The sequence below is a fragment of the Paraburkholderia ferrariae NBRC 106233 genome (assembly GCF_000685035.1).
GTDB lineage: Bacteria > Pseudomonadota > Gammaproteobacteria > Burkholderiales > Burkholderiaceae > Paraburkholderia > Paraburkholderia ferrariae.
Genome location: NZ_BAYB01000022.1, coordinates 1 through 55,188, shown reverse-complemented (window position 1 = coordinate 55,188; position 55,188 = coordinate 1). Strand labels below are relative to the sequence as shown.

At 66.0% G+C, this 55,188-nt stretch carries 55 protein-coding genes and 2 pseudogenes (1 of these 57 only partly in view); 24 read left to right on the top strand and 33 right to left on the bottom strand.

All coding sequences use genetic code 11. The features are described 5' to 3' along the window. The 4 genes from argE to BFE01S_RS22420 all read right to left on the bottom strand — a co-directional run. Positions 1–400 carry the 5' end (the start) of an acetylornithine deacetylase gene (gene argE / locus BFE01S_RS39720; RefSeq protein ID WP_042338257.1) on the bottom strand. Its footprint begins 794 nt before the window's first position, so only the first 400 of its 1,194 coding nucleotides appear in the window; the start codon lies at positions 398–400; its stop codon lies off the left edge, out of view. Positions 401–437: 37 nt separating this feature from the next. Then, complete coding sequence (locus BFE01S_RS22430; RefSeq protein WP_028227430.1) at positions 438–863, bottom strand: RidA family protein; 426 nt, start codon at positions 861–863, stop codon at positions 438–440. 181 nt (positions 864–1,044) lie between these two features. After that, positions 1,045–2,550 (bottom strand): aldehyde dehydrogenase, encoded by a 1,506-nt coding sequence (locus tag BFE01S_RS22425; RefSeq protein WP_042338256.1) that lies wholly within the window; start codon positions 2,548–2,550, stop codon positions 1,045–1,047. A gap of 64 nt (positions 2,551–2,614) precedes the next feature. Beyond that, the gene (locus BFE01S_RS22420; RefSeq protein ID WP_028227428.1) at positions 2,615–3,286 is read right to left on the bottom strand and encodes a DUF1028 domain-containing protein; all 672 of its coding nucleotides are present in this window, start codon (positions 3,284–3,286) and stop codon (positions 2,615–2,617) included. Positions 3,287–3,549: 263 nt separating this feature from the next. Between BFE01S_RS22420 and BFE01S_RS22415 the strand changes: the two genes are divergently transcribed. Then, positions 3,550–4,473, top strand: coding sequence for a LysR family transcriptional regulator (locus tag BFE01S_RS22415; RefSeq protein ID WP_028227427.1), 924 nt, complete (start codon positions 3,550–3,552; stop codon positions 4,471–4,473). Positions 4,474–4,503: 30 nt separating this feature from the next. Here BFE01S_RS22415 and BFE01S_RS22410 read toward each other — a convergent pair whose 3' ends face one another. From BFE01S_RS22410 to BFE01S_RS44505, 3 genes are read right to left on the bottom strand one after another with little or no spacing between them, the layout of a single operon-like run. Then, positions 4,504–5,892, bottom strand: coding sequence for an aspartate aminotransferase family protein (locus BFE01S_RS22410; protein WP_028227426.1), 1,389 nt, complete (start codon positions 5,890–5,892; stop codon positions 4,504–4,506). A gap of 57 nt (positions 5,893–5,949) precedes the next feature. After that, on the bottom strand, positions 5,950–7,368 hold the full coding sequence (locus BFE01S_RS22405) for a purine-cytosine permease family protein (RefSeq protein ID WP_028227425.1): 1,419 nt from the start codon (positions 7,366–7,368) through the stop codon (positions 5,950–5,952). Positions 7,369–7,407: 39 nt separating this feature from the next. Continuing rightward, a complete protein-coding gene (locus BFE01S_RS44505; protein WP_156967121.1) occupies positions 7,408–7,641 on the bottom strand; it encodes a hypothetical protein in 234 nt (77 codons plus the stop codon). Between BFE01S_RS44505 and BFE01S_RS22400 the strand changes: the two genes are divergently transcribed. From BFE01S_RS22400 to BFE01S_RS22370, 7 genes are all read left to right on the top strand, one after another. Beyond that, a complete protein-coding gene (locus BFE01S_RS22400; RefSeq protein ID WP_028227424.1) occupies positions 7,640–8,671 on the top strand; it encodes a histone deacetylase family protein in 1,032 nt (343 codons plus the stop codon). The two genes, BFE01S_RS44505 and BFE01S_RS22400, sit on opposite strands and share 2 nt — an antisense overlap. A 661-nt stretch (positions 8,672–9,332) precedes the next feature. After that, positions 9,333–10,535, top strand: coding sequence for a nitrate/nitrite transporter (locus tag BFE01S_RS22395; protein ID WP_042338254.1), 1,203 nt, complete (start codon positions 9,333–9,335; stop codon positions 10,533–10,535). 35 nt (positions 10,536–10,570) lie between these two features. Next, positions 10,571–13,006: a nitrite reductase large subunit NirB gene (gene nirB, locus BFE01S_RS22390; protein WP_028227422.1), complete on the top strand. Its 2,436-nt coding sequence runs from the start codon at positions 10,571–10,573 to the stop codon at positions 13,004–13,006. Between the two features lie 17 nt (positions 13,007–13,023). After that, a complete protein-coding gene (gene nirD / locus BFE01S_RS22385; RefSeq protein WP_407668240.1) occupies positions 13,024–13,344 on the top strand; it encodes a nitrite reductase small subunit NirD in 321 nt (106 codons plus the stop codon). Between the two features lie 5 nt (positions 13,345–13,349). Beyond that, positions 13,350–16,067: a nitrate reductase gene (locus tag BFE01S_RS22380; RefSeq protein ID WP_028227420.1), complete on the top strand. Its 2,718-nt coding sequence runs from the start codon at positions 13,350–13,352 to the stop codon at positions 16,065–16,067. Between the two features lie 62 nt (positions 16,068–16,129). Further along, entirely contained in the window at positions 16,130–16,705 is a 576-nt protein-coding gene (locus BFE01S_RS22375) for an ANTAR domain-containing response regulator (protein ID WP_028227419.1), read from the top strand. Positions 16,706–16,715: 10 nt separating this feature from the next. After that, the gene (locus BFE01S_RS22370; RefSeq protein WP_028227418.1) at positions 16,716–17,873 is read left to right on the top strand and encodes a CmpA/NrtA family ABC transporter substrate-binding protein; all 1,158 of its coding nucleotides are present in this window, start codon (positions 16,716–16,718) and stop codon (positions 17,871–17,873) included. Between the two features lie 36 nt (positions 17,874–17,909). Here BFE01S_RS22370 and cobA read toward each other — a convergent pair whose 3' ends face one another. Next, complete coding sequence (gene cobA / locus BFE01S_RS39715) at positions 17,910–18,698, bottom strand: uroporphyrinogen-III C-methyltransferase (protein ID WP_042338251.1); 789 nt, start codon at positions 18,696–18,698, stop codon at positions 17,910–17,912. Positions 18,699–19,126: 428 nt separating this feature from the next. Here cobA and BFE01S_RS22360 point away from each other — a divergent pair, with 428 nt between their 5' ends. Next, the gene (locus tag BFE01S_RS22360; protein WP_028227417.1) at positions 19,127–19,966 is read left to right on the top strand and encodes a peptidoglycan DD-metalloendopeptidase family protein; all 840 of its coding nucleotides are present in this window, start codon (positions 19,127–19,129) and stop codon (positions 19,964–19,966) included. 14 nt (positions 19,967–19,980) lie between these two features. Here BFE01S_RS22360 and BFE01S_RS22355 read toward each other — a convergent pair whose 3' ends face one another. The 4 genes from BFE01S_RS22355 to BFE01S_RS22340 all read right to left on the bottom strand — a co-directional run bounded on the left by BFE01S_RS22355 (position 19,981) and on the right by BFE01S_RS22340 (position 23,337). Continuing rightward, positions 19,981–20,274, bottom strand: a complete 294-nt coding sequence (locus BFE01S_RS22355; protein WP_028227416.1) for an antibiotic biosynthesis monooxygenase family protein — start codon at positions 20,272–20,274, stop codon at positions 19,981–19,983. A 450-nt stretch (positions 20,275–20,724) separates the two neighbouring features. Further along, positions 20,725–22,068, bottom strand: coding sequence for an MFS transporter (locus tag BFE01S_RS22350; RefSeq protein WP_028227415.1), 1,344 nt, complete (start codon positions 22,066–22,068; stop codon positions 20,725–20,727). Between the two features lie 70 nt (positions 22,069–22,138). After that, positions 22,139–22,498: a protocatechuate 3,4-dioxygenase gene (locus BFE01S_RS22345; RefSeq protein ID WP_028227414.1), complete on the bottom strand. Its 360-nt coding sequence runs from the start codon at positions 22,496–22,498 to the stop codon at positions 22,139–22,141. Further along, a complete protein-coding gene (locus BFE01S_RS22340) occupies positions 22,495–23,337 on the bottom strand; it encodes a gallate dioxygenase (RefSeq protein ID WP_028227413.1) in 843 nt (280 codons plus the stop codon). Before BFE01S_RS22340 ends, BFE01S_RS22345 begins: the two co-directional genes overlap by 4 nt. Positions 23,338–23,781: 444 nt before the next feature. Between BFE01S_RS22340 and BFE01S_RS22335 the strand changes: the two genes are divergently transcribed. Both BFE01S_RS22335 and BFE01S_RS39710 read left to right on the top strand, forming a co-directional pair. Then, entirely contained in the window at positions 23,782–24,492 is a 711-nt protein-coding gene (locus BFE01S_RS22335; protein WP_028227412.1) for a GntR family transcriptional regulator, read from the top strand. Positions 24,493–24,618: 126 nt separating this feature from the next. Next, on the top strand, positions 24,619–25,902 hold the full coding sequence (locus BFE01S_RS39710; RefSeq protein WP_042338249.1) for a LysR family transcriptional regulator: 1,284 nt from the start codon (positions 24,619–24,621) through the stop codon (positions 25,900–25,902). 119 nt (positions 25,903–26,021) lie between these two features. Here BFE01S_RS39710 and BFE01S_RS22320 read toward each other — a convergent pair whose 3' ends face one another. From BFE01S_RS22320 to BFE01S_RS22300, 5 genes are all read right to left on the bottom strand, one after another. After that, a complete protein-coding gene (locus BFE01S_RS22320; RefSeq protein ID WP_028227411.1) occupies positions 26,022–27,122 on the bottom strand; it encodes a 4-oxalomesaconate tautomerase in 1,101 nt (366 codons plus the stop codon). Positions 27,123–27,134: 12 nt separating this feature from the next. Then, complete coding sequence (locus BFE01S_RS22315) at positions 27,135–27,830, bottom strand: 4-carboxy-4-hydroxy-2-oxoadipate aldolase/oxaloacetate decarboxylase (RefSeq protein ID WP_028227410.1); 696 nt, start codon at positions 27,828–27,830, stop codon at positions 27,135–27,137. Continuing rightward, the gene (locus BFE01S_RS22310) at positions 27,827–28,555 is read right to left on the bottom strand and encodes a PIG-L deacetylase family protein (protein WP_028227409.1); all 729 of its coding nucleotides are present in this window, start codon (positions 28,553–28,555) and stop codon (positions 27,827–27,829) included. Before BFE01S_RS22310 ends, BFE01S_RS22315 begins: the two co-directional genes overlap by 4 nt. Before the next feature lie 259 nt (positions 28,556–28,814). Further along, positions 28,815–29,789, bottom strand: a complete 975-nt coding sequence (locus tag BFE01S_RS22305; protein ID WP_042338248.1) for a DMT family transporter — start codon at positions 29,787–29,789, stop codon at positions 28,815–28,817. 101 nt (positions 29,790–29,890) lie between these two features. Continuing rightward, positions 29,891–30,526, bottom strand: a complete 636-nt coding sequence (locus tag BFE01S_RS22300) for a TetR/AcrR family transcriptional regulator (RefSeq protein WP_028227407.1) — start codon at positions 30,524–30,526, stop codon at positions 29,891–29,893. A gap of 114 nt (positions 30,527–30,640) precedes the next feature. Between BFE01S_RS22300 and BFE01S_RS22295 the strand changes: the two genes are divergently transcribed. Then, positions 30,641–30,832, top strand: coding sequence for a hypothetical protein (locus BFE01S_RS22295; RefSeq protein ID WP_028227406.1), 192 nt, complete (start codon positions 30,641–30,643; stop codon positions 30,830–30,832). A gap of 335 nt (positions 30,833–31,167) precedes the next feature. On the opposite strand, the gene BFE01S_RS22290 is transcribed toward BFE01S_RS22295, so the two are convergent. Continuing rightward, a complete protein-coding gene (locus BFE01S_RS22290; RefSeq protein ID WP_028227405.1) occupies positions 31,168–32,115 on the bottom strand; it encodes a LysR substrate-binding domain-containing protein in 948 nt (315 codons plus the stop codon). 101 nt (positions 32,116–32,216) lie between these two features. Here BFE01S_RS22290 and BFE01S_RS22285 point away from each other — a divergent pair, with 101 nt between their 5' ends. Further along, complete coding sequence (locus tag BFE01S_RS22285) at positions 32,217–33,554, top strand: D-serine ammonia-lyase (RefSeq protein ID WP_028227404.1); 1,338 nt, start codon at positions 32,217–32,219, stop codon at positions 33,552–33,554. A gap of 35 nt (positions 33,555–33,589) precedes the next feature. Next, positions 33,590–33,730 (top strand): annotated as a pseudogene (locus BFE01S_RS45355) (MFS transporter); the annotation flags it as partial. A gap of 277 nt (positions 33,731–34,007) precedes the next feature. Here the strand turns inward: BFE01S_RS45355 and BFE01S_RS22280 are convergent. From BFE01S_RS22280 to BFE01S_RS39690, 7 genes are all read right to left on the bottom strand, one after another. Then, the gene (locus BFE01S_RS22280; protein WP_042338247.1) at positions 34,008–34,760 is read right to left on the bottom strand and encodes an SDR family NAD(P)-dependent oxidoreductase; all 753 of its coding nucleotides are present in this window, start codon (positions 34,758–34,760) and stop codon (positions 34,008–34,010) included. Between the two features lie 14 nt (positions 34,761–34,774). Then, positions 34,775–35,500, bottom strand: a complete 726-nt coding sequence (locus BFE01S_RS22275) for a class I SAM-dependent methyltransferase (protein ID WP_028227402.1) — start codon at positions 35,498–35,500, stop codon at positions 34,775–34,777. Positions 35,501–35,529: 29 nt separating this feature from the next. Then, the gene (locus BFE01S_RS45920; protein WP_084170100.1) at positions 35,530–36,027 is read right to left on the bottom strand and encodes an SRPBCC domain-containing protein; all 498 of its coding nucleotides are present in this window, start codon (positions 36,025–36,027) and stop codon (positions 35,530–35,532) included. Beyond that, a complete protein-coding gene (locus tag BFE01S_RS22260; protein WP_028227401.1) occupies positions 36,024–36,377 on the bottom strand; it encodes an ArsR/SmtB family transcription factor in 354 nt (117 codons plus the stop codon). The genes BFE01S_RS45920 and BFE01S_RS22260 overlap by 4 nt, the downstream gene beginning before the upstream one ends. Before the next feature lie 53 nt (positions 36,378–36,430). Continuing rightward, positions 36,431–37,237, bottom strand: a complete 807-nt coding sequence (locus BFE01S_RS22255; RefSeq protein WP_028227400.1) for an IS5 family transposase — start codon at positions 37,235–37,237, stop codon at positions 36,431–36,433. 77 nt (positions 37,238–37,314) lie between these two features. Continuing rightward, positions 37,315–37,650 carry a hypothetical protein gene (locus tag BFE01S_RS39695; RefSeq protein ID WP_407668238.1) on the bottom strand — a complete coding sequence of 112 codons (336 nt, stop codon included), beginning with the start codon at positions 37,648–37,650 and terminating at the stop codon, positions 37,315–37,317. A 173-nt stretch (positions 37,651–37,823) separates the two neighbouring features. Continuing rightward, positions 37,824–39,380 carry an MFS transporter gene (locus tag BFE01S_RS39690; protein ID WP_042338245.1) on the bottom strand — a complete coding sequence of 519 codons (1,557 nt, stop codon included), beginning with the start codon at positions 39,378–39,380 and terminating at the stop codon, positions 37,824–37,826. Positions 39,381–39,571: 191 nt separating this feature from the next. Between BFE01S_RS39690 and BFE01S_RS22240 the strand changes: the two genes are divergently transcribed. Beyond that, complete coding sequence (locus tag BFE01S_RS22240) at positions 39,572–40,462, top strand: LysR family transcriptional regulator (protein ID WP_028227399.1); 891 nt, start codon at positions 39,572–39,574, stop codon at positions 40,460–40,462. A gap of 86 nt (positions 40,463–40,548) precedes the next feature. On the opposite strand, the pseudogene BFE01S_RS22235 reads toward BFE01S_RS22240, so the two are convergent. Next, a pseudogene (locus BFE01S_RS22235) lies at positions 40,549–40,886 on the bottom strand (MFS transporter); the annotation flags it as partial. 83 nt (positions 40,887–40,969) lie between these two features. Between BFE01S_RS22235 and BFE01S_RS44500 the strand changes: the two are divergent. Beyond that, positions 40,970–41,200, top strand: a complete 231-nt coding sequence (locus BFE01S_RS44500) for a hypothetical protein (protein WP_407668239.1) — start codon at positions 40,970–40,972, stop codon at positions 41,198–41,200. Positions 41,201–41,210: 10 nt separating this feature from the next. Here BFE01S_RS44500 and BFE01S_RS22225 read toward each other — a convergent pair whose 3' ends face one another. Beyond that, complete coding sequence (locus BFE01S_RS22225; RefSeq protein WP_028227396.1) at positions 41,211–41,879, bottom strand: O-methyltransferase; 669 nt, start codon at positions 41,877–41,879, stop codon at positions 41,211–41,213. A 102-nt stretch (positions 41,880–41,981) separates the two neighbouring features. Next, positions 41,982–42,491: a hypothetical protein gene (locus BFE01S_RS22220; RefSeq protein ID WP_028227395.1), complete on the bottom strand. Its 510-nt coding sequence runs from the start codon at positions 42,489–42,491 to the stop codon at positions 41,982–41,984. 263 nt (positions 42,492–42,754) lie between these two features. Between BFE01S_RS22220 and BFE01S_RS22215 the strand changes: the two genes are divergently transcribed. Together BFE01S_RS22215 and BFE01S_RS22210 are read left to right on the top strand one after the other, a co-directional pair. Further along, on the top strand, positions 42,755–43,801 hold the full coding sequence (locus BFE01S_RS22215) for a sensor histidine kinase (RefSeq protein ID WP_042338280.1): 1,047 nt from the start codon (positions 42,755–42,757) through the stop codon (positions 43,799–43,801). 1 nt (position 43,802) lies between these two features. Then, a complete protein-coding gene (locus tag BFE01S_RS22210; protein ID WP_028227393.1) occupies positions 43,803–44,534 on the top strand; it encodes a LytR/AlgR family response regulator transcription factor in 732 nt (243 codons plus the stop codon). A gap of 34 nt (positions 44,535–44,568) precedes the next feature. Here the strand turns inward: BFE01S_RS22210 and BFE01S_RS22205 are convergent, their stop codons facing one another. Then, complete coding sequence (locus tag BFE01S_RS22205) at positions 44,569–45,228, bottom strand: glutathione S-transferase family protein (protein ID WP_028227392.1); 660 nt, start codon at positions 45,226–45,228, stop codon at positions 44,569–44,571. Positions 45,229–45,557: 329 nt separating this feature from the next. On the opposite strand from BFE01S_RS22205, the gene BFE01S_RS22200 reads away from it, so the two are divergent. Beyond that, complete coding sequence (locus BFE01S_RS22200; RefSeq protein WP_028227391.1) at positions 45,558–46,910, top strand: polyhydroxyalkanoate depolymerase; 1,353 nt, start codon at positions 45,558–45,560, stop codon at positions 46,908–46,910. Between the two features lie 14 nt (positions 46,911–46,924). Here BFE01S_RS22200 and BFE01S_RS22195 read toward each other — a convergent pair whose 3' ends face one another. The 3 genes from BFE01S_RS22195 to BFE01S_RS39680 form a co-directional block, all read right to left on the bottom strand. Continuing rightward, entirely contained in the window at positions 46,925–47,365 is a 441-nt protein-coding gene (locus BFE01S_RS22195; protein WP_028227390.1) for a cupin domain-containing protein, read from the bottom strand. A gap of 325 nt (positions 47,366–47,690) precedes the next feature. Then, positions 47,691–47,939: a hypothetical protein gene (locus tag BFE01S_RS22190; protein WP_028227389.1), complete on the bottom strand. Its 249-nt coding sequence runs from the start codon at positions 47,937–47,939 to the stop codon at positions 47,691–47,693. Continuing rightward, on the bottom strand, positions 47,887–48,798 hold the full coding sequence (locus tag BFE01S_RS39680) for a hypothetical protein (protein WP_042338242.1): 912 nt from the start codon (positions 48,796–48,798) through the stop codon (positions 47,887–47,889). The genes BFE01S_RS22190 and BFE01S_RS39680 overlap by 53 nt, the downstream gene beginning before the upstream one ends. A gap of 79 nt (positions 48,799–48,877) precedes the next feature. Here BFE01S_RS39680 and BFE01S_RS22180 point away from each other — a divergent pair, with 79 nt between their 5' ends. After that, entirely contained in the window at positions 48,878–49,219 is a 342-nt protein-coding gene (locus BFE01S_RS22180) for a DNA-binding protein (protein WP_042338278.1), read from the top strand. Positions 49,220–49,525: 306 nt separating this feature from the next. Here BFE01S_RS22180 and BFE01S_RS22175 read toward each other — a convergent pair whose 3' ends face one another. After that, complete coding sequence (locus BFE01S_RS22175; protein ID WP_028227387.1) at positions 49,526–50,197, bottom strand: peroxiredoxin-like family protein; 672 nt, start codon at positions 50,195–50,197, stop codon at positions 49,526–49,528. A 216-nt stretch (positions 50,198–50,413) separates the two neighbouring features. On the opposite strand from BFE01S_RS22175, the gene BFE01S_RS22170 reads away from it, so the two are divergent. From BFE01S_RS22170 to rpoD, 4 genes are all read left to right on the top strand, one after another. Then, complete coding sequence (locus BFE01S_RS22170) at positions 50,414–51,337, top strand: LysR family transcriptional regulator (RefSeq protein ID WP_028227386.1); 924 nt, start codon at positions 50,414–50,416, stop codon at positions 51,335–51,337. Positions 51,338–51,384: 47 nt separating this feature from the next. Then, complete coding sequence (locus BFE01S_RS22165) at positions 51,385–51,816, top strand: GFA family protein (RefSeq protein ID WP_028227385.1); 432 nt, start codon at positions 51,385–51,387, stop codon at positions 51,814–51,816. A 113-nt stretch (positions 51,817–51,929) separates the two neighbouring features. Beyond that, the gene (locus tag BFE01S_RS22160) at positions 51,930–52,520 is read left to right on the top strand and encodes a class I SAM-dependent methyltransferase (RefSeq protein WP_028227384.1); all 591 of its coding nucleotides are present in this window, start codon (positions 51,930–51,932) and stop codon (positions 52,518–52,520) included. Positions 52,521–52,970: 450 nt separating this feature from the next. Next, entirely contained in the window at positions 52,971–54,947 is a 1,977-nt protein-coding gene (gene rpoD / locus BFE01S_RS22155) for an RNA polymerase sigma factor RpoD (RefSeq protein WP_028227383.1), read from the top strand. Positions 54,948–55,188 lie beyond the last annotated feature (241 nt).

Below are 55,188 nucleotides of genomic sequence, written 5' to 3'. Positions count from 1 at the left end.
CCAGGTGTATCGGCAGAATCCGGCAATGTTCGACGAAATGCGGCACGCTCGCGAGCACGCAGGCAAGATAGCCTTTCATGTCTGCCGTACCGCGGCCCAGAACGCGGCCGGCCTCGCGCGTGAGCGCGAAGGGCGGCACCGTCCACGGCTGGCCGTCCGCGGGCACCACGTCGGTATGGCCGGAGAGGCACAATCCCCCGCGATCCTTCGGGCCGATCGTGGCGTAGAGATTGGCCTTGTCCCGCGCCGCGCTGTAGTTGAGCGAGACCTCGACGCCGAAGCCGGCCAGATAGTCGCGCACGAACGCGATCAGGTCGAGATTCGAGCGGGCGCTGCGGGTGTCGAATTCGACGAGGGTTTGCAGCAGCGAGAGCGTCGTTTCGATACGGCTTGAGGACATCGTGCTTCTCCAGCGGATTGCGGCGGCCCGCTTACGATTAGTTTTGCTGACGATCGCGCGGAATGACCGCGATCACGTCGATCTCGACCAGCCATTCGGGGCGTGCGAGCGCGGAAACCACAAGGCCGGTGGAAACCGGAAACACGCCCTTGAGCCAGTGTCCCACCACGTTGTACACGGCCTCGCGATAACGCACGTCCACGAGAAAGATCGTGATCTTGCAGATGTCTTCGAGGCGGCTGCCCGACTCTTCCAGCAGCATCGCAACATTGGCCATGGCCTTTTCGGCCTGTGCGGCCACGTCGCCGATCCCCACCGATTCGCGCGTGCCCAGGTCCTGGCCGATCTGGCCGCGGACATAGACCGTGTCGTTGGCGACCACGGCCTGGCACAGATCGTTGTCGAGCTTCTGCTCGGGGTAGGTCTCGCGGGTGTTGAACTTGCGGATACGCTTGTGGCTCATGTTTTCCTCTGACATTCGATGTCTGTTGAAAGACGTGCGATGCGGTCTGTCGCGCACCGTTGACCTCAATGTACCCGCGCTCGAATTATTTGAGAAACATCGTTTTCATATCCAATGCACAGTTTTTTTCTATGCAAAAGACCGCAAGGCACGACGCATGGCGGCAGGTCGCCGCCACGCGTCAGTACTTGATCCAGGTGGTCTTGAGGCCCGTAAACTTGTCGAGCGCATGCAGCGACAGATCGCGCCCGAAGCCCGACTGGCGGAAGCCGCCAAACGGCGTCTGCATGCTGAGCGCGTCCACGGTATTCACCGAAACGGTGCCCGCGCGCAGACTCGCCGCTACGCGATGCGCTCGAGAAAGCCGCCCGCTCCAGACCGAGGCCGCGAGGCCGTAGATCGAATCGTTCGCCATCCGCACGGCTTCCTCCTCCGTGTCGAAGGGCAACACCGAAAGCACCGGGCCGAAAATCTCCTCGCGCGCCAGTTCGGCCGTGGGCGCCACGCCCACGAACACGGTCGGCTCGATGAACCATCCCTTGCCGTTCACCTGCACGTCGCTGCCGCCGCACGCCAGCGACGCCTCGCGCCGCCCGCGCGTAATGCTCGCCGCTATGCGCTCGAACTGCGTGCGATCGACGATCGCCCCCATGCCGCTCGCCGGATCGAGCGGATCGCCGGGATACCAGGCACGCGCATGCTCCACGAGCTTTTCCACGAACGCATCGTGTATCGAGCGCTGCACGAGCAGGCGCGAGTTTGCGGAGCACACCTCGCCCTGGTTGAAGAAAATGCCGAAGCAGGCTTTCTGTGCGGCGAGGTCGAGATCGTCGGCGTCGTCGAACACGAGGTTCGGGCTCTTGCCGCCGCATTCGAGCCAGACCTGCTTCATGTTGGAACGCGCCGCATATTCCATGAAGCGCTTGCCGATGGCGGCCGATCCCGTGAACGCCAGCACGTCCACGTCGGGATGCAGGCCCAGCGCCGCGCCAGCCGTTTCTCCCAACCCCGGCACCACGTTGAGCACGCCGTCGGGCAGGCCAGCCTCGCGCGCGAGTTCCGCGAGGCGCAGCGCCGAGAGCGGCGACTGCTCCGCGGGCTTGAGCACCACGCTGTTGCCCGCGGCCAGCGCGGGCGCCACTTTCCACGCCACCATGTCGAGCGGGAAATTCCACGGCACGACTGCACCGACCACGCCCAGCGGCTCGCGCGAAACGAGCGCGAGATTGCCCGGTTCGGTGGGCGGCAGCTCGCCGTTGATCTTGTCGATGGCTTCGCCGTACCAGGCGAACAATTCGGCCGATGCGGGCACGTCGAACTGCCACGCATCCGCCACGCGCTTGCCCATGTTCAGCGAATCGAGCAACGCGAATTCCTCGCGGTGTGCGGCGATCAGATCGCCCAGGCGTTGCAGCACTTTCTTGCGCTCGCCGGGCGAGCGGCGCGACCAGTGCCCCGCTTCGAATGCGGCCCGCGCGGCCTGCACGGCAAGATCGACGTCCTCCGCGTCACAGGCCGAAACTTCGGCCAGCAACGCCTCGGTGGCGGGATTGATCGCCGCGAACGTTTTGCCGCTGCGCGCGGGCACGAAACGGCCGCCGATGAAGGCTTGCGTGCGCGGCTCGACCCGCGCGGCAAGTTCGCGCCATTGCGGGTAATCCGGCTGCTGCCCGGTTGATGTCTCCAAGTCCGCTCCCTTAGTTTTCAGTTAGTCGAATCGCGCCGTTAGCCCGGCGTTGCGCCCGCCACCCTCACTGATCGCCCGGTACGCCGTATGAGGGCGCACGCGTGGGATCGGTGGCACGCAATACGTAATCGTTCATCTGCGGCTCGTAACGCGCCCACAGGGCGCGCAGGTCCGCAATGGGCGTATCGCTCCAGTCCACGCGCAGTTCGGCCACGGGCCAGCTTGCGCCGTCGAAGACGCACAAGCCCGCCGAATGCACGGGCCCGGCTTCGCCGCCTGCCGCAAGCCCGGCTTCCAGCGCGCGCAGCAAGCGCTCGGGCAGCGTCCGCGTAGCGTGCCCGGCGAACGCCTCGACCATTGCCGCAGGCACGCCCTCATTGGCGAGCAGGTTCCCCACCGCCACGCAGTCCGTGCCGCTCGCGCCGGCATGCACGCCCAGCCCGCGCTCGCCGGTGCGCCACGCGGAAAATCCGGCCGCGTCGAGCACGGCAAGCTGGCGCCATTGCGCGTGCGCACGCGCCTGCGCGATGCGATCGAGCACGGCTTGCGCGCCATACCCCGCCGCCAGCTCGGCCAGACCGATCTGGCCCAGACGCGGATCGGTCACGTTCTGACTCAGCACCACCCCGTCGCGGCTCGCCCACAGGCAGCGGCTCGGCACCGCGATGCTCGAACTGGTGACGATGCCGCCCACCGCACCCGTTCGCGCGCAGCGTCCTGCAATCGAGAATGTCATGCGTGCGCTCCAGGACGGGGTTTGCGGGAAACCGGCGGCATGCAGGGCGCGAGGCGCAGCCGCGCAACGGTTCGGTCCATGTTCGACTCCTTTTCGATAACGGCACTGGCGCGTCCGGCAACACATGGCGGGCGCGCAACCTGGCTCGAATCTATCGAACCAGAATTCATTCGAAAAACATTGTTTGTCTATGATCAGAAAAGCTTTAGACTATGCCCACCGCGGCCGCCGCTCCCGGCAGGCGGCGTCTTCCCGGTTGCGCCATGGAACTCACGCCCCTTCACTACTCGCTGCGCCAGCTCAAATATTTCGTCGCCACGGCGGAGGCGCTCTCCTTCACGGCGGCGGCCAAGCGCCTGCACGTCTCGCAGCCGTCGATTTCGTCGGCCTTGTCGGAACTGGAAAGCGCCTTCGGGCTGCAGCTCTTCATTCGCCATCACGCGCATGGACTTTCGCTCACCGAAGCGGGCCGCGATCTGCTGGGCCGCGCGCGCGACCTGCTCAAGAGCGCCGAAGAACTGCAGACAGCCGCGCGGCACTTCGATACCGGCATTGCCGGCACGATCTCGCTGGGCTGCCTGACCTCGGTGGCGCCGCCCCTGCTGCCGTCCCTCATGGGCCGTTTTCTGCGCGAGCGCAGCGGCGTGGAGTTCCGCACGAGCGAGGGCGATCAGGAATCGCTCTTCGTCGGCCTGCGCGACGGCACGCTCGACGTGGCGCTCACCTACGACATCGACCTGACCGAAGCCATCGACTTCACGCCGATCGTCGAATTTCCGCCCTACGTGCTGCTGCCCGCGAAGCATCGCCTCGCGGGCGGCGAGCACGTGAGCCTGAAAGACCTGCTCGACGAGCCCTACGTGCTCCTCGATCTCGCACACAGCAAGGAATATTTCGCCTCGCTGTTCGACCGTTACGGCAGCCGCCCCGTGCCCGTGTTCCGCTCGTCGCAGCCCGAAGTCGTACGCGGCATGGTGGCGAACGGGCTCGGCTACAGCATCCATAACTTCCCGCTGCGCAGCGCCCAGACCGTGGACGGCGGCCGCTTCGCCAGCATGCCGATCAAGGAGAAGGTGAAGCCCGTGGTGCTGGGTGTGGCGCTCTCTACGCGCTCGCACCCGCGTCAGCTGGTTCGCGACTTCTCCAGCTTCTGCTGCGAGGAAATCTCGCGCGCCTGGGCCCGGTAAGGCGCGCGAAGCCCATCAAGATCGTGCTTGTTAGCTGGCGCTTTGCAGATGGCGCCAGGTGGCGTCCACGGCATCGCGCATCTTGCCGATCAACTCGTCGATCTGCTCGTGATCGATCACGAGCGGCGGGGCGACGATCAGGCGCCCGTTAGTCGAGCGCACGATGGCCCCGCGCTCGAAGCCTTCGGTGCGGCTGTGCCAGGTCAGGTCCGCCTCGTTGGCAAAGCGCTCGCGCGTGGCCTTGTCCTTCGCGAACTGGATCGCCCCCACCGCGCCCACGCCCTGGATTTCGCCGATCAACGGGTGATCTTCGAACGCCGCACGCAACGCCTTTTGCAGGTAAGGGCCCGTATCGTTCTTCGTGCGCGCGACGAGTTGCTCGCGTTCGAGCACGTCGAGATTCGCCAGCGCCACGGCGGCCGCCACCGGATGCCCCGAGTACGTGAGTCCGTGCGCGTAGACGCCGCCGCGTTCGACAAGGGCCTCGCCCACGCGGCGGCTCATCACGAGACCGCCCATCGGCACGTAGCCCGACGTGAGGCCCTTGGCAATCGACACCAGATCGGGCTCGAATCCGAAGTGCCGATGCGCGAACCACTCGCCGGTACGCCCGAAGCCGCCGATCACTTCATCGGCGCAGAGCAGAACATCGTATTGGCGGCAAATGCGCTCGATCTCCTTCCAGTAGCCCTCCGGCGGAAAAATCATGCCGCCCGCGCCCTGAAACGGTTCGGCAACGAACGCCGCCACATGCTCCGGCCCGAGCTTGAGAATCTTGCGTTCGAGCGAGCGGGCAGCCTGCAGGCCGAACGCCTCCGGGGCAAGGTCGCCGCCGTTTGCGTACCAGTAGGGTTCGTCCACGTGCGCAACGTTCGGAATCGGCAGATCGCCCATTTCGTGCATGAAGGCCATGCCGCCGAGGGACGCGCTGCCCACCGTCGAACCGTGATAGCCGTTCACGCGCCCGATCATCACTTTTTTCTGCGGCTGCCCCATCACGTCCCAGAAGCGCCGCACCGTGCGAATCAGCACCTCGTTCGATTCGGAGCCCGAATTGGTGTACACCACATGGCTGAAGCGGTCGCCGAGCAGCGAGAAAAGCCGCTCGGAGAGTTCGATCACGGCCGGATGCGTGGTGTGAAAAAACATGTTGTAGTAGGACAGCGTGCTCATCTGGCGCGTGGCGGCCTCGATCAGCTCCGGGCGCCCGTAGCCCACGTTCGTGCACCACAGGCCCGACATGCCGTCGATATAGCGGTTGCCGTCGTTGTCCCACAGGTACACGCCCTCGCCCCGCACCATCACACGCGGCCCCTCGGCATTGAGCGCCTTCTGATCGACGAAGGCGTGCAGATGGTGGGCCGCGTCGCCGCGTTGCCAGTCGCGCGTGGCGCGACGCGTGAATTCGGGTGCATTCATGTCGGTTGTCTCCTGTTTCGATGCTTTGAGTCTTTAGCCGTTTTCAGTCGTGTTCGATCAGATGCCGGCGGGCACGTCAGCCTCGTTTGCCAGCGCCACCGAAGAATCCGGGCGCACAAAGCGCTTGCAGCCCACGTAATAAACCACCGAGGTCAGCACGAGCCCCACGATCCACGAAATATCCGCACCGTCGAGCCGCTTTGCAACGGGGCCGGTATAAAGGTCCGTGGCCACGAACGGCAGTTGCACGACGATGCCGAACACGTAGGCGAAGATGGCCACGCCGTTGAAGCGTCCGTAGATGCCGCCGTCCTGGCGGAAGAACGATTCGACATGGTATTCGCCGTGGCAAACAAGGTAATAGTCGATGAGATTCACGGCCGTCCACGGCACCAGCACGTAAAGCAGCAGCAAAATGAAGTTCGTGTATTCGGCGAGGAAATTGGCCTGGCCGAAGAGCGCAATCGCGAGCGAGATCGAGAACAGAACCAGCGCGGCGACGGTGCGCGCGAGCGCCTGGCCGGACCACGAGGGCATGAGCGTCTGCACGATGGTGAGCGAGGAAAGCGCGCCGCAATAGAGGTTCATGGCGTTGGTCGCCGCAATGCCGATCGTGAGCACGATCACCACCAGGCCGCTTACGCCATGCGTGAGCGTGGTGAGTCCGTTGACCACATCGCCGTCGGCCACCATCAGGCCGATCATCGCGCCCAGCACCATCGGAAAGATCGTGCCGAGCGAGCAGCCCCAGTAGCTTGCCCAGAACGCGACGCGCGAGCCCGTTTCGCGCGGCATGTAGCGCGAGTAGTCGGACACGTAGGGGGCGTAGGCGATCTGCCACAGCGCTGCCACCGAAACGGTGCCGAGAAAGCCCGTGCCGTTCGCCGCATTGCGCGTGAAGAAGTCGGCAGGCAAACCATGCACCGCAACGATCCAGACGAAGGCGAGCAGCAGCACGGCGCCCGAGCACCACGTCATCAGCCGCGTATAGGCGTGGATCAGCCGGTAGCCGAAGATCGTGGCAAGGAGGCTCAGCACGCCCACGACCAGCACGCCTTCATTCACGCTCACGCCTGCTGTGATGCTGTGCAGCGACTGACCGCCGAGCACCAGGTTCGAGGCGAAGAAGCCGAGGTACATGACCACCACGAGCCCCACCACGAGAAGCGAGCCGAGCGAGCCGAACTGCCCGCGCGTCTGCACCATCTGGGGCACGCCCAGTTGCGGCCCCTGCGCCGAGTGCAGCGCCATGAACACGGCGCCCACGAGCGTGCCCACCACGATCGCGAGCACGGCCCACCAGAAGGGCTGTTTGAAAACCGTCACGGCCAGCGCGCCTGTGACGATGGTGAGCAGCATGATGTTCGAGCCGAACCAGATCGTAAACAGGTCGCTCGCGCGGCCATGACGTTCGGCATCGGGAATCGGCTGGATGGTGCTTTGCTCGAGGCGTGCGACGGTATCGGACTGGCTCACGGCAGCTCCTGAACTCGAAGATGGGGCGGGTTGACGCAGTCACTGTCGATCACCAATAAAGCCTCGGAAAGAACAAAATTCTTTGCTATTGAATAGGACTTTCCTATGCCGATCCGGCGCTGCATAGACGGACAGCACAACGCCTGCCCGAGCGCCATAGCCGCCGCCTTGCTTGTGGATCGAATAATCCTTCTTGGTAAAAAAGGGACGTGCGGCGATAGTCGAGCGGCACCGCCCTCCTGCCCGCACCCCACCAGAAACGGAGACACGCATGCTGACCATCCTTGGCGAGCGCCACCGCCTGCACCACGGCAACAGCGAACTGATCGACGGCGAACTCAAACCGTGCTTCGAAATGCCGAAGCGCGTCGACATCATCCGGGCGCGGCTGCGCGACGCCGGCTTCAGCGAAACGATCGCCCCGGAAGCCTTCGGCGTGGACGCTCTGCGGCGCGTGCATAGCGCACCGTACCTCGAATTCCTGCACGACGCCTGGAGCGAATGGGCAGCCCTCGGGCGCACGCACGACGCGCTGCCCACCATCTGGCCGGCGCGCGGGTTGCGTCAGGACCGGCCGCCCGGAACCATAGACGGCAAGCTCGGCTTCTACTCGATGGATGCCGGCGCGCCGGTCACGGCGGGCACGTGGCAGGCCATCGAGGAATCGGCGAACATCGCGCTCACTGGCGCGGTGCGCGTACACGACGGCGCACGCGCGGCCTTCGCGCTGTGCCGCCCGCCCGGCCATCATGCCGGGCGCGACGTGATGGGGGGCTACTGCTACCTCAACAATGCGGCCATCGCGGCCACCCACTGGCTCGCACTCGGTGCACGGCGCGTGGCGATCCTGGACGTGGACTACCACCACGGCAACGGCACGCAGTCCATCTTCTACGAGCGCGACGACGTCCTGTTCGCCTCGCTTCACGCCGATCCGCTGCTGGACTATCCGTATCTGTTGGGTCACGCCGACGAAACGGGCCGCGGTGCGGGAACGGGCTACAACTTCAACTACCCGTTGCCATGGGGCACCGCATGGGACGGCTATGCCCGGGCGCTCGATCACGCGCTCGGGAAAATTGCAGCGTGCCGGCCGGATGCGCTCGTGTTGTCGCTCGGTGTCGATACTTTCGAATGCGATCCGATTTCGCGCTTCAAGCTCGCCTCCGACGATTATCTGCGCATGGGCGCATGCATTGGCAAGCTGGGCCTGCCGACACTCTTCGTGATGGAGGGCGGCTACGCGGTGGAGGAAATCGGCATCAACGTCTGCAATGTGCTGGCCGGGTTCGAGGAAAGTTGAACGTCGCATTCAGCAGATACGATCAGCATTGCTAATGGATTCCCGAGGCGGTCGAATCGTCTATTCCTGCACGCCGGATTATTGCGGCCAACCGCAATCGGCTGATTCTCCCGGCCATAACCTGTTCCTCTCGCCATCTGCATTTTTTGTGACGGCGAAACTTTGCTTGAGCCCGTCTATCTGCTGCGGTCTTGAGGCGCGACACGCACTTTCGCGACCTGCCTGCGCCCAGGAAGCGGCCCTGGGTGCCGAGTCGGCTTTAGGCCGGCCTTCATTGCGCTTCACGCGCTCGCGGCCGCCGGGTCGCGGCGGGGTCGCTACGTTAGCGTGCGCGCGCTGCGCCAGTTGGGTGCGGCGCGGCGGCCCTCGCACTGCTGCGGTGCACCAGCCACTTCGCGCCGATTCCCGTGAGGCCCCGTCCCGCGGGGCCTCACGGGATTGCTGCAGGTTGGCACGGTGCTTGCTGAATGGCTCTCGCATCCCGCAACGAAGCGGGAGCCTGTGAACGGCGGCGGCGTTTTCGCGCGCGCCGTTGGACACTGCGGCCGCGCTGCGCAAGAAGCGCCGGCCGCCGATCTCGAGTCGGGCAATGGCGTTCGACGTTCTTCGCAACCGGTATGGGCATCTACGCCCGCCGGTGCGATCCAACGACGGAGCCACCATGGACCGCAGCTTCTGGCGCAACGGCCATACCCCGACACTCGTTTGCGCGTTCCTCTACTTCGACCTGAGCTTCATGGTCTGGTATCTGCTGGGACCGCTCCAGATCCAGATTGCGCAAACGCTCTCGCTCACCACGGAACAACGCGGCCTCATGGTGGCCACGCCCATCCTTGCCGGCGCGATCCTGCGCGTGTTCATGGGCATGCTGGCCGATCGCATCGGCGCGAAGCGCGCGGGTCTGATCGCTCAGGTGTTCGTGATCGCGAGCCTGCTCGCTGCCTGGCAACTGGGCCTGCACTCGCTGCCGCAAGTGCTGCTGTTCGGGCTCACGCTCGGCGTGGCCGGCGCATCGTTCGCCGTCGCGCTGCCGCTTGCCTCGCGCTGGTATCCGCCGCAGCACCAGGGCACCGCCATGGGCATTGCGGGCGCGGGCAATTCGGGCACCGTGCTCGCCGCGCTGTTCGCGCCGGCGCTTGCCGTGGCGTTCGGCTGGCAAAGCGTGTTCGGCATCGCCTGCATTCCGCTCCTCGCCGTCTTCGCCATCTATCTGGTGTGCGCGCAGGACGCGCCCGGCGTCGTCACCCGCAAGCGCCTCGCCGACTACGCGCGCCTGCTGCGCGGCGGCGATACGTGGTGGTTCATGTTCTTCTACTCGCTCACGTTCGGCGGCTTCTCGGGCTTCGCGAGCGCACTGCCCGGCTTCTTTCACGACCAGTTCGCCTTCGACGCGAAAACGGCCGGCTGGGCCACCGCCGCGTGCGTGTTCGCGGGCTCGGCCATGCGCCCCATCGGCGGCGTGCTGGCCGACCGTATCGGCGGCACGCGTTCGCTGCTCAACGTCTTCGCCGCCGTGACCGTGCTGATTGGCGCAGCGGCATTCCATCCGGGCGGTCCGTTCGTCACCGTGCTCCTGTTCGTAGCCGCCATGCTGTGTCTCGGCGCGGGCAACGGCGCGGTGTTCCAGCTCGTGCCGCAGCGCTTCGGCAAGGACATCGGCGTGATGACCGGGCTCGTCGGCATGGCGGGCGGCGTGGGCGGCTTCGCGCTGGCCGCGAGCCTCGGCGCGATCAAGCAGATGACCGGCGACTACGGCTGGGGCCTCGCGCTCTTCGCACTCCTCACCGCATGCGGCTGGGCCGGCATGAGCAATGTGAAGCACCGCTGGCGCAATGCGTGGTCCCTGGCCGCGGCACGCGTCTGATCCTGCATCCGACACCGTTGCGAGGCACACTCCCCATGAATACGAAACCGAAACTCGTCGTCATCGGCAATGGCATGGCCGGCATCCGCACGCTCGAAGAGCTGCTCGCCATCGCGCCGGACCACTACGACATCACCGTGTTCGGTGCGGAACCGCATCCGAACTACAACCGCATCCTGCTTTCGCCCGTGCTTGCGGGCGAGCAGAACTTCGACGACATCGTGCTCAATCCGCTCGACTGGTACGCCGGGCACGGCATCCGTCTGCATCTCGGCAAGCGCGTCGAGCGCATCGACCGCGTACGGCGCCGCGTGATTGCCGCGGACGGCGCCGAGGCGCCCTACGACCGGCTGCTGATCGCCACCGGCTCCACGCCGTTCATCCCGCCGGTGCCCGGCCACACGCTGGACGGCGTGATCGCCTATCGCGACATCAAGGACACCCAGGCGATGATCGATGCGGCGGTCGTCAAACGGCACGCGGTAGTGATCGGCGGCGGCCTGCTCGGGCTCGAAGCCGCCAACGGCCTGAAGCTGCGCGGCATGGACGTCACCGTCGTGCATCTGGCCGACACGCTGCTCGAACGCCAACTGGATGCCACCGCGGGCAAGCTGCTGCAACGCTCGCTCGAAGCGCGCGGCCTGCGCTTTCTGCTCAGCAAGGCAACGGCGGAAGTCCTCGGCAACGAGGCGGGCGCGGTAACGGGCGTGCGCTTCGCCGACGGCGAAACGCTGCCCGCCGACCTCGTCGTGATGGCCGCCGGCATCCGCCCCAACACGGCGCTCGCCGAATCGGCGGGACTCCACTGCTCGCGCGGCATCGTCGTGGACGACGCCATGCAGACCTACGACCCGCGCATCTACGCCGTGGGCGAATGCGTGAACCACCGCGGCATCGCGTATGGCCTCGTCGCGCCGCTCTTCGAGCAGGCGAGAGTCTGCGCGAATCACCTCGCGCTCATGGGCATCGGCAGCTACAAGGGTTCGGTGCTTTCGACGAAGCTCAAGGTCACGGGCATCGACCTCTTTTCCGCGGGCGACTTCCTCGGCGGCGAAGGCACCGAGGAAATCGTGCTCTCGGACCCCGCGGGCGGTGTGTACAAGAAGCTCGTCATCAAGGACGACAAGCTCGTGGGCGCGTGCCTGTACGGCGACACTGCGGACGGCGCCTGGTACTTCCGCCTCCTGCGCGAGGAGCGCAAGCTGGGCGAGCTGCGCGAGCACATCATGTTCGGCGAATCGGGTATCGGAGATTCCGGCGTGCAAGGCCAGAGCCGTGCCGCCGCGATGACCGACAGCGACGAAGTGTGCGGTTGCAACGGCGTATGCAAGGGCACGATCGTCAAGGCGATCACCGAAAAGGGCCTTTTCACGCTCGACGACGTCAAGAAGCACACCAAGGCGTCGAGCTCGTGCGGCTCCTGTTCCGGCCTCGTCGAACAGATCCTCATGAACACGCTGGGCTCCGGTTTCCAGGAAGCGCCGAAGGCCAAATCCGTGTGCGGCTGCACCACGCATACGCATGCCGAACTGCGCCGCGCCATCCGCGAGCACCATCTGCTCTCGCACCGCGCGGTCTACGACTTCCTCGAATGGCACACGCCCAACGGCTGCGCCACCTGCCGCCCGGCGATTAACTACTACCTGCTCTCCACCTGGCCGCGCGAAGCCGTGGACGATCCGCAAAGCCGCTTCGTCAACGAACGCCTGCACGCCAACATCCAGAAGGACAACACGTTCTCCGTGGTGCCGCAGATGAAGGGCGGCGTGACGAACGCGGCCCAACTGCGCCGCATTGCCGACGTGGCCGACAAGTACCGCATCCCGATGGTCAAGGTCACGGGCGGCCAGCGTATCGACCTGCTGGGCGTGAAGCAGGAGGACCTGCCGGATGTCTGGCGCGATCTGGGCATGAAGTCGGGCCACGCCTACGGCAAGTCCATCCGCACCGTGAAAACCTGCGTGGGCAGCGAGTTCTGCCGCTTCGGCACGCAGAACAGCACGCAAATGGGCATCGACCTCGAAACCATGCTCGCGAACATGTGGTCGCCGCACAAGGTCAAGCTCGCCGTGTCGGGCTGCCCGCGCAATTGCGCCGAAGCCGGCATCAAGGACGTGGGCGTGATTGCCGTGGATAGCGGCTGGGAACTCTACGTGGGCGGCAACGGCGGGATCAAGACCGAAGTCGCGCAGTTCCTCTGCAAGGTGAAGACCGCCGAAGAGGTGAAGGAGTACAGCGGCGCGTTCCTGCAACTCTATCGCGAAGAGGCTTACTACCTCGATCGCACCGTGCATTACATCGCACGCGTGGGGCTCGACTATGTGAAGCAGCAGGTGGTCGAAGACGCCGGGAAGCGCCGCGCGCTCTACGAGCGCCTGCTGTACTCGCTCGAGGGCCTACCGGACCCGTGGGAAGACCGCATCGGCGGCACGCAGCGTCATCAATACATTCCGCTCAAGGTCGTTGCCTGAAGGACACGCACATGGACATGAAAGTCATCCCCGCCTGGACACGCGTGTGCGAAGTCGCCGAGATTCCCCGGCTAGGCAGCCGCGTGCTCGAACGCGCGAGCGGCAACGTCGCGATCTTCCGCGCCGCCGACGACACCGTATTCGCCCTCCTCGATCGCTGCCCGCACAAGGGCGGTGCGCTCTCGCTCGGCATCGTGCACGGCCACAGCGTGACCTGCCCGCTGCACGCGTGGAATATCGACCTCGCGAGCGGCCACGCCCAGGCGCCGGACGAAGGCTGCGCACGGCGCTTTCCGGTGCGCGTGGAGGAAGGCGCCGTGTTCCTCTCTCTGGACTGAACGCGATGAAGACCGAGACGCGCTCCACATGCTGCTATTGCGGCGTAGGCTGCGGCGTGCTGATCGAAGCCGAGGGCGGCCGCATCACCGGCGTGCGCGGCGACCCCGAGCATCCGGCGAACTACGGCAAGCTCTGCAGCAAGGGCATGGCGCTGGCCGACACCGCGCGAAGCACCACGGGCCGCGCACTGCAGCCCGAAATGCGCGCGAAGCGCGAGGCTCCACGCGAAGCGGTGGATTGGCCCACCGCGCTCGACGCCGTGGCGCAACGCTTCGCGCAGACCATCGAGGCGCACGGTCCCGATTCGGTGGCGCTCTATGTCTCCGGCCAGATGCTTACCGAGGACTACTATGCATTCAACAAACTCGCCAAGGGCCTGATCGGCACGAACAACATCGACACCAACTCGCGGCTGTGCATGTCGAGCGCGGTGACCGCCTACAAGATGGCCTTCGGCGCGGACGGCCCGCCCCCCTGCTACGACGACCTCGAACACGCGCGCACCGTGCTGTTCGCGGGCAGCAATGCGGCGTGGGCGCACCCCGTGCTGTTCCGGCGGCTCGAAGCCGCGAAGGCGGCCGATCCGTCGATTCGCTGGATCGTGGTCGATCCGCGCCGCACCGACACCGCCGCCATGGCCGACCTGCACCTCGCCATCGCGCCCGGCACCGACGTCGCGCTCTTCAACGGCATGCTGCATCACCTGATCTGGGAAGGGCTCGTCGATCGCGATTACATAGAAGCGCATACCGAAGGCTTCGCCGCGCTCAAGGCCGCCGTGCGCACCTTCACGCCCGCCATTGCCGCGCAGATCTGCGGGATCGACGAAGCGGACCTGGTCCAGGCCGCGGAGTGGTTCGGCGCCAGCGAGGCGGCACTCTCGCTTTACTGCATGGGCCTGAACCAGTCGAGCCAGGGCACCGGCAAGAACCTCGCGCTCATCAATCTGCACCTTGCGGCACGGCAGATCGGCAAGCCCGGCGCCGGGCCGTTTTCGCTCACGGGCCAGCCCAATGCCATGGGCGGGCGCGAAGTGGGCGGCATGGCGACGATGCTGGCAGCGCATCGCGACATCGGCAATGCCGCGCATCGCGAAGAAGTTGCGCGGCTGTGGGGCGTGGCGTCGCTTTCGGCGCGGCCCGGACTGCCGGCCGTGCAGATGTTCGACGCGCTGCGCGCGGGCACGATCAAGGCGGTATGGATCGTCTGCACGAATCCCGCGCACTCCATGCCCGACAATGCGCGCGTGCGCAAGGCACTGGAGCAGGCGGAATTCGTGGTGGTGCAGGAAGCGTTCACGCAGACCGACACGGTGCCCTATGCCGACGTGTTGCTGCCCGCCGCCAGCTGGGGCGAAAAGAGCGGCACGGTCACGAATTCCGAGCGCCGCATCTCGCGCGTGCGCGCAGCCGTCGAGCCGCCCGGCGAGGCGAAGCCCGACTGGTGGATCGCGGTGGAAGTGGCGCGGCGCATCGAGAAGTTGCTCGAAACGCAGGGCGGCAAACCGCTATTCGGCTTCGACTCGCCCGAGGCGATCTTCAACGAACACCGGCTGCTCACCGAGGGACGCGACCTCGACATCGGCGGCCTCGACTACGCCACGCTCGATGCACGCGGCCCGCAGCAATGGCCGTTTCGCGCGGGCAGCCATCACGGCGAAGCGCGCCGCTATACCGATGGCCGCTACGCCACCGCAAACGGCCGCGCCCGCTTTCACGCGCTGGACTACCAGCCGCCCGCCGATACGGTCAACGCGCGCTTCCCGTTCCGCCTCACGAGCGGCAGGCTGCGCGACCAGTGGCACGGCATGTCGCGCACGGGCCGCGTGGGGCGGCTTTTCACGCACGCGCCGGAGCCTGCGCTCGACATGCACGCGGGCGACGCTGCGCGGCGCGGCCTGCGCGACGGCGACCTCGTGCGGGTAATCAGCCGGCGCGGCGAACTCGTGCTGCCCATGAGAGTCAGCGAGGAAGTGCCCTCCGGCACGCTCTTCGCGCCCATGCACTGGAATGCGCAGTTCATGTCGAGCGGCGGCATCAACGAGGTGACCGATCCGGCCGTCGATCCGCATTCGTCGCAGCCCGAACTCAAGCACGCGGCGGTGCGCGTGGAGGCCATTTCCTTGCCGTGGCGCGTGAGCGCGGCACGGCGCGGCGATGCGCTCGCGCTGCAGGCCGCCGTGCAGCCGCTCATGGGCGCGTGCCGCTACGCCTCGCTTGCGATCGAAGACGACCTGCTCGTGCTGCGCGCCGCCCACACGGCCGCGCCCGCAGGGTGGCTCGAACAGCTATATACAGCGCTCGGCCTCCTGCCCGGCGACGACACGCTCGAATACCGCGACGCGCGGCGCGGCCTTGACAAGCGCGCGCTCTGGCGCGACAACGTCATTCAGGGCTTCGTGCTGGCCGGCGACGTCGCCCAGTCCGAAAGCCTGCTCGCGGCCGTGCGCGCCGCGCAGCCGTGGCAGGGCACGCGCCTTGCCGCCTTCGCGGCCCGGCGCGGCGCCGCAAACGCGGCAGACGCCGCCGCCGGCACGCCGCGCGAGCGTATCGTCTGCAGTTGCAGGCAGGTCGGCGCGGCGAAGATCCAGGCGGCGATCGCGCAAGGCGCGTCGGTGGCGGACCTGAAAGCGTCGCTGGGCTGCGGCACGGTGTGCGGCTCGTGCGTACCCGAGTTGCGGCGCATGTGCGCGGCGCGCGAACCCGCAGGCGTCACCGGATGAAAGGTCGGCACGGCAGTCAACCCGATAGTCAACACAACGAAGCGCTCGAACCACCCCCGAACATGCTGCGAGTCCTGCTTGTCACCGATACCGAGAAGCCCATCGGCGATCTGCGCGAAGCGCTCGCGCGGCTCGGCTACGACATGCTGCCCGACCCCGCCACGCCGCAGGATCTGCACCGGGCGGTCCAGCGCGAGCGCCCCGACGTCGTCATCGTCGATACCGAATCGCCTTCGCGCGACACGCTCGAACAGCTCGCGGTAATGACCGCCACCGCGCCGCGCCCCGTGCTGATGTTCAGCAACGACGCCAACCAGCAGTTGATTCGCGCCGCCGTGCAGGCGGGCGTGACGGCGTATCTCGTCGATGGTCTCGCGAGCGAGCGGCTCGCCCCCATCCTCGAAGTCGCCCTCGCGCGTTTCGCGCAGGAAGCGGAGTTGCGCGAACGGCTCACGCAAGCCGAAACCGAACTCGCCGAGCGCAAGCTGATCGACCGCGCCAAGCGCCTCCTGATGGAGCAGCACAAGCTTGCCGAGCCCGCCGCCTACGCGGCGCTGCGCAAGCGCGCCATGAACCAGAGCGTGAAGCTCGCCGAGGCCGCGCGGCAGATTGTCGAAGCCGCCGCGCCGAAGGAATGATGCAACGCCCATGAATCCGAATACGTTCCCCGATCCCGCCGGCGCGCACGCTGCGGCCTATGGCGGCCCGCCGGAGAAGACCCATCTGAAGATCGGCTTCGTGCCGCTCTCGGACGCGGCGCCCGTCGTTGCCGCGAAGCTGCTCGAATTCGGCCACGCGCACGGCCTCACGCTGGAGCTCTCGCGCCAGCCCTCGTGGGCCGCGCTGCGCGACAAGCTGATTGCCGGCGAGCTCGACGCTGCGCATGCGCTCTACGGGCTCGTCTATGGCGTGCAGCTCGGCCTCGGCGGCCCGCAAACCGACATGGCGCTGCTCATGGTGCTCGCGCGCAACGGCCAGGCCATCACGCTCTCGAACCCGCTGGCCGCCGCGCTCGAGACGCACGGCACGCTGCCGCGCGCGCTCGCCACGCTCGGCAGAAAGCCCGTGTTCGCGCACACCTTCCCGACCGGCACGCATGCAATGTGGCTGTACTACTGGCTCGCGGCCCAGGGCGTGCATCCGCTGCGCGACGTGGAGAGCGTCGCCATTCCGCCGCCGCAGATGGCCGCGGCGCTCGCCGAGGCGCGGCTCGACGGCCTGTGCGTCGGCGAACCGTGGAACGCGCTCGCGCAGCAGCGCGGCATGGGCCGCACCGTCGTGCACAGCGGCGAGATCTGGCCGGATCATCCGGAGAAGGTGCTGGCGTGCCGGCGCGACTTCGTGACGGCTTATCCCCAGACCACGCGCGCCCTCGTGCGCACGATGCTGGAGGCGTGCCGCTGGCTCGACGGCGCGGGGCATCGGCGCGAGATCGCCCAGTGGCTCGCGCGGCCCGAATTCGTCGGCGTGGATGCGGCGCTGATCGCTTCCCGGCTCGAAGGCGCGGCGGCACCGGGCGTACCGCCCGTGCGCTTCTTCGACGGCGGGGCCGTGAACGTTCCGCATGCTTCGGAAGGCGTGTGGTTTCTCACCCAGTTCGAACGCTGGGGCATGCTGGCGCGCGGCTTCGACTATCGGGAAGTGGCCCAGGCGGTGAACCAGACCGGGCTCTACGGCGAGGCGGCGCAAGAGATGCGGCTCGCGTTGCCCGGGCAAAGTCCGTCGCCCGTATTGATCGATGGGCGCCGCTGGGATGGCGACATCGATCCGCACGCCTATGTGGAGGGGTTCGCGATTCGTGCATGAAGCATGAATCGCGAAGGCGCGGGAAGCGCGCCGGCCTCACGCGCTGCGTGCTTCGGCGCACGGCGCCGGCGCCGCCGCCAGGCCGCGCGCCGCCTCGCCGATCGCCCCGCCCACGAGTATCACCGCCGGACTCGCGACACCCGCCGCTTGCGCCAGTGCTGCGATATCGCCCAGCGTGGCCATCACGCGCCGCTCCCGTACCGTCCCGGCCCACTGCACGACGGCGGCCGGCGTATGCGGCGGGAGCGCCGCACCCAGTGCGTCCGCAATGCCTGCGATGCGGCTTGCGCCCATATAGATCGCGAGCGTCATGCCCGTTTGCGCGAGCGCCCGCCAGTCGGGCTCCGATCCGTCGCGCAGATGCGCGGTCACGAAGATCACGCCCGGGCAGTGATCGCGATGCGTGAGCGACACCCCCAGCCCCGCCGCCGCCGCGAATCCCGATGAGATCCCGTTGACCACCTCGACTTCGATGCCCGCGCCGCGCAGTTCGGCCATTTCCTCGCCAGCGCGCCCGAACAGCAGCGCCTCGCCGCCTTTCACGCGCACCACGTGGCGGCCCTGTAGCGCGTAGCGCCGCATCAAACGCGTGATGAATGCCTGCGGCGTCGAGCGGCAGCCGCCGCGCTTGCCGACGTGGATCGCGCGCGCGTGCGGGGCCAATGTGGCGATGTCTTCGTTCACGAGATCGTCGATGAGAAGGACGTCGGCAGCGGCAATCGCTTTCGCCGCTCGCAGCGTCAGAAGATCGAGGTCGCCGGGACCGGCGCTCACGAGGGTGACTCTGCCTCGCGCTTTGACGGGGACGGCGGCGGGATTGAACATGGCTCTCCCTGGCGGGCGGCAGCCGGTCAATCCGGCGCACCGCCCATGCATAGGCATGGGGGGACGCCGTTGTCCTCTCCATCGGTATCGGGTTGTGGTGGGCAAGGCCCGCAGCCTCGCCGCGCCGGCGTCGTTGCCGGTCCTTCTCTCACGCAAGAAGGAGGCCAGCGCACGCATTTTTTCCGTGTTCCGCGCATCCGTTCGCTACACTACGACCGCAGCGGAACAAGCCGGCCAGGCACCGGCGCGCGGGCACCACGAAGGTGCCGCTGCGCGCGCTTTGCCGGGCGGCGGCGCCCGGTCCCGGTGCGAGGCAGACGCGTCCGCGGTCAACCATCGGCGCCGCCGGACCGTTGACAGTCCAGAACCCGGATGCGCCGCACGGCGCACCCGGGCGTCAAGCTATTGAAAGAACCAGGTATCGAGCGATGCGAGCAAAACCTAGCGCCCCCCGGCTGACCCTGACACAACGCGGCATCTGCGCCGCCGCGCTTTGCCTGCTTTCGGCCTGCGCCACGCGGCTCGACCCGGCGCCCGTGGTGGATCTCTCCGGCGGCGGCAACCCGTCCGCCCCGGCGCCGACGCCCGTCGCCCCCATGGCGGCCGCCCCCGCGCCGCTCGGGCCGCCGCCGCCCGGCTACTACCGCGTGCGCCCCGGCGACACGCTCTCGGCCATCGCCCGCTCCAACGGCCATAGTGCCGGCGAGCTGATCGGCTGGAACAACCTCACGGACCCGAACCATATCGAAGTGGATCAACTGCTGCGCGTGGTCCCGCCGGGCGGCGCGCCCGCTGCCGTGGCGGTGGCGCCTGGCCCCGCGGTGCCGTCGGCTGCTGCGCCGGTCGCCCCCACCGTTGCTGCCGCGCCCGCCGACAACCAGCCGCCCGCCGCCGACGCGGGCAGCCTCTCGCTCGTCTGGCCGGTGCGCGGGCCGCTCCTCGGCCGCTTCAACGATTCGAGCAACAAGGGCATCGACATCGGCGGCTCGGCGGGCGAGCCGGTGCGTGCCGCCGCCGGCGGCCGCGTGGTGTATGCGGGCAACGGGCTGCGCGGCTACGGCAACCTCGTGATCGTGAAGAGCGATGCCACCTTCCTCACGGCTTACGCGCACAACCGCGAACTCAAGGTGAAGGAAGGCGACAACGTGAGCAAGGGCCAGGTGATCGCGGCCATGGGCAACACGGATTCGGACCGCGTCATGCTGCACTTCGAAGTGCGCCGCGACGGCAAGCCGGTCGATCCGCTGCGCTACCTGCCGCCGCAGTAATCAGCGCGGCGCGCTTACTTCACCACGACTTCGGTGTGTTCCGCCACCGGCGGCTTCGCGAAGTACGGGCTGACGAGGCGCCGCCATTCCTTGAAGTCCTCCGACTCGCGAAAGTGCACCATGTGGTCCTCCACGGTGTCCCACTGCACGACCAGAATGTAGTGGCTCGGGTCCTCGATGGACCGCTGCAGTTCGATATTGCGGTAACCCCGCGCGCGACGGAACAGGGGCAGGGCCTGCGCCACCCCCGCTTCGAACTCGGCATGCTTGCCCGGCTGCACCGTGATGTGTGCCATTTCGTAAATCACGAGACTCCCCTCCCGATTCGGACCTGCGTTGCGAAACCCGCTTGCCGCCAGCGCCCCCAAGGATGGGGCGAACGGCAAAGCGGCCAGCCGCAACGTTAGCACGGAGGCGCGTTTCGTCCAGAAACGCGTATGCGCACCCACGCGCGCGACCGCCTGGGTCTTGGCCACTCGATGCGCCATCGGCCGTGTTCATGCCGTCGATCTGCGCGAGGCCCGCCCGAACTCGCGCGCTGATAAACGGCCAGCACATAGACGCTCGTGCGCCTGGAGAGCGCGTAGTCCACGTTGGCGGCAAGCTGATGCGGGTGGTGGTTGTCCACCACGTCGTTGCCTTTCATGTACATGTACGACGCTCCCGCGCTCAGCGCCGATCAGATCGATGTCGTTCCTGCCAGGAAAATCCGCCGCGGACGATCCACCGTATGCGGACCGTCCATCGGAAAGCAACGTTCAGGCATCGGCGACGGGCGACGTAATGAAGCGCAATGCGAGGCGGTTCATGACGATGGCTGCCGCGGCGATCAGCGCAGGCACCGCGAGCACCGAGAACACCGTAGAAAACGTGAACCCGAGCGAAAGCAGCACGCCGCCGATGAACGAGCCGAGGATGCCGCCCAGGCGCCCGAAGCCCAGCATCCAGCTCACGCCGGTCGCTCGCGCACGGGTGGGGTAGCACGAAGGCGCCAGCGCATTGAGACCCGTTTGCGCGCCGCTCATGAAGAAGCCCGCACACGCCACCAGCACCGTGAGCAGCCCCGATTTGAGCGTGCCCATGCCGAGCGCGAAAATGAACACGCCGCCCAGCAGATAAGCCAGGCCGATCACGGCGTTACGGTCCATGCGGTCCATCGCGAAGCCCACGACGATCGCGCCCACCGTGCCGCCCAGCTGGAACATGCCGGTGATGGCCGCCGCCCGCTCCACGGGCAGGCCCGCATCCTTGATAAGCGTGGGCAGCCAGCCGGTCAGCAGATAAATGATGAGGAGGCCCATGAAATACGTGACCCAGAGCATGAGCGTGCTCATTGCGTAGCCGTCCGCGAACAGCATGCGCACGGGTGCCTTCGCGGCCACTGCGGGCTCGGGCGCAGTGAAACGCGTGGCCGCATCGAAGCGATGCCCGCTCACGCGGCCGAGCGTGGCGGCAATGCGTTCGACAGCAGCGCGCCGCACCAGCAGAAAGCGCGCGGATTCGGGCAGCAGGCCCAGCAGGACGGGCACGAAGACGATGGGCAGCACCCCGCCGAACACGAACACGCCGCGCCAGCCAAAATGCGGCATCAGCGCGGCCGCGACGAAACCGCCCATGCCGGAGCCGAAATTGAAGCCCGTAAACATGATCGTGAGCAGCAGCGAGCGGCTGCGCGAGGGCACGTATTCCGAGAGCAGCGTCGTGGAGTTCGGCATGGCGGCGCCGAGCCCGAGACCCGTGAGCAGGCGCAGCGCAACGAGTTGCCCCGGCGACGCCGCGAACGCGCACAGCAGGCTGAATGCGCCGAAACTGAACACGGATGCGAGCAGCACCTGCTTGCGTCCGACGCGGTCGGCCACCGGCCCCGCCACCAGCGCGCCGATGGCGAGCCCCACCATCGCGGCGCTCATCACCGGGCCGAACGCGGCGCGCGCAATGCTCCACTCGTGCATCACGACCGGGGCGACAAAGCCCATGACGGCCGTATCGAGCCCGTCCAGGGCGACGATCAGAAAGCAGAGGACCAGCACCAGCCACTGGTAGCCCGACATGCGGCGCGCGTCGATAAACCCCTTGATATCTACTGCGTCGGCAGGTTTCATGCGCTGTCTCCCTCCCTATGAATCGTTTTGTGCTGCCGCGCTGCGCCGGCGCGGGGATGATCGTCGCGGGTCAAACCGCGTCCGGCACCTGGCGTGTCTGGAGAAACGCCTCCAGCGTCTCGCCGCGCATGCTCGCGTACATGCCGAGGTTCGTGATCTTCACTACCCGGGCAAACTTCTCCAGCACGAAGAAGCACACGCCGTAGCGCACGAGCCCGAGCCAGTCGGTGTTGTCCACGAGTGAACGTTCCTCGTCGCTCAGCGCGGCTGCGTCGTAGGCCGCCTTGCGGTCGGCCAGCCAGAGTTCGCGCGCGGCCGGCTCGCGCATCTGCCAGAAGAAGCGGTTCAAGCGCATCGCCTTGATGCTCTGGCGAATGTCGAACGGATAGGTACCCGTGAGTGCTTCGATGCCCACCAGCTGCGGATTCATGACGCCACCTCTTCGTACACGGTCACGGCCATCGCCGTGCTCGTCGCCAGGTAGTAGTTGCGGTGGATCTCGCGCACCTTCGGCCCCAGCGCGCCGCGCATGGCGAGCCACATGATCGTCTCCACGCTCTCCGCACCGCCCAGACGCACGTAGTCCACGTGCTTCATCGCGGCGAGGCGCTCGGGTTCGCTCACGATCAGGTCGAGGAACTCGTGATCCCATTGCGTGTTGTTGAAGCCGCTGCGCTCGCCGTGCACCTGGTGCGAGAGGCCGCCTGTGCCGACCACCACCACGTCCAGATCCTGCGCGAACGATTCGATCGCGCGGCGCAGCGCCTGGCCCAGCCGGTAGCAGCGACGCGCCGTGGGCAGCGGATACTGCAGCACGTTCACCTCGAACGGCACGAGCGCCACCGGCCAGCCGCCCGCGTGCGGCAGCATGAGCGACAGCGGCGAGTTGCAGCCGTGGTCGAGCGGCTTGTCCTGGAAGATCGTGAGGTCGAACTCGTCGTTCACGAGCTGCTCGGCGATATGGATGGCCAGATCGGGATGCCCGGCGATATCGGGCAGCGGGCGCTTGCCGGCGCCTTCGTCGGCGAATTCGTGCTGCGCAGAGACGCCCAGCGCGAAGGTGGGATAGCAGTCGAAGAAGAAGCTGTTGGCGTGATCGTTGTAGAACATGACGAGCGCGTCCGGCTTGCGCGCCGCCAGCCACCCGGCCACCGGCTCGTACCCTTTGAAGAGCGGCGCCCAGGCGGGTTCGTTCTGCTTGCCCTTGTCATAGGCCAATCCGATTGTCGGCACATGCGATGTGCCGATGCCGCCCACTATCCTTGCCATGTCGATACCCTCGCAAACATCCGGTTCCGCGGCGCCTGCCCCACAACTTGCCCACCATGCGCCCAACGCGAGGCAGCCGCCTTATTGGGATACGAAATTACCGGAAGCCCGGTTCGCGCGCCATGGCGGGGTTAACCAGTAATTTCGGGTTTCAGCACCTGATTCATGGGACTTTCTCTCCGATGCACCCTGCCGCACCGGCCTGAAACCCGCGTGCCACAAAGGGATTTTGGTATCCTGAAACGACATCGATCCGGCACACCGGCAAGCCCCTCGGCACCTGCGCCATAAACGAAACAGATACTAAAAGAATCAACTCGCAATCCCCCCCGCGCTGCGGCCGCACCGCGCGGGTACGTCGGGCGGTTTGGGTCCATCGATAAGCCAAGGGCAGAACACGGCGCGGCGAAGCCCGTTACCGGCACGCGAGACAGGCAGGCAGACATGAATGAAACCACTCAGCAAACCATCGTGCAGGCACTGCGCGCGCGCATTCTTTCCGGCGAACTCGCGCCCGGCCAGCGGCTCGTGGAAGCGCAGGTCGCGGAACAACTCGGCATTTCGCGCACCCCGCTGCGCTACGCGCTGAGCGTGCTCGCCACGGAGGGACTGGTCGAGCGCAGCGGCGCGCGCGGCTACACCGTGCGGCGCTTCAGCGTGAACGACGTGCTGAACGCCATCGACGTGCGGGGGGTGCTGGAAGGTCTCGCCGCACGCTCGCTGGCCGAGCGCGGCGTGGACGCGGCGCTCGCGCAAGCACTGGCCGCCTGCCTGCGCGAAGGCGATGCGCTCTTCGAGGCAGGCGTGCTCGACGAGCAGGCGGAAACGCGCTACGCAGCCATGAATGGCGAGTTCCACGCGCTAATCGTAGAAGCCGCGCACAATCATGCCGTGAGTGCGGCGCTGCGCCTGAACGACAGGATTCCGTTCGTCGCGCCCGGCACGGTCGTTTTCGACGCTGCCGCGCGCGAGCGCCAGTTCATGATGCTGTGCTACGCGCACCGCCAGCATCATGCGATCGTCGGCGCGCTCATGCAGGGCGAAGGCGCGCGCGTGGAGGCGCTCATGAAAGAGCACACGCACATTTCGAAGGAGAGCCTGAACATGTCGGCAGACCGTCTGCACCTGATCGCCCATGCCGCGCAGAGCGCCTGAATGCGCGTCGCATCGTATGGGCCGCTGTGGGCCATGCTTTGGGCCACTCGCTGTGGGCAACTACGTTGGCGGTTTGCGTACCTCTCTTCCTGCGCGGCACAGCCGCGCTGACCAGGCCATTCGAACGTGAGCCAGCCTGAACTTCTGAACCTCGCGCAGTTGCGTGCCTTTCGCCTCGTGGCCGACACCGGCAGCGCCACGCGCGCCGCCGCCGCGCTGTATCGCGCGCAGTCCGCCGTAACGCGTTCGGTGCAGGAGCTGGAAACGGCGCTCGGCGAGCCGCTGTTCGAGCGCAAGCCGTCCGGCATGCTGCCGACGCCGGTGGGGCGCGTGGTGCTCGAGCGCTGCGCACGCATTTTCGGCGAACTCGAAGAACTCGCGCACTGGTGCGCGTCGCGCCAGGCGCGCCGCCGCGCGCTGGCCGAAGGCGCGCTCCCCGCCTATCTGCTCAATACGCGGCGGCTGCAGCTATTCGTTGCGCTCGCGCGGCATCGGCACATGCCGAGCACGGCCAGTGCGTTCGGCATCAGCCAGCCCGCCGTGAGCAGCGCCATGCGCGTGCTCGAAAGCGGCTCGGGCGTCACGCTGTTCCATCGCGGCCCGCGCGGCGTCCTGCTCACGGCCGAAGGCGAGACTTTCCTGCTGCATGTGCGGCGCGCGTTGAACGAACTGCACCATGTTCCCGACGACATCGCCGCCCTGCACGGCAATATCCAGGGCGCGGTGACGGTGGGCGCGCTGCCGCTTGGGCGCACGCTGATCCTGCCTGCCGCCATCGCGCGGCTCAACGCCCGCCATGCCGGCGTGCGCGTAGTGACGGACGAAAGCGCGTGGGAGTTGCTGGTGGCCGCCCTGCGCGCGGGCGATATCGATTTCATACTTGGCGCGCTGCGCGAAAACGACGCCGCGAGCGGCCTTGCGACCGAGCGGCTGATGTCCGAAGACATGGTCGTGCTCGCACGGCGCGATCATCCGCTCGCACAGACGAAGCACGCGAGCATCGGCGACCTGCGCCATGCGCAATGGATCGCGCCGCGCATTCACTCGCCCGCGCGCACCCTCTTCGAAGCGCAGTTCAAACGGCTCAAGCTCAAGCCGCCCGCCCCCGCCGTCGAAACGGCGGACCTCGCGGTGATACGCGGCCTCCTGCTCGGCACCGACATGCTGGCCGCGCTCTCCGCGCAGCAACTGCACTACGAGCGCGAAGCGGGGCAAATCGTGGCGCTCGACGTGCCGCTGCACAACACGCGCCGCGAGATCGGGCTGACGCTGCGGGCAGACAGTGCGCCCTCGCCCGCCGCACGCGCGCTGATCGACGCGGTGCGCCTCGCCGTAGCCGATCTCGCCCCCGCCGTGCGCGTGGTGGAGGGACTGCGCGCCTGCCCCGGGGCGGCCGTCCGGCTCGAATGACAACGGGCACCGAAGAGGTGTTGCTCGGCGCTATCGAGCCAGGCGTGACGCGGGCGCGGCAGAAGATATTCGAGCGGCTGGGCCAAGAAGCTTGACGGAATGCATGGCGGGGCGCTTTTTCAGGCTCCCCAGACCGAAGCCGGAATGCCGACCACGCCGTCGAACAACCAGCGCGCCGTGCGCAGCAGCGCGGCGCTCTCCACCTGGATCGCGCCGTCCTCGCGCGATAGCGCAAGCTGAACCGTGAACTCGCCGGTGGGATGCTCCACCACCACGCGCTTGACCTGCGCCCACTCGCCCGCGTCGGCCAGCCCCTCGCACACGGTGCCCGGCAACACTGCCGCCGTCGCCACGCTCACGGCGCCGAGCACGCCGATAGATGCATGGCAGCGATGCGGAATGAAGCTGCGCGTGCTGATCGCGCCGCCTGCGCGCGGCGCTGCGACGAGGCACATTTTCGGCACCGTGCGCTCGCGCACGTCGCCGAGGTTCATCAGCGGACCGGCGGCAAGGCGGATGGCCTCGATGCGCGCCTTCAATTCTTCGTCGGCATCGAGCGCCGCGCGCGTTTCATAGCCCGTGCGGCCGAGGTCGCGCGCGCGCAGCAGCACGAGCGGCATGCCGTTGTCGATGCACGTGATCTCGACACCCGCTATGGTGTCCTTAATATTTCCCGTGGGTAGCAGCGCCCCGCATGTCGAGCCCGCCGTGTCGCGGAACGCAAGCGGGATCGGCGCTGCCGTTCCCGGTACGCCGTCGATCTTCGCGTCGCCTTCGTAGCACACGTTGCCGCCCGGCGTCGCCACGCTCGCCACCGCAATCTGCCCCGTGTTGACCATGTGGATCGCAACCGGCGTGTTGCCGTCGCAGGCGGCAACGAGACCGCGTTCGATGGCGAACGGCCCCACGCCCGCGAGCAGGTTGCCGCAGTTCTGCCCGTAATCCACGCGCGCCTCGTTCACCACCACCTGCGCAAAGAGGTAGTCCACGTCGGCGTCCTCGCGTGTGGAGCGCGAGACAATCGCGACCTTGCTCGTGAGCGGGTCTGCGCCGCCGATGCCGTCGATCTGCCGCGGGTCGGGCGAGCCCATCACGGCCAGCAGCACGCGCTCGCGCAATGCGGGGTCGCCGGGCAGATCGGAGGCGAGGAAGTACGCGCCCTTCGACGTGCCGCCGCGCATCAGCATGCAGGGGATGCGGGTTTGCGCGTTGCGTGCCATGGCCTGCCTCGCTCAGAGATCCGTAGCCGATGTCACGTAACGCAGGCCCTTTTCGGCGAGCCGTGCGCGCATGCCGTAGTAGTCGAGCCCGAGCTTGCCGGCGGCGAGCACCGCGCGCGTCTTCTCTTCCTTCGCAAGACGCGCCTCGGCCGCCTCGACCACCTGGGGCACCGTGGCGAGCGGCACGACCACCACGCCGTCGTCGTCCGCCACGATCACGTCGCCGGGATGCACGATCTGCTGTGCGCACACCACGGGAATATTCACCGAGCCCAGCGTCTCTTTCACCGTGCCCTGCGCCGAGACGGCCTTCGACCACACGGGGAAATCCATCTCCTTGAGCGCGCGGATATCACGGCAACCGGCGTCGATGATCAGACCGCGCACGCCGCGCGCCTTGAGCGAGGTGGCCAGCAACTCGCCGAAATAGCCGTCTTCGCAGGGCGAAGTGGGTGCCGCCACCAGCACGTCGCCCTCGCGGCATTGCTCGACCGCCACATGCAGCATCCAGTTATCCGAGGGCGGCATGAGCACCGTTACGGCGGAGCCGGCTAGCGCCGCGCCGGCATAAATGGGCCGCATATACGGTGCGAGCAGGCCGAGACGGCTTTGCGCCTCGTGCACGGTAGCCGCGCCCGCCGCCTTCAGGATGGCGATATCGCGGGCTTCGGCGCGCGGTATCTGCGTGACGACAATGCCGCGCTTCATGCCAGATCTCCCACGACCGCCGGCGTGAGGCGCATATAGCCTTCCGCGTACTGAATATCGCGCTTCGCCGTAATGCCGATGTTGCGCTTGGCCTGCACGCCGCGTTGAAGCGCGACACGCGTGTAGTACTCCCAAAGATGTTCCTGCCCTGCCATGCATTCGATGGCGCGGCGTTTGACTTCCCAGACTTCGGTAATGTCGAGAAAGGTGTTCGGCACCCACTCGCATTGTTCGGTCTGGTGCGGCTCGAATGCATAGACGGGCGGTGCGCCCACGATCTTCTGCCCGGGGTTGTGACCCTCGGCCTGGGCGATGATGCGCGCTTCCTGCGCGACATGCATCGCGAGCGGATGATCGAAGTTGTACGGGTCTTGCTGCGAGTGGCTGAGCACGAAGGCGGGTTGCACGTCGCGATAGACGTCCACGAGCCGCAGCAGCGCCTCGTCACTCACGCGCAGCGGGTAATCGCCGAGGTCGAAGAATTCCACTTCGGCGCCGAGGATGTCCGCTGCACGCGAGGCTTCCTCGCGGCGCGCGGCCTTCACCGTATCGAGCGTCATCTCGCCCTTGCGCCAGAGTTTCGCCGATTCGCCCCGTTCGCCAAACGAAAGGCATACCACCTTCACGCGATAGCCGTTCTTGCGGTGCAGCGCAATCGCGCCGCCTGCGCGCCATACGAAATCCGCGCTGTGCGCGCTCACCACGAGCATCGATTTGTCAGTCATTCCGGGTCACCACACGTCGATCTTTACCAGGCCCCATTCTAGGGTTCGGCAGGCGTACAGACGCACCGAAAGCGGCGGAGAATGCCATCGAAACTGTTTATCGGATGGATTTCAACGAGCAAATTCCCCCGCCTCGCCTCGCTCGTGAAATACGCTTGCGGGCATCTTTGCTAACTCGACGGCTGTCACGCTGGAGCGGTGCGGCAACAAACTGCGCCAGGAAGGCGATGCACCGACTTCCGCCGCAATCCCGGGACGCTCAGGCGGGCGCCGACGCCGTCGCCCGGCGCGCCCGCTGCCGCAGGTACACGTTGTTGAGCACCAGCGCCGACGCCGTTAGCGCAGCGCCGGCAATCTGTGCCTCGTCCGGCACAACACCCGTCAACGCCGACACCGCGAAGGCCGTGATCGGCACGACGTCCATGAACAGTACGCCGTTCATCGGCCCCAGAATCCGGTTGCCCGAAATCCAGCAGAGTATCGCCACGAAACCCGCCACCGGTCCCATATAGATCAGGTGCGGAACGATCGCCCACAGGGCAGCCGGGGTTGGCGCATCGACGGCGTGCAGCGCGATGAGCACGACGTTCACGGCGATAATCGTGCTCAAGCCGAGCCAGGTCGTGAAGGTGGTGTATTTCAGCGCGGACCAGCGGGTAAAGTAAGCAGAGCCAAACGTATAGATGACCCAGCACAGCGCGCCGAGCACGATCAGGCCGCTGGCCGCATAGTGCTGCGGTGCTTGCAGGGCGGCGTGCAGATCCCCGCGCGTGATGACGAGTACGACGCCGGTGAACGAGAGGAGGACGAACGCGAACGAGAGCAGTGGCGGCGCCGATCTGCGCACGGCGGCGTTCAGAAGGAGGCCCATCATCGGCTGCGTGGCCATCATGATGGAGGCGTTGAGCGCGCCCTCCCGGCCACCCAGTTGCTGGCCGAGAAAGACGAACGAACCAAAGCCGCAGAATCCGACCGACCCCAGCAGCCACGCGAAAGCCAGCGACTGACCATCGGTGCGCAGCGCAGCGCGCCCTTCCCGGCGTAACAGCAGGATCGCGAAACCCGCGCCCGCAATCAGGTAGCGCAGCGAGGTAAAGGTAAAGGGATCGATATGCCTGAGCGCGTCCGTCATGACCGGGAACATCACGCCGATCAACACGGTAGCGGCGAGGCACGACGCAACCCCTTTCCAGTAGCGGCCAGAAGACGAAGCGGCAACGGCATGCGAATTCATGACTGATCGTTCTCAAAATAGTGAAAAATTTGGGCGGCACCTGCTGCTGCAGTGCGCGCCCTCTGGCGTCACTTCGTTTGCTACGTGAGAGCCGCTTCGCGTCAGCGCCCGGTCAGCGCGCGCAATGCCATATCGACCACCGAAACCAGCGCAGCCTCGTCCATATCGACCTTGCCCAGCACACGCAGCCCCTGCGCCACGCAGAGCACATAGCGGCCGGCCTCTTCCGCATCCAGTGTCCGGTCGAAATCGCCGGCCTGCTGGCCGCGCGCAATGGCCAGACTGAATTGCGTCGCAATGCGCCCCAACGTCGCTTCGATATGCGTGCGCAGCACGGGGTCACCCGGCAGAAGCTCGACGGCGGCATTGGTGATGAAGCAGCCGTGGCGCCCGGAAAGATGCGCGCTCACCTTCGTATAGTGCAACAGCGCTTCGCGCAACGCCTCGCGCGGCGGCAGGTCGCCGGCGAGCCGCTCCTTCAGTCGCGCAAGCGCCCCTTGTGCGTAATGGTCGAACGCCGCAACCAGCAGGCCGTGCTTGTCGCCGAAGGTGCGGTAGAGGCTGCCGCGAAACACGCCGGTGGCCTCGCACAGCACATCGACCGGCGTGGCATGGTAGCCGTGCTCCCAGAAGACGCGCCCGGCCGCCTCGACCGCCTGGTCGATGTCAAATTCCCGTGGCCGGCCGCGGTCCACCGAACGACGCGTGCGGGGCGCGTGAAGTTTTGGCGTAGTCATGGCGATGATAATAGAACTGATCGTTCCCAAAATCAACAGGTGGCCCGGGCCAGCCGGGAATACCAGGCTTGCGTTCTAATTGACCCATAATTCCCCTCGGCCTTGCCCAAGACCATGGACTACCGCGTCAGTTACGAACACAGCCTGAAAAGCGAGCCCGATGTATTTATCGTCCGGGTCCCCGCGCAACTCGAGCGCGACGTACCTGCCAACGTGCCTGGTGCGCGGCTTCCCGAGTACATCACGCATCTCATCCTGCAACGCTCGTCGGCCATCGAACGAATCCGAAACCGCCGGGTTCTCTGAAGGGCAAGCCCATCAGAGAACCAGACCGGATTGCAGTACCGGGATAGCACATCTGACTGGGCGCGCCCGTTGCGGCCATTGAACGAACGGGCGTCAATTGTCAAGAATCTGTCGCCGGTTCAATGGGATGGCACTGCAAAGACTTCCCTTTAGTCTGCGACGTGAACGATAGAAACAGCGATCCTCCCGTACTCTTCGTTGATTTTTTCGGCCTGGCAGCAAGGCGGTGTTTTGCTACAAGGACGAAGAGATGCGGAGCCGCAAAAGACCACACCCCCAATCGCAGCACGTCCCGACGTTGCGCAGATTAGCGAAACATGATGTTTTCCGAGGTATTAGCCTAAACGGCCGAACACGTTTTGCCGGTCCACGGAAAAGCGTTGGCACTCACCCAGAATCCAGTTAGAAAAGATTACGCTACGTCGATCGCCGGGTTCGCGCGACAACAACACATACCTCGCCGGTGCTTTGACTGACTTGCCGAAGGCGATCCGCAGACGACCGCTCAGGATATCGTCATGGACCAGCGCTGTTCGACCAATAGCCACGCCTTGATGACTCAGCGCGGCGGCAAGGGCAAGGCTCGAAAGGTTGAACTGCGGACCGTCCAGGCGGGGCATTTCGCGCGACCAGTTTTCCTGCATCCACGTCCGCCACTCGATGAACTCCGCAGCACCATCCCACGGCGAAGCGTCATGAAGCAGGGTGACGCCATCCAGGGACGACCCGTCGGCAAAGCGGGGGTGGCGCGCGAGGTACTCCGGCGTCGCGACGGCGACGAGATATTCGTCGAGCAGCACCTCCGACTGGAGTTCCGAATACGTCGTGGGGTCGTAGCGTATCGCGATGTCAATGTCGTCTACCTGCATGGCCTGTCGGCTGATACTTTGAAACTCAGCCTTCAGACGCACCGAGACGTCGGTTTCCTGCCGATGAAAATCCGTCAGGCGGGGCATAAGCCACTGCAGCGCAAACGAGGGCAGGCAACTTACCTGTAACGGAGAGTGGGATATTTCAAGCCTTTGTAGTGTGGCCTGAATCTCCCCTAGCGCCCGCGACGTCGTCTCGAACAACGTCAGTCCTTTGTCGGTCAGTTTCAGCCCGCGCGTTTGCCGTACGAACAGTCGATAGCCCAACCGCTCTTCCAGCAGGCGAATCTGCTGACTCACGGCGCTTTGCGTGAGGTTCATGGACCGCGCGGCCTGAGTAAAGCTCAACAGACGCGCGGCAGCTTCGAAACAGCGGAGCGCGCCGAGCAGTGAGGAATCCAGTTGCATAGACATTAGCCAGGCTAATGAATGCATTAGAATACCGCGCTATTTTTACCCATGCAATCCGGCTATCATCGGCGCAGATTTCGACAAGGAAAGGAAATTTGCGCACCATGCCAGCCAGCCATCTGCCTTCGGACGTATTAGACAGACTTCAATCAAAAACGCCGCTGCTGTGGCTCAACGAGGCACAGGGCACGCCTTTGCCGGAGGGCCACCCGCCCCTCGAACTGATTGAGCAGGCGCAGGCACGCATGTCGCGTTGCGCCCCGTTGCTCGCTGTGCTGTTTCCTGAACTGGCAGAGAGTGGGGGGCACATCGAGTCCGACCTGGAACCCTCGCCGGTCCTGAAGCAAATGCTCGGGTTCGCAACCCCGGACGACAGCGCCTGGTTTCTAAAGCGCGACGACGCTCTGCCAGTGGCGGGGTCGATCAAGGCCAGGGGCGGATTTCACGAGGTTCTCGCGATCGCCGAAAAGATTGCCCTCGACGAGAGCCTGCTCGCGACGAACGGTGACCGCCTTGTCCTGGCGTCTCCGGCGGCAAAGGCGTTGTTCTCGCAATACTCGGTGGCCGTCGGGAGCACCGGCAATCTGGGACTTAGCATCGGGATCATGGCCGCGGCGCTTGGTTTCGACGCCGTGGTACATATGTCCGCCGACGCGAAAGAATGGAAAAAGGCTCGCCTGCGCGCCCGCGGCGTACGCGTCGTGGAGCATGAGGGCGATTATGCCGAGGCGGTAGCGGCCGGGCGCGCGCAAGCGCAGGCACTTCCGCGAAGCCATTTCGTGGATGACGAGCGCTCAGATCTGCTTTTCTTTGGTTATGCCGCGAGCGCGAGCCATCTCGCCAGCCAATTGACGAATGCGGGTCGTCGAGTGGACGCATCATCGCCGCTGTTCGTCTACTTGCCCTGTGGCGTCGGTGGCGCGCCCGGTGGCATTACGTATGGACTGAAGGCGTTGTTTGGCGATCACGTACACTGCTTCTTCGCTGAACCGACCGCGTCACCGTGCATGCTCGTGCAACTCGCCTCCGGAGTGGATGCGCCTGTGTCGGTTTACGACATTGGATTGGACAACCGTACCGATGCCGACGGTCTGGCCGTTGGTCAGGCGTCACATCTCGTCGCGCCGCTTATGGCGTCACAACTGGCCGGAGTATTTACGGTCGATGACGACGAGCTCTTCCTGAACCTTCACGCGTTGAACGCGAGCATGGGCGCGCAAGTCGAGCCGTCGGCCGCTGCGGGCGTTCGTGGTCCGCAATGGCTGTGCAACTCCGCCGACGGTATCGGCTATACCCGCAAGCACGGACTCGACATGCGCCGTGCAACACACGTCATCTGGTCTACCGGCGGCTCTCTGGTGCCGGCCGATGCACTGGAGGCATTTCAACAACGTGCCAACGCGTTGGCGCAGCAAGCCGGTCGCGCATTCCACGCCGACTGATTGGTTCTCCCCTTTCCTCTGAGAGGGTAAGCCTCATGAGGCAACCGGCAGCTGTTTCACCAGACGCCGACGCCGGCGGCGCGCGCACAAAATTCGAAGACGGCGTATATCGCAAAGTGGCGTTTCGCTTCATTCCGTTTCTAATGTTGTGTTATGTCGTTGCCTATTTGGACCGTTATGTCGATCTGCTCGAAAGCGGCGTGGACTTGGCGGTGCGAATCGGGCGCCTGCCCGATTCCGGTCTGGTCGTGCGGCGGCTAGCGGCGGCGCTCGCGGGAGCGGGCGTCGCCCACGGGCCCACTTTCGTGTTCGGAGAGCAGATCGCTGCTTGGAAGACTCGTCGAGCTGCTGCCCGAATACCGCCCGGCGGAGCTCACGATCTTGCGAAAAGCTGAGCAAGGTGATTCACGCTTCGCATAACGATTCGGATAGCTAATTTTCCATTCACGACGCTCAGGTCAGATTCAGGCCGCCATCCGAGAGCAGAATTTCGCCGGTGAGATAGTCGGAAGCCACAAGCCAGGCCACGGCCTGCGCGATATCCTCCGGACTGGCGGCGCGGCGCATGGGCGAGCGCGTTCTCCAGAGTTCCTGCGCCTGCGTCCAGTCCGCTGTGAGCGGCGTATCGACGAGACCCGGCGCCACGGCATTCACGCGAATGTCCGGCGCAAGCGAAAGCGCCAGCAAGCGGGTGACGTGGTTCAACGCCGCCTTGGTCGCCGCGTAGGGAATGGAGGCGCCTTTCGGCCGAACGCCCGCATGCGAACTCACGTTGACGACACAGCCGGGCCGCCCTCGTGCCGCGGCTTCGCGCAATGCCGTTTGCGCTTCGGCCACCAGCCGGAACGGCGCCACGACGTTGACCTCGTTGAGTTCGTGCCAGATATCGGGCGTAGCCGATGCCAGGTCCGCGTGCGGAATGACGCGGCTGATCCCGGCATTGTTGACCAGCACGTCGAGCCGTCCCCATACGGCGACGGCCTCGCGAATGAGCCTCACGCGTTGCATGTCGTCGGCCAGATCGGCCTGAACATAGGCCGCGGCACCCAGTTCGCGGCTCAGCGCGTGCCCGGCCTCGGCCGAGTTACGCGAGTGCAGGATCACGGCGTAGCCTTCCTGCGAAAGGCGTCGTGCGATGGCTTCGCCAATGCCGGAAGTCGATCCGGTCACCAGCGCGACCGGAAGCACCGTATCTGAATGAATCATGTTTTGATAGTCGATCAGGATGCCGAAACAAGAAGCATCATGGGACGCTCCAGTTCTTCTGCCAGTTGCGGCGTCGTTTGAATCTGCTGGGGCGTGGGCGCAAATTCCTCCACCCGGCGAATCTGGAAGCCAGCTTCGATCAGCGTATTGAGCGTCGTACCGAACGTTCGGTGGTACTTCAGCACGCCTTTGGCAAACCAGTCGGTTCGACGCTCTCCCTCTATTGCATAGCCGTTGACCGGCCAGGTCTTGCGGCCGTCCTCGCCGTCAAGCCACTGCGGATTCTGCGCCGCCATGAAAATGGGATGCTCGATCGTAAAGACGAATTGCCCCTCGGGAACGAGCGCCTTGCGGATCGTCCGCACTAGCCGGTCAAAATCGCGGACGTAGTGAAAGGCCAGCGCGCTATACGCGAGATCGAAAGCGGCCTCGGGCAATGCCAGCGCATCGAGATCCGCGATGCGGTATTCGATGGCGGCATCGCCCGTATCCGCTCGCGCACGCTCGATCATCTTTTGCGAGAGATCGAGACCGAGCACCGAAGCCGCGCCCTGCTTGCGCATCCAGCGCGACGCCCAGCCGAAACCGCAGCCCAGATCGACAACGCGCTTGCCGTTCAGATCGGGCAGCATGGCGCGGATTGCGGGCCACTCGGGCGCACCGCCCAGCCCTTGCACCTGGCGAGGCAACCGGCTGTAGCCCGCAAAGAATTCCGGATTGTCGTAAATGTTCTGTGCCATGTTTCTCGAACGTATACACCCGGTGCCAGCTAGTCCCTGTCGGGCGCACCCAGCGGAAAGAAGCGCCGATAAGGCCCCGCCTCATCGACCACGCGCGCCGCCCATTCCTTGTCCTGCAGGCGCGCCTCGCGCCAGTCGTAGCTCCGGTCCGGCATGGCGTGCGCATCGGCCACGCCACGCGGGTCCCGCTCGGCTTCGCTGCACAAGGCGTTGCCCACAATGCGCTGCATTGGCGCGTGGACATAGTCGTCGAACACGTCGGCCATCATCCGCGCATCGAGCGCTTCACGTGCGTTCTCCTGCACCATGGGCTGCATGCCGCTTTCGTTGAAGCGGCCTTCCAGCACTTCGCTACCGCCCACGCGAAAATCCATCGAGCGGCGAACAAGCGTCCATCGTTCCGGCGGGCCGGTGAACCACTGGGCCTTGAGCCGCGGATCCGACCACGCCTTGAACACGCGCCCGGGCGTGGCGACCCATACGCGGTTCAGCGTGAATGTGCCATGAAAGAACAGGTTTCCCGTCATTGCTCGTCTCCGTCGATTTCGCTGCTTTCGCCGCTTTCGAGCAGTTTGCCGAGCCGGTCGAACCGCCTCGCCCACAGTTGGCGCCGCTCGCTCAGCCAGTTCTCGACCTGCTGGACGGCCTCGGCGGAGATCCGGCATTCGCGGGTGCGTCCGCGCTTTTCCGTCACGATCAGGCCGCTCTCTTCCAGCACCTGCACGTGCTGATGAATCGCGGCACGGGACATGCCGTAAGGGCGCGCCAGCTCGCTCACCGAAGCCGGCCCCCTGGAGAGGCGTTCGAGCATGCCGCGGCGCGTGCCGTCCGCGAGTGCGTGAAAGGCCCTGTCGAGTTGTTCCGAATACTCAAGCATGGACTTAAGCTAGAGCCTGACGACGGGAAAGTCAAACAATGACTTAGAGCGTGTTAGGAACTTAGCGTTAGGTTTGCAAAATGAACGAGCATCAGAACGGAGAAGACTACAAAGTGGATTCCAGCGAGTGTCTCCGGCAAACGCTCGTAATCTCGCGCGAGTCGACGAAAGCGGTTCAGCCAGCCGAAGCTACGTTCCACCACCCAGCGGCGCGGCAACAGCACAAATCCTTTTTTCGCCTCCGGCAGCTTGACTATCTCAAGCTCGATTCCTTCATCCAGTGCTGCCTGTGCGGGCTCCTCGCCGGTATTGCCCTGATCGGCAAACGCTACCTTGACCGTCTGGCCTGTGGCCTCCTGGACCTGACGCGCAAGCTCGCCGACCTGTGCGCGCTCCTGCTCGTTGGCGGGCGTAATATGCACTGCAAGCAACTGCCCCAATGTATCTACCGCCATGTGGACCTTGCTGCCGCGTTTGCGTTTATAGCCGTCGTAACCGGCGCGAGGTCCACTCTCGCAGGTCGACTGCAACGTGCGCCCATCGAGAATGACTGCGCTGGGCTGCCCCTTTCGGCCCTGCGCGACCCGAATAACCGAGCGCAGGTCGCTCACCATGGCCTCGAAACAACCCGCCTGAATCCAGCGCTGCGTCTGCTGGTAGACCAACTCCCACGGTGGGAAATCATTGGGCAACAGACGCCAGGGCGCGCCCGCACGAATGATCCAACGCAACGCATTGAACATCTCGCGCAATTCGTATTTGCGCTGCGGAGCCTCCCGGCTCATCAACGTCAGGTAGGGCGCAGCGAAGCTCCATTCTTCATCGGAAACATCGGTCGGGTAAGGCTTGCGTGGTTTCATTCCACCAGGATACCAGGTTCGACTCGAAGTTCCTAACACGCTCTAAGTATCGGAAGGCACATGGCCGCGCAGCCCAGTCAGATGTACTTCAGGAACGCGGTAATGCTCGCTGCGATGGCCTGCGGCGCATCCTCGAAAGTGTAGTGACTCGCACCCGGCAAGCAATGCACCCGTGCATCCGAAAAAATCTCGCTAAAGAGCGGGAGAAAGTGCTCGGGATGCAGCGTGCGGTCCTCCATGCCCCAGATCGCCAGGGCGGGTCTCGTGGCGACCGCGCGCCTCGCGGCTTCGTCCGGGGCCTCGAGGCGGTGCGCGCCGGTGGCGAATTCTTTCGCCCAGCCAATGGGACCAGCACAATCCGCCGGTGTGGCGAAATGGAAGCCATAGGCACGCAGCCACGCATCGGTAATCACCGCGTGATTCCGGGGGCCTCGGTGTAGTGGGGGGCGTACGTTCCGTCGAACGTATCGATAGATCGGTTCATGAAGCGCGTCCTTTGCTGAAAGGGAATGACATCGGCTTCCACGAAGTAGTTTCATATTGAAACCAGAATGCGTGATGGCAATATTGGTTTCATTTTGCAACTTCATTGCGTGGAGGCGCACACTGGCGTGTGCAATTCTCCATCGGCAGGCCCATCGTGCACGCGCACGCGGCTCAGGAACGCGAACGCGGCCAGCGCACACAGCAGCGTGACGGCCGCCAGCCCGTCGAGCAGAAAGCCGAACGCCGTGTAGTAAGCGGCCTGCAACGTTGCGTGCGCAACGCCCGGCACACACGCCGCGGCATGCGCGAGATCGCCGGCCGCAAGCCGCGCGGCCGCCTCGGCCACGGCGCCCGGCTGTGCTTGCGCAAGTTCGGCGCGCAATTGCACGGCGGTCAATGCGGCGAGCAGCGCGCTCACCACCGCCAGCGCCACGCCCTCCCCGGCCACGCGTGTCGTGCTGAAGATGCCCGTTGCCATGCCGGCGCGCGACTTCGGCACGACGCTGACCGAAAGGCCGTCCATCAATCCCCACGGCAGGCCTGCGCCCACACCGATCGCCAGCATCGGCCCGACCGCCGCCGCGCCGGCACCCGCGCGCAACGCCGAGCCCAACGCGTACAAGCCCGCCGCCGCGATCACGAGCCCAATGCCCGAAATCGCCCCCGCGGACATCCAGCGAGTCAGCGTGGCCGCGACGAACGGCACGACCAGCATCGGCGCCGAAATCGCGAGCATGAGCCAACCCGCGTGAATCTCGTCGTAGCCCTCCACGCCGATAAAGCGCAGCGGTAATACGACGAGCAGCACGATATAGCAGTAGCAGGTCGCAACAGGCAGCACCTGAACGCCCACGAAGCGCGGGTAGCGGAACAGCGAGAGGTCCAGCATTGGCCGGGCGGCGCGCAGTTCGATCACGACGAAAGCCAGCGCGAACACGGCGAATGCCGCGAGCAGCCCGATCACCGCGGCCGACGTCCAGCCGCGCGTGGGCGCCTCGATCACCCCGCACGTAAAGCAGGTGAGCGCCGCCGTGAAGGTTGCGGTGCCCGCCCAGTCGAGCCGCCGTGCATGCGGATCGCGCGACTCGCGCATACGCGGCACGCCGAACGCCAGCGAAAGCGCGCCGGCCAGCGCCCCGGTCGTGAAGATCGCGCGCCAGCCGAAATGCGCGATCAGCCAGCCGGCCAGAACGGGCCCGAATGCCAGACCGATCCCGAAGGTTGTGCCGAGCGCGCTGAATGCCCGCGTGCGGGCGTGGCCGTCGAACTCCTGCGCGAGCGCGGCGGTGCCGCCCGCCAGCGCCGCCGCGGCCGCGACGCCCTGTGCCGCGCGGAGCAGATCCACGGCGAGGAGGGTCGGCGCGAAACCGAGCGCCAGCGAACTGAGCGTGAAGCCCGCCACGCCGCAGGCGAACAACCGCTTGCGGCCGAACCGGTCCGCAAGCGTGCCCGCCGCCATCAGCAGGCTGCCGAACGCGAGCATGAAGGCGTTGGTGATCCAGTTCGTCGCGACCGGTCCGCCGCCCAGGTCGCGGCCGATCGCAGGCGTGGCGACCGCACCGCCCGAAAACGCGAGCGGCAGCGCGAGCGCGGCCATGCAGACCGCGGCGAGCACGACGAGGCGCCTCGCCGTATCGGGTGAATTCGTAGTGTCCATCGTCGCTCCTGGTGAAGGGTCCGCGCATTGCAATGCATTGCCGTGCAATGCCGCGGGCAGAGCGACAAACGATAGTTCGGATTCAGTCGGCGAAAAATAAGGTGGGATTCCGCAAATAACGGAGTTAAATTCCGCAATGAACCGGAATCGCCCCGGTCCACCGATCAACGGCTCCGCAACGGCAAGCAGGCATGGACAATCTCAACGGCATCGTCGCGTTCGTGCGCACGGCGGAAACGCTCAGTTTCGTCGCGGCCGGGCGCAAGCTCGGCATCTCGGCGTCGGCGGTGGGCAAGACCATCGCGAAGCTGGAACGCTCGCTGGGTGTGCGGCTCTTTCACCGCACCACGCGCCGCGTGACCCTGACCGACGAAGGGCGGCATTTCCACGAGCGCTGCCACCGGATCCTCGAAGAACTGCGCGACGCGGAAGCCGTGCTCTCCGAAGCCGCGCAGACGCCGCGCGGGCGCTTGCGCGTGAGCCTGCCCGTGATCGGCTACCGCTTCCTGCTGCCGGTATTGCCGGCCTTCAGCGCGCGCTATCCCGAGATCGAACTCGATCTCGACTTCAACGACCGGCTGGTGGACGTGGTGGAAGGCGGTTTCGACGCGGTGATCCGAAGCGGTTCGCTCAGCGATTCGAGCCTGATGTCGCGCCGGCTCGGCCCGTTTCGCTTCGTGCTATGCGCGGCGCCCGGCTACGCTCAACGCTGCGGGCTACCGGACACCCTGGCTGCGCTGCCCGCGCACGCCTGCGTGCGCTACCGCTTTCCGACCACGGGCAAGATGCAGCCGTGGTCGCTCATGAGCGACGGCAGCGAACCGCCGAACCTGCGCACGGCGATGACCTGCAACAACATGGAGGCGCTGCGGGGCGCGGTGATCGCGGGCTTCGGGATTGGCTTCATGCCGGACTTTCTCGCGCAGGATGCGCTGGAAAGCGGCGCGCTCGTGACGGTACTCGGCGAGCACACGATCGCGCCCGGCCAGTTCTCGATACTCTGGCCGTCCAGCCGCCAGCTTTCGCCGAAGCTGCGCGTCTTCGTCGATTTCATGTGCGCGCACCTTTTTCCGGAAGCGTGAAATTCGATGTGGGCGCCACATTCGCATTTCGTGCCGCTTGGCCTTGACGTGGTCTTTGTGTGGCTTTTGCGTGGCTTTTACTCATGATGGCCGCCGAAGCGATGCACGAGCCGCGGCATCAGCAGCGGGCTCGAAAGGAACCCGAGTCCGAACGGCAGGATCGCAAGCCCCGAAGCGAGGCGAGCGGCGACCAGTGCAGGACGCCTTGCAGGTAGATGTCGTAGGTGAGGAAGAACGCGCTCATCGTGTAGAACAGAAACGCCAGCGCGAAACCCAGCGCGACGACGGGGTTGCGAAAGAGGCGCACATCGAGCAGCGGGTCGTTGCCGGCAAGCAACCGGTGCCACTCCACACGCAGCAGCAAACCCGGCACGGGCAGCGCGCCAATGAGGCACGCAACCATCCAGAGCAGCCAGCCGGCTTCAGCTAAGCCTGCACATCTGCGCGATGAAGATTGCGGATATCGGGCTCGCCCAGGCGCGGCGGCAAATCGACCTGGGCGTGGTGATGAATCTCTCGACCGGGAGGTTCAGGCCCGCGGCCGATGCGTTGCTGCCAGCCGCGGGCGGCAATCTGTTCGGGGCGTGGAGCATTGCCGACGCCGATCTTGCGCTGATGCTCAACCGGCTGGTTCTGAACCGCGATCCCGTGCCGCAGCGCCTCGCAGACTATGCCCGCCGGCAATGGCAAAGGCCGTCGGTCCAGCGCTGGGTGGCGCTGGAGCGTCCGACATTGTGAGGACTCCCGCCTACCCCTTCACCACCGTAATCGCAAACCCATCCCACCCTTTCGAGCCCACAGTCTGCACGGCGGTGCTTTCGAGCCGCGCATCCTGCGCGAGCCGGTCGATATAGCGCCGCACGCCCACCACGTCGTCTTCCTGGCTCGCCGGGTCGGCCACGCGACCGTCGCGCACGACGTTGTCCGCCACGATCACCGTGCCGGGCCGCGCAAGCTTCAGCACGCGTTCGAGGTAGTGCGGGTTGTTGCGCTTGTCCGCGTCGATGAAGACGAAGTCGAACGGCGCCGCGCCGTCTTTAAGCAGGCGGTCGAGCGTGTCGAGTGCCTGCCCTTCGATCACCGTGACCTTGTCGCTCACGCCTGCCGCCGCGAGGTTCGCGCGTGCCACCGCGGCGTTTTCGGCCACGGCTTCGAGCGTGACGAGCGTGCCGTCTGCGGGCAGCGCACGCGCGAGCCAGATCGCGCTGTAGCCGCCCAGCGTGCCGATTTCCAGCACGCGCCGCGCGCCCTGAATGCGCGCGAGCAGATAGAGAAACTTGCCCTGATTGGGCGCGACGTTGATGGCCCGCAGGCCCGCTTTCGCACTCGCGGCGAGTGCGTCGTCGAGCGCGGCATCGGCGCCGACCAGGCGCTCGCAAAACCATTCGTCAACAGCATGCCAGGCTTGCTCGGTCATCGCACTGCTCCAGAGTGGTCAGGCCCGCCAGCTTAACCCAGTGCCAGATGCAGCGCAGTAACGCACCCAGGCCTCCACGCCACCTCAAAGAACATCCACTCTTTAACCCACACGCACGCCGTTCGCATACTGGGCGCAACGCATCACCACATTGAGCCCCCGCCCAAGCGGCATGCCCACGAGGACGCCCCACAGCGCATACGACATGGCGGCAAATGCGTCGGTCGCCGCCCACGGCTGCCCGGACTCGACGGCATAGTGCATGAAGGACTCCGCGACGAAGGTCACGACGATCATGACGAGCAGGCTCGGATCGCCCGGCAGGCGCACGAGCAGACCGTTCGGCCCGCGACGATATTGCAGCGCCCAGCGGCGCGCATGCAGCCAGCCGAGGCCCGCTCCCACCGCCACCATGACCACCGTCACGACCAGATCCGCGTCGCCCGCATGCGGAAAGAGCTCACCGAGACTGCCGAAACCCATGGCCAGAAAAATCACGGGGGTCAACAGGGGCCGCGTGGGGCGCACTTCGCGCGGAAAGCAGCGGTTCACGCCGATATAAAGCAGCACACAGAGCAGAACAACGACATAGGAACTGGAGAAGTGAGTCATGATGCACTCCATCAGGGTTGGGCATGGTTGAGCGAACACCGCGGTCGCGACTCTAACCATTTCGCTCCGCTTGAAAACCGCTTTGCGACGAAATGCACTTTGGCGCGATGAACAGCGGCCTCGCGCGACGAACGGCGGCGAAGCCCGCGAGGCTTTCCGGCCCCTGCGGGCCCGGTATATTCTCGAGTCCTCAGGCACCGCTCTCAGGAGCTCACGCGATGCAAAGACTCTTCGACGGCGCGGCAACGCATCGCCTCGCACAGATGCCGCAGGCGGCGACGCCCGGCACCCGCCGCGCGCTCACGGTGCTCAGGCTTGCCGCCTTCAACAGCCTGATCGCCCTTGCCCTGTGGGCCGGTCACACCGAAGAGCATCTGCTCAGCTATCTCGTGGTCGCCAATGGCATCGGCTTCAGCGCCTGGCTGCTGGGCGCGCTCGCCGATCGGCTCGCGCGGCGCAAGCTCGGCGTGCTGCCGAAGGTGCTGATCGTGGTCCCGATCAGCGTGGTCGCCGGCTTCGAGATCGCCGCCTCCACCGTGGGGAACGTCCCGCACCTCCTCGGTCATGCGGGTGACGAGAAATGGTTCGCCTACGGCTCGTCGTTCATCATCGCGGCGGTGGCCTGCGCGCTCTTTACTCTCGCGCTCCAGACCTCGCGCATGCGCACCTCGCTCGAAATCGAACGCCGCAAGGCCGCCGACGCGCGCCAGGCCGAAACCGCCGCCCGGCTCGCGCTGCTGCAAGCCCAGATCGAACCGCACTTCCTCTTCAACACGCTGGCGAACGTGCAAAGCCTGATCGAGCGCGACCCGGCCCGCGCGAACGCCATGCTATCGAGTCTCAACCACTATCTGCGCGGCAGCCTGCGACGTACGCGCGCGGCAACTTCCACACTCGGCGAAGAACTCGATCTATGCGAAGCACTCCTGAAGATTGCTTCGATCCGGCTGGAGGACCGCTTGCGCTACACGTTCGAGATTCCGCCCGCGGTGCGCCATCTGCCCTTCTCGCCGCTGCTGCTCCAGCCGCTCGTCGAGAACGCCATTCGGCACGGCATCGAGCCCTCGGTGGAGGGCGGCGAAATCCGTGTGCGCGCCGCGCTCCACGGCGGCATGCTCACGCTGGAGGTGATGGATAGCGGCACGGGGCTCGCGCAGGGCGCGGCCGGCGCGCTGCATGGCGGCGTGGGCCTGAACAACGTCCGCACGCGGCTGAGCAGTCTCTACGGCGAACGCAGCCGCCTCGATATCAGCGACAATGCGGCACCCGCGAAGGGCGTCACCGCCACCTTGCTGCTTCCCGCTCACTGATATGCCGACCGCCCTGATTGCCGACGACGAACCGAACCTTTCCGCCGATCTCGCCGACCGGCTGGCGCGCCTGTGGCCCGAGCTCACGATCGTGGCGAAGCCGCGCGACGGCGTGGCCGCGCTGGCGGCCCTCAATGCGCTCAAGCCCGATATCGCGTTTCTCGACATCCGCATGCCCGGCATCGACGGTCTGAGGCTCGCGGGCCTCGCGCCCCACGCGCGCGTCGTGTTCGTGACGGCGCACGACGACTATGCGGTCGAAGCCTTCGATCGCAGCGCGGTGGACTATCTGCTCAAGCCCTTGACCGACGCGCGGCTGCTGCGCTGCATTGCGCGTCTTCAGCGCGAAGCGCCGGCACAAGGAGAGCTGCAGCCGGGGCCGGCCGCACCGGCGCCGCGCGACACGGCGCCGGTGCGCTGGCTGACCGTGAGCGCCGGCGACACCACGCGGCTCGTTTCCGTGGACGACGTGCTGTACTTTCAGGCCGCCGACAAGTACACCGAAGTGGTCACCGCCGGCGCGCGGCACGTCATCCGCACACCGCTCAAGGAACTGATGCCGCGTCTCGACGCCGACGCGTTCACGCAGGTTCACCGCAGCGTTATCGTTGCGTACGCAGCCATCGACCGCGTGGAGCGCGACCTGATGGGCAACCTCAAGATTCATCTGCGCGGCGATGCGGCGGTGCTGCCCGTGAGCCGCGCCTATGCCGGCATGTTCCGGCAGATGTGAGTGGATGCGGCGCGCAGTCGATCAGCGCAGCCGCTCAGAACTCCACGTCGAGTTCGTCGATATCTTCGGTCTCCGACTTCGCCGCCGCGATCCACTCCGCCACGAAGGGCTGTTTGAGCACGCGCATGCAGTAGTCGGCGATATCGCGATCGATCTTCACGTCGTAGGTCAAAAAACGCGTAACGACGGGCGCGTACATGGCATCGGCAGCGCCGATCTCGCCGAACAGCCACGGGCCGCCGTACGCCGCGAAACACTCGCGCCAGATCGTTACGATGCGCTCGATATCGTCCTGCGCGCGCGACCATACACGAAAGTTCGGAAAGTGCCCGCGCAGGTTCATCGGCAACGCCGAGCGCAACGCGCCGAAGCCCGAATGCATCTCGCCGCAGATCGAGCGGCAGTGCGCGCGCGCCTTCCGGTGCTCGGGTAACAGATGCGCCTGCGGGCGGATTTCGTTCAGGTACTCGCAGATCGCGAGCGTGTCCCACACCTTGATGCCGTCGTGCTGCAGGCAGGGCACGAGAATCGAGGGCGAAAGCAGCAGCAGTTCGGCGCGTGCCGCGGGATCGTCCACGGGCACGGCCACGGTCTCGAAGGGAAGACCGGCCAGCTTCGCCAGCAGCCAGCCCCGCATCGACCACGACGAATAGTTGCGGCTGCTGATCGTCAAGGTCGTTTCCATCTGGCTCATGCGCGTCTCCGAAGGGCGGTGCCTGCCTGAATAGTCGAGGAAGTGCGCCGCGCACCGCGAACGGCAGGCGATGCACCACTTTGCAGCACGGCGGCGCCTTCATTCGCGGGGCGCTTTCGGCGCGTTCCTGTCGCGTTCCCGCTGCGCGCCATCCTGTTGCCGCGAAGCCCGGCAGATCCCATCCGCACGCCACGGCGCCGCGCCGCATCCGCACGGCGTTCGTGCAAACAACGTGCCAGTCGCCGGCGCGGCGCGCGCGCTCGTGCTGGCTCACGTATTGCTTGCGCCTCAGAGTCCCCGCTGCGGCCCTACGCCCGACCCTGCGCTCCATGAACCTGCTCGCATACCCGCTCTATCAGGCGTTCGCCGACCTCATGCGTCCCTCGCGCACCAGCGCCTCGCTCGCCCGTGCCATGCTCGCCGCCTGGCCCGCGTCCACGGCCGCTTTCGGCCTCGATGCCCGCTATCTCGACGCGTGCTGCGAACTCGTCGAAATGATGGGGCTCACGCATGGGCGGCCGCCGTTCGGCATCGATACGGTCGCCGTGAACGGCGAGCGCGTGGCCGTTCACGAGGAATACGTGAAGCGCACGCCGTTCGGCTCGCTGCTGCACTTTCGCAAGGACAGCGCCGTGCCGCAGCCGCGCGTCCTGATCGTCGCGCCCATGTCGGGCCACTTCGCCACGCTCCTGCGCGGCACGGTGCGCACGATGCTCGCCGACCACGACGTCTATATCACCGACTGGCACAACCCGCGCGACGTGCCGCTTTCGGCCGGCCGCTTCGGCTTCGACGAATATGTCGAGCACGTCGTCTCGTTCATCCGCCGCATCGGGCCGGATGCGCATCTCGTCGCCATTTGCCAGCCCACGGTCGCGTCGCTCGCCGCGGTTTCGCTGATGGCCGCCGACAACGATCCGGCCCAGCCGGCCAGCATGACGCTCATGGCCGGGCCGATCGACTGCCGCGTGAATCCCACGCGCGTGAACGAACTGGCGAACAGCAAGCCTATCGAGTGGTTCGAGCGCAATCTCATCGGCGTCGTGCCGGGCGGGTTTGCAGGCGCGCAGCGGCGCGTTTATCCCGGCTTCGTGCAGCTTGGCGCATTCATGTCGATGAATCTGGAACGGCACATGGCGTCCTTTGCGGACATGCACCGCGAACGCTCGAAGGGCGATCCGGAAAAAGCCGATTCGATTCGTACGTTCTACGAAGAATATTTCGCCACCACGGATCTCACCGCCGAGTTCTACCTGGAAACCGTGAGTTCGGTATTCCAGCAATACGCGCTGCCGCTCGGCAAGCTGAAGGTGGGCGAGCGCCTCGTCGAGCCCCACGCCATCCGCCGCACGGCGCTTTTCACGATCGAAGGCGAGAAGGACGACATCTGCGCCGTGGGTCAGACAGTCGCTGCGCAGGACCTCTGCTCGGCGCTACGGCCGTATATGAAGACGCACCACGTGCAGACTGGCGTGGGCCACTATGGCGTTTTCAACGGCCGCAAATGGGAATCGCAGATCTACCCGATGGTGCGCGCGACGATCCACAACCACGAGCCGCGCGCGCGCCGTTTCGCCGCGACGTCCGAGACCGGGGCGCACGGCGAGCAACTGAGCCTGCGTGCCCTGCTGGACGCGGAGACCGCGGCCGCCGCCGTCATCGCGAAGGCGGCGCAAACCTGAGGCCAGGGGCGGGATCAGGCGCCCGCGGTGCTCCACGGCGCAGGCGCAGGTACGGCGCAAGGCGCCTCGACGTCGATCGACTTGAAATCGGCGGGGCTCACGATCTCCAGATACTCCATGTCCGGCGAGTAGTCGAACAGATAGTGCGCAATGCCGGGCGCCTGATGCACGCAGTCGCCGGCTTCGACGAGCGTCTCCTGCTCGCCGTACATGAAACGCGCCCAGCCCTTGAGCATGATGACGATATGGAAGTCGGCCTCGTGCCGGTGCCAGCCCGTGCCCTGCTCGGGCGCGAGGTTCGCGCGCACGAGCTGCGCGACGACCTTGCCGTGCGTCGCCGCCGCGATGCCGAGATCGCGATAAGTGAAGAAGTCGCGCAGTCCGCCGCCCTCGAATCCGGTGTCCTTGGGCTTGACGTGCGAAAAGCGGGTAGCGAATTCCAGTTCCGTAGCCATGACCGGGCTCCCATCGAAGAATGGCGGCGGTCATTCAAGCATTTACCGTTCCAGTGCGGCGAAGCGCGGCATACGCCCATGCGCAGAGGCGTGCCGCGCCGACGCGCAGCCCGATCGGCGCACCGGATGGCGTCACGCTGCACCTGTACGCATCGCACCATGCCCTTCCTGCACCTGAACCGCGCCTTCGCGGCACACCCTGGCGCTGTATGGCACGCATTCGTCTATTGAAACCCGGCAGCCTGCGCGGCCAGCGGCCAGCGCCCAGCGACCCCACTCCGGTTAGAGCGACCCCGCCTGCGCGGGTCATGACCAGCCAGCTTGCTCAGGTATCCCTATGATCTGGCTGGCGCCGGCGGCCCTGCACGCTGACCACCGAGTCGAATAGCGCCTCGGCGCGGGCAAGCTCGTCCAGCGCGTGGTCGAGGCGCGACTGTGCCGCGCCATGGGGCACCGGCGAGACGTCGAATCCGGCCTCGCCGCGTACGGCCCGAAAAGCCAGATCGACGTTGCGCGACGCTTCAAAAAAGCGTTGCGCAGCCTCGGCTTCTCGCGAACGGATGATGATCGCCATGGAAAAGTTCCATTGTTAATTGCGTCCAGTCGGCCGCGCGGGCGCCGCGTCCACGCGCGTGCGCACCGGTGCGCGAGCCGCCGGCACGCACACCGGCCGAGGATTCCGCCGGCGGAAGATCGAACAGATCGCGGGTGACGCCGCGCGCCTCCTGCGCGGCCGGCTGGCTGCGCAGGCGCTTCGTGAGGTCGGCATAGGCTTCGAAGTCGCCGTTGCGGGCCGCCTCGTGTATCGCGGCAAGATCGCGCGCCTTGACGAACGAGGGCTGCGTGAGGCGCACGAAATACGGCGCCTCCAGTTCGACGGCCAGCGCGATCGGATAGTGCCTGGCCGCCGTTGCCCCGGCTTCCACGCCACGCTCCGCGCGATCGACCACGACAGTAGCCTGCGAAGCGCACGGCGCGTTGCCCGTACTCACGCTGCGCAGCCGCTCGGGACACACGCTGAGGCTGCTGCCGATGCTCAATTCCGCAGGCGATGCGCAGACCAGCGCGTAGTGGTGATCGCGCTCGCGGCCAGAAGGCCAGGTCGTGCGGCTCGCCACGAACACGTGCATGGGCAACTGCCGGACCTGCCCGCTCGCATCGACCCAGGCATTCCACACCAGTGCGTCCTCGCGCTTGCGCGAAGCCGCACGCGCACGCCCGGCCGCAGGCGAAAAAAGCGCGAGCAGCGAGCCCGTGCGCAACGCCGCCACCTGCGCGCTGGCGCCGAGCGACTGGCTGATGCCCCACAGGAATCGCCCGCCGCCCAGCCGGCGCTCCCACTCCTTGCGCAGGATGAGCGCGGCGAGATCTTCCCCGGTCTCCGATCCGGATCGGGACCAGCAAAAGGTGGGCGGTAGGTGTTTCAGTGCCATCGACTTCCTCGGAATGCAGTTGCCCGGTCGATTCGCCGGGCAATTCAATAACCGTTACTGTATAGGTATAATGCATGACATGGAAGCCCCAGACAGACAATTTCCCGTGCAGGAGCTATTGACCCGGCTAACGGCGGATACCCGTTCAGCCAGCGAAATTGCGCGGCTTTCGGGGGTCAGCCAGCCCACGGTTTCGCGACTTCGGTTGTCGAACGGGCGCCGGCTGCGCCGGAGTGCGTCATTCAATAAGCTATGCAGTTTCTACGGCGTCAAGGCGCCGCCCCCGGGGCGGCACGACGCCGCCTATAACGAATTGCTGCGCGACGCGATCGTCGAAGCGTGGGACGGCTCGGAAGAGCACGGCCGCGCGTTGCTCGTGGTGATAGAAGGACTGAAGGAGATGAGCGGAAGGCCGCGCTGAGCAGCGCGAAGCGCGGCACGAGGGAAGAAGGGAAAGACAGAGGTAGCCGGTGGCAGCGGGCGGCGTGCACCCATCGGGCGGTGGCCAGGTACCCACAGGTCGCAGCCTGATGCAGCCGGGCTGCGTAAAGGTCACCGGTTATGGGAAAACGGCCCCGCGAAGGGGCCGATTCCTCAGAGAAAATCCGTCGGAAACGCACTGCGCGGCCGCCGGAGAGCCGCGCTGCGCGCCGCAATCGGGCATGCGGGGGTGCAAGGTCCCAAATCCGGTTACCTTGCCCCCGTCAGCGGGAACCTGGGGCGACGATCAGGCGGTGGCGCGTGCCTGACGCAGCACGGGCAGCAAATCGGAAGGCTCCGGGCGATGCGTGTAATCCGGATTCACCTCCGAATACAGGATCACGCCGTCCTGCCCGATCACGTAGCGCGCCGGCATCGGCAAGGTCCAGCTCGGGTCGCCGTTCACGGTGGGCAGGTCGTTGCCCAGCTTCTTGTAGAGCTCCACCAGATAACCCGGCAGCGCGAAGCGCAGGCCGAATGCGTGGGCGACTGCGTTGTGCTCGTCGGAAAGGATCGGGAAACCAAGCTGGTTCTGGCGCACCGATTTGCGGCTGTTCACGGGATTCTGCGGCGAGATCGCCACGAGGCTCGCACCCTCTGCCGCGATGGCCGGCAACGCTTCCTGCAGCGCCTGCAGTTCCATGTTGCAGTACGGGCACCATACGCCCCGGTAGAACGTGACGACGAGCGGCCCCTTCGCGAGCAGATCGGCCGACGATACGGCTTCGCCATCCGGGCCGCGCAGCGTGAACGCCGGGGCACGGTCGCCCGCCTTCAGCGCACGGCCGGCCTGGCCGGAGGCAATCAGTTCGTCGGTGGCGCGCTCCATCACCGGATGAATGTCGGGCGGCGCGTTGTACGGCGGCTTGCCCGCACGGAAGTCGGCCTTGAAAGCGTCGAGTCTGGCTTGCAGCGACATGGCAATGCTCCTTGCAGTGAGAGGTGAGGTCGTTTCGTCCGTGTCGTCGGGACCGAAGCGATGGGCTCATCTTCCGCGTTCCATGCCACGGCCAGTAGCCGCGCGCATCTCATAGGAGCTATTCCCTACAGGCATGGCGTAGCGCCGCAGCTCCTTTCGGCGGCAGGGAAGCGTTCGTGCTAGATTCATTTCTCCCCATTCGAATCAGCGCGCAGCATGGACCGACTCGCCGCCATGGAAACCTTCGTCAGCGTGATCGAGACGGGCTCGTTCTCGGCGGCCGCGCGACGGCTGGGGGTCGGACAGCCCGCCGTCTCGAAATCAGTCGCGCTGCTCGAGGATCACCTGGGCGTGCGGCTCCTGTTGCGCTCCACGCGCGGACTCACGCCCACCGACGCGGGACAGCGCCTCTACGAGCGCGCCAAAGCCGCCATCGACGCCGCCGACGAAGCCGAACTCGCCGCGCGCGGGGCGGGGGCGAGCCTCACGGGCACGGTGCGCGTCTGCGCGGCCGTCACGTTCGCGCGGCTGCATCTCATCCCCGTCCTCGAGGGCTTTCTGGAACGGCATCCCGAAGTCGATCTCGACGTGGTGCTGGACGACCGCAGCATCGATCTCGTCGAAGAGGGCATCGACGTGGCGCTGCGCATGGGCTCGCTCGACGATTCGGCGATGACGGCGCGCAAGCTGGGCGAAGGACCGCGCCTGGTGGTGGGCGCGCCCGCCTATTTCGCGCAGGCCGGCACGCCGCGCACGCCCGCCGATCTGGCCCGGCATCGCGTGGTGATCTATAGCCAGCGCGGCGGCGGGCGCACGTGGACGTTCCGGCGCGGCAGCACGGAGATGTCGGTGGCCGTTGGCGGACGCCTCACCGTCAGCGCCGCCGAAGGCATGCGCGCGGCCGTGCTTTGCGGCATGGGCGTGGCCGTTGCGTCCGAATGGATGTTCCTGAATGAGCTGAGGAGCGGCGAGGTGGTCTCCGTATTAGGAGACTGGTCGCTGCCTACGCTTGCGCTCTGGGCCGTCTTCCCGACCGGCCGCTTGGTCAATGCACGCACGCGCGCACTCGTCGGCTATGTCGAAGAGGCGCTCGCGCCGGTGCTCAATCCGGTACGCAGCGCGGTGGCAAGCGAGCGCTGAGCGGCCGTGACCTCCGCCCTGACGTGAATGCTTCACGTGGAGCCGATATGACCTCTTTTGCTTCCGCCCCCGGCAATACAGTCCGGCGCCTGCGCGGGCAGTGCCTGTGCGGCTCGGTTCACTACGCCGTAGACGATGCCTTCGTCTACGCGCTCAATTGCCATTGCTCGCTCTGCCGCCGCAGCACGGGCTCGGCGTTCAAGCCCTTTGCGGGCATCGAGCGCGACAAGCTCGACATCACCCTGGGCCACGAGCACCTGCACCGCTTCGGCGATCCGCTCGCGAACCACGACGTCCACTGCGCGCGCTGCGGCTCGCTCCTCTTTTCGGTGGTGCGCGACGGCGGCTGGGCGCACGTCACGCTCGGCACGCTCGCCGACGCTCCGTCCATCCGGCCGTCGGCGCATATCTTCGTGGGCTCGAAGGCGCCGTGGTTCGAGATCACCGACAACCTGCCGCAATTCGACGAGCTTCCCTGAGCCTCACCGGCGCGCTTATCCAGCAGAGAGGTGCCGATACTGGAATCGCTGCCAGCCTGCCTCAGCGCCCGCGGATCGACTATGCTGGGGGCCGCCTCGAACGGGAGCCCCCCATGGACCGGACCACCATCGATACTTATACAGGCGCGGCGCAACGCTACGCCGACGAATGGGCCAGCCAGCCCCAGCCCGACGATCTCTACGCACTGCTCAAGCGCTACTTCCGGTCGGGCGGCGCGGCCGCCGACATCGGCTGCGGTTCGGGGCGCGACGTGGCCTGGCTCAATGCAAACGGATTCCCGGCCGTCGGCTACGATGCCTCCGAGGGCCTGATCGCACAGGCCAGCACGCAATATCCTTCGTTCACGTTCCGGCAGGCCACACTGCCCAGGCTCGCGGGCGTGGCGAATGCCGCGTTCGACAACGTGCTGTGCGAAACCGTCATCATGCATCTGCCGCCCGCGCAGGTCGGTGCGGCGTGTACGCGGCTCGTCGAACTCCTGAAGCCTGGCGGCGTCCTGTTCCTCAGTTGGCGCATTACCGAAGGCGAAAGCGTACGCGACGCGTCCGGACGCTTGTATTCGGCATTCGAGGCCTCAATTGTGAGGCACGCGCTCAGTGGCACCACGCTCGCGCTGGATGCGTCTGCCGTCAACCAGTCGTCAGGCAAACGCGTTCATCGTGTGGTCGCCATTCGCGATTGAGTGCCGGAAGGCGCTTTTTGCGACGAGCGAGGGGAAAATCGGTTGGGCAATTTGCCACAGCGGATGCCGGTCACGAGCCGGCATTCGTATTGATCGGATGATTGAAACCGCGAACCTCATGCACGATTTGGCGTCGAATGCAGTCTGGTCATTGCGGGCCGTGCAGAAAGGACTTCGAAGAGATTGCGATCCGACCCTGTGAGAACCTGAAACTGTGCGTTGCACACGACGATTCAGGTTGCCTCGCATGGCGGAACGCACTACCATACGCGATCTTTCTGCATTGCACGAAAATTCAGGCCGCCTCACGCCCTGTGCGTTTGGCGCTCGCCCGGCGGAACCGGCATTCGCCCCCGCCCATTCCCCTGCAAATTTCGTCATCGCCAGGACGCAACGCCGCTGGCGCGTGACTCATTTTGCCCTTGTCAGGCCCCCTTCAAGGAGAACGTATTGACAAGCCATGACCGGGACGACGTGCTGGCCTCGTCTGCCCGCCCTGCCCGCCGCGGATCGAAAGACAAGAGCGGCGATACGACTCAGCTCGACACAAGCTCGCAACTCGAAAAGCGCCAGCACCAGATGCGCGCGCTGATCAAGCTCGGCCGCGAACGCGGCTACCTCACGCACGCCGACATCAACGACCATCTGCCCGATAACTTCGCGCAGACGGCCGCGCTCGAAACCATCGTCGCCACGTTCAACGACATGGGCGTGCAGGTGTACGAACAGGCGCCCGACGCTGAAACGCTGCTGCTCAACGACGAAGCGCGCGCCGACACGCAAAGCGACGACGAAGCCGACGAAGAAGTCGAAGTCGCGCTCTCGACCGTCGATTCGGAATTCGGCCGCACGACCGACCCGGTGCGCATGTACATGCGCGAAATGGGTTCGAGCGAACTGCTCACGCGCGCCGGCGAAATCGAAGTCGCGAAGCGCATCGAAGACGGCCTGCAGGAAATGATTCAGGCGATCGCGGCATGCCCGTCGATCGTCGCGACCATTCTCGCGGATGCGCAGCGCATTGCCGCCGAAGAAATGCGCATCGACGAACTCGTCGACGGCATCGGCAGCGACGAAGCCGCAGCCGAATCGGAAATGGCCGAGACGGAAGAAAGCGAAGAAATCGAAGCGCAGGCCGACGAGGCCGATGACAGCGGCGACGGCGACGAAGACGACAGCGAGAGCGACGCCAGCAAGGCGAACGAAGCGCAGCTCGAACAGCTGAAAGCGGACGCGCTCGCGATTTTCGCGCGCGTGCGCACGCTCTTCGACCAGATGGCGTGTACGACCGACTCGGAAGCGCGTGCCTCTGCCGCCGAAATGAAGATCTGCGAAGAAATCCAGCGCGAACTCGCGCCGATCCGCTTCACGGCACGCACCATCGACCGCCTCTGCACGCTGCTGCAGTCGCAGGTCGCGGCCATTCGCGCCATCGAGCGCAATGTGCTGGCCATCGTCGTGGATCGTTGCGGCATGCCGCGCGAGACCTTCGTCGAGCAGTTCCCGGGCCACGAAACCGATCTCGACTGGACCACGCGCATGGCCGCGAAGTCGAGCAAGTACGGCCCCTCGATGGAGCGCAGCCTGCCCGCCATCCAGGCCGAGCAGCGCAAGCTCGCCGAGATCGAAGCGGCTGCGTCGCTCTCGCTTCAGCAGATCAAGGCGATCAACCGCCGCATGACGGCTGCCGAAGCGAAGATGCGCCAGGCGAAGGGCGAGATGGTCAAGGCCAACCTGCGTCTCGTGATCTCGATCGCGAAGAAGTACGTGAACCGCGGCATGCAGTTCCTCGACCTGATCCAGGAAGGCAACATCGGCCTCATGAAGGCCGTGGACAAGTTCGAATATCGCCGCGGCTGGAAGTTCTCGACCTACGCCACCTGGTGGGTGCGCCAGGCCGTGACGCGTGCGCTCGCCGACCAGGCGCGCACGATCCGTGTGCCGGTGCATATGATCGAAACGATCAACAAGCTGAACCGCATCTCGCGCGAGATCCTGCAGCAGACGGGCGTGGAAGCGCATCCGGCCGATCTGGCCGCACGCATGGGTATGACCGAAGAGAAGGTGCGCGGCATCCTCAAGATCGCCAAGCAGCCGGTTTCGCTGGAAAGCCCGGTGGGCGACGACGGCGATGCGACGCTCGGCGACATGATCGAAGACGCCGGCTCGGCCTCGCCGGCCGACGCGGCGATCCATGCGAACATGCGCGCTGCGATCGACGAGGCGCTCAAGGCGCTCTCGCCGCGCGAGGCGAAGGTGCTGCGCATGCGCTATGGCATCGACACGACGTCGGATCACACCCTCGAAGAAGTGGGCAAGCAGTTCGACGTGACGCGCGAGCGTATCCGCCAGATCGAAAGCAAGGCGATGCGCAAGCTCATGCACCCGAGCCGTGCCGACAAGCTGCGGCCGTTCCTGGAGCGCTAAGCAGTTATATTTCGGCTTATGTCTGGCTGAAATGAAAAAAGCCCGTCACGTAAGTGGCGGGCTTTTTGTTTGGCGAAGCGATGTTCGCGGGGAGGCATGCCGATTTGAGCTTTGCTTCGATACGAGATGTCCGGCTGGGCGGTTATGCAGCCGGTGCGGTACTGGTGGCGCCGCGCTCGGGTACGAGATGCGTCTGAGGGTAGTACTGCTCGCGCGCCTGCGACGACCCTGAGCGCGCAAA

What these genes read in the sequence shown, in the direction of transcription:
- BFE01S_RS22430 (WP_028227430.1), bottom strand. Translation starts at nt 863, where the DNA reads ATGAGCCACAAGCGTATCCGCAAGTTCAACACCCGCGAGACCTACCCC.
- BFE01S_RS22420 (WP_028227428.1), bottom strand. Translation starts at nt 3,286, where the DNA reads ATGACATTCTCGATTGCAGGACGCTGCGCGCGAACGGGTGCGGTGGGC.
- BFE01S_RS22415 (WP_028227427.1), top strand. Translation starts at nt 3,550, where the DNA reads ATGGAACTCACGCCCCTTCACTACTCGCTGCGCCAGCTCAAATATTTC.
- BFE01S_RS22410 (WP_028227426.1), bottom strand. Translation starts at nt 5,892, where the DNA reads ATGAATGCACCCGAATTCACGCGTCGCGCCACGCGCGACTGGCAACGC.
- BFE01S_RS22400 (WP_028227424.1), top strand. Translation starts at nt 7,640, where the DNA reads ATGCTGACCATCCTTGGCGAGCGCCACCGCCTGCACCACGGCAACAGC.
- BFE01S_RS44505 (WP_156967121.1), bottom strand. Translation starts at nt 7,641, where the DNA reads ATGCGTGTCTCCGTTTCTGGTGGGGTGCGGGCAGGAGGGCGGTGCCGC.
- BFE01S_RS22395 (WP_042338254.1), top strand. Translation starts at nt 9,333, where the DNA reads ATGGACCGCAGCTTCTGGCGCAACGGCCATACCCCGACACTCGTTTGC.
- nirB (WP_028227422.1), top strand. Translation starts at nt 10,571, where the DNA reads ATGAATACGAAACCGAAACTCGTCGTCATCGGCAATGGCATGGCCGGC.
- nirD (WP_407668240.1), top strand. Translation starts at nt 13,024, where the DNA reads ATGAAAGTCATCCCCGCCTGGACACGCGTGTGCGAAGTCGCCGAGATT.
- BFE01S_RS22380 (WP_028227420.1), top strand. Translation starts at nt 13,350, where the DNA reads ATGAAGACCGAGACGCGCTCCACATGCTGCTATTGCGGCGTAGGCTGC.
- BFE01S_RS22375 (WP_028227419.1), top strand. Translation starts at nt 16,130, where the DNA reads ATGCTGCGAGTCCTGCTTGTCACCGATACCGAGAAGCCCATCGGCGAT.
- BFE01S_RS22370 (WP_028227418.1), top strand. Translation starts at nt 16,716, where the DNA reads ATGAATCCGAATACGTTCCCCGATCCCGCCGGCGCGCACGCTGCGGCC.
- cobA (WP_042338251.1), bottom strand. Translation starts at nt 18,698, where the DNA reads ATGTTCAATCCCGCCGCCGTCCCCGTCAAAGCGCGAGGCAGAGTCACC.
- BFE01S_RS22360 (WP_028227417.1), top strand. Translation starts at nt 19,127, where the DNA reads ATGCGAGCAAAACCTAGCGCCCCCCGGCTGACCCTGACACAACGCGGC.
- BFE01S_RS22350 (WP_028227415.1), bottom strand. Translation starts at nt 22,068, where the DNA reads ATGAAACCTGCCGACGCAGTAGATATCAAGGGGTTTATCGACGCGCGC.
- BFE01S_RS22345 (WP_028227414.1), bottom strand. Translation starts at nt 22,498, where the DNA reads ATGAATCCGCAGCTGGTGGGCATCGAAGCACTCACGGGTACCTATCCG.
- BFE01S_RS22340 (WP_028227413.1), bottom strand. Translation starts at nt 23,337, where the DNA reads ATGGCAAGGATAGTGGGCGGCATCGGCACATCGCATGTGCCGACAATC.
- BFE01S_RS22335 (WP_028227412.1), top strand. Translation starts at nt 23,782, where the DNA reads ATGAATGAAACCACTCAGCAAACCATCGTGCAGGCACTGCGCGCGCGC.
- BFE01S_RS22320 (WP_028227411.1), bottom strand. Translation starts at nt 27,122, where the DNA reads ATGGCACGCAACGCGCAAACCCGCATCCCCTGCATGCTGATGCGCGGC.
- BFE01S_RS22315 (WP_028227410.1), bottom strand. Translation starts at nt 27,830, where the DNA reads ATGAAGCGCGGCATTGTCGTCACGCAGATACCGCGCGCCGAAGCCCGC.
- BFE01S_RS22310 (WP_028227409.1), bottom strand. Translation starts at nt 28,555, where the DNA reads ATGACTGACAAATCGATGCTCGTGGTGAGCGCGCACAGCGCGGATTTC.
- BFE01S_RS22305 (WP_042338248.1), bottom strand. Translation starts at nt 29,789, where the DNA reads ATGAATTCGCATGCCGTTGCCGCTTCGTCTTCTGGCCGCTACTGGAAA.
- BFE01S_RS22300 (WP_028227407.1), bottom strand. Translation starts at nt 30,526, where the DNA reads ATGACTACGCCAAAACTTCACGCGCCCCGCACGCGTCGTTCGGTGGAC.
- BFE01S_RS22295 (WP_028227406.1), top strand. Translation starts at nt 30,641, where the DNA reads ATGGACTACCGCGTCAGTTACGAACACAGCCTGAAAAGCGAGCCCGAT.
- BFE01S_RS22290 (WP_028227405.1), bottom strand. Translation starts at nt 32,115, where the DNA reads ATGTCTATGCAACTGGATTCCTCACTGCTCGGCGCGCTCCGCTGTTTC.
- BFE01S_RS22285 (WP_028227404.1), top strand. Translation starts at nt 32,217, where the DNA reads ATGCCAGCCAGCCATCTGCCTTCGGACGTATTAGACAGACTTCAATCA.
- BFE01S_RS22280 (WP_042338247.1), bottom strand. Translation starts at nt 34,760, where the DNA reads ATGATTCATTCAGATACGGTGCTTCCGGTCGCGCTGGTGACCGGATCG.
- BFE01S_RS22275 (WP_028227402.1), bottom strand. Translation starts at nt 35,500, where the DNA reads ATGGCACAGAACATTTACGACAATCCGGAATTCTTTGCGGGCTACAGC.
- BFE01S_RS45920 (WP_084170100.1), bottom strand. Translation starts at nt 36,027, where the DNA reads ATGACGGGAAACCTGTTCTTTCATGGCACATTCACGCTGAACCGCGTA.
- BFE01S_RS22260 (WP_028227401.1), bottom strand. Translation starts at nt 36,377, where the DNA reads ATGCTTGAGTATTCGGAACAACTCGACAGGGCCTTTCACGCACTCGCG.
- BFE01S_RS22255 (WP_028227400.1), bottom strand. Translation starts at nt 37,237, where the DNA reads ATGAAACCACGCAAGCCTTACCCGACCGATGTTTCCGATGAAGAATGG.
- BFE01S_RS39690 (WP_042338245.1), bottom strand. Translation starts at nt 39,380, where the DNA reads ATGGACACTACGAATTCACCCGATACGGCGAGGCGCCTCGTCGTGCTC.
- BFE01S_RS22240 (WP_028227399.1), top strand. Translation starts at nt 39,572, where the DNA reads ATGGACAATCTCAACGGCATCGTCGCGTTCGTGCGCACGGCGGAAACG.
- BFE01S_RS44500 (WP_407668239.1), top strand. Translation starts at nt 40,970, where the DNA reads ATGAATCTCTCGACCGGGAGGTTCAGGCCCGCGGCCGATGCGTTGCTG.
- BFE01S_RS22225 (WP_028227396.1), bottom strand. Translation starts at nt 41,879, where the DNA reads ATGACCGAGCAAGCCTGGCATGCTGTTGACGAATGGTTTTGCGAGCGC.
- BFE01S_RS22220 (WP_028227395.1), bottom strand. Translation starts at nt 42,491, where the DNA reads ATGACTCACTTCTCCAGTTCCTATGTCGTTGTTCTGCTCTGTGTGCTG.
- BFE01S_RS22215 (WP_042338280.1), top strand. Translation starts at nt 42,755, where the DNA reads ATGCCGCAGGCGGCGACGCCCGGCACCCGCCGCGCGCTCACGGTGCTC.
- BFE01S_RS22210 (WP_028227393.1), top strand. Translation starts at nt 43,803, where the DNA reads ATGCCGACCGCCCTGATTGCCGACGACGAACCGAACCTTTCCGCCGAT.
- BFE01S_RS22205 (WP_028227392.1), bottom strand. Translation starts at nt 45,228, where the DNA reads ATGAGCCAGATGGAAACGACCTTGACGATCAGCAGCCGCAACTATTCG.
- BFE01S_RS22200 (WP_028227391.1), top strand. Translation starts at nt 45,558, where the DNA reads ATGAACCTGCTCGCATACCCGCTCTATCAGGCGTTCGCCGACCTCATG.
- BFE01S_RS22195 (WP_028227390.1), bottom strand. Translation starts at nt 47,365, where the DNA reads ATGGCTACGGAACTGGAATTCGCTACCCGCTTTTCGCACGTCAAGCCC.
- BFE01S_RS22190 (WP_028227389.1), bottom strand. Translation starts at nt 47,939, where the DNA reads ATGGCGATCATCATCCGTTCGCGAGAAGCCGAGGCTGCGCAACGCTTT.
- BFE01S_RS39680 (WP_042338242.1), bottom strand. Translation starts at nt 48,798, where the DNA reads ATGGCACTGAAACACCTACCGCCCACCTTTTGCTGGTCCCGATCCGGA.
- BFE01S_RS22180 (WP_042338278.1), top strand. Translation starts at nt 48,878, where the DNA reads ATGGAAGCCCCAGACAGACAATTTCCCGTGCAGGAGCTATTGACCCGG.
- BFE01S_RS22175 (WP_028227387.1), bottom strand. Translation starts at nt 50,197, where the DNA reads ATGTCGCTGCAAGCCAGACTCGACGCTTTCAAGGCCGACTTCCGTGCG.
- BFE01S_RS22170 (WP_028227386.1), top strand. Translation starts at nt 50,414, where the DNA reads ATGGACCGACTCGCCGCCATGGAAACCTTCGTCAGCGTGATCGAGACG.
- BFE01S_RS22165 (WP_028227385.1), top strand. Translation starts at nt 51,385, where the DNA reads ATGACCTCTTTTGCTTCCGCCCCCGGCAATACAGTCCGGCGCCTGCGC.
- BFE01S_RS22160 (WP_028227384.1), top strand. Translation starts at nt 51,930, where the DNA reads ATGGACCGGACCACCATCGATACTTATACAGGCGCGGCGCAACGCTAC.